Genomic DNA, 56,422 nt, shown 5'->3' on the forward strand with positions numbered 1-56,422 from the left:
GGCAACTGCGGCGCGGGGATGGTAAATCAGCATTTACAATAACTTGGGGGCGCGGCCTCAGGCGGCGCGGATATCGGACAGGAACTGTTCGACCTTGGCGCGCAGCAGTTCGGACTGCTGCGCCAGTTCCCTGGCGGCCCCCAGCACCTGTGTGGCGGAGGCCCCGGTCTGGGCGGCGGCCTCGGTCACCTGATTGACATTGGCGGACACCTCCTGGGTGCCCATGGCGGCCTGGGAGACGTTGCGGCTGATCTCCGAGGTCGAGGCCCCCTGTTCCTCCATGGCGGCGGCGATGGAGGTGCCGATCTCCGACACCGACTGGATGGTGGTGCCGATGGAGCGGATAGCACCCACGGAACTGTCGGTGGCCTGCTGCACGGCGGTCACCTGGGCGGCGATCTCTTCGGTGGCCTTGGCGGTCTGGTTGGCCAGGGCCTTGACCTCCGATGCCACGACCGCAAAGCCCTTGCCGGCCTCTCCGGCACGGGCCGCCTCGATGGTGGCGTTCAGCGCCAGCAAGTTGGTTTGGCCGGCAATGTCCTGGATCAACTGGACGACGGCGCCGATGCGGCCGGCGGCTTCGGCCAGGCCGGCCACCGTACTGTCGGTGTTGCGGACCTCGGCATAGGCCCGGTCGGAGATGGTCTTGGAGCGGTTAACCTGGGCATTGATCTCGGTAATGCTGGCGGTCATCTCCTCCGCGGCGGCGGCGACGGTCTGGACATTGGCCGTGGTCTGCTCGGCGGCGGCGGCGGCAGCGGCGGCCTGGCGGTTGGTCTCCTCGGCGATGGCGCTCATGCTCTGGGCCGTAGCGTCCAGTTCGGTGGCGGCACTGCTGACGGTACGCAGCACGGCCGACGACTGAGCGTCGAAGCCTTGGATCAGGTCATTGATGCGGGCGGCACGGGCCTCCTTGGCGACCTGTTCCTGCTTTTGCTCTGCGGCCAGACGGTCGGCCTCGATCAGGCCATCCTTGAACACCTGCACGGCGCGGGCCATGTCGCCGATCTCGTCACCACGCCCGCCACCGTCGACGGCCACGGTCAACTCATGCTTGGCCAGGCGGTTCATCGTATCGGTCATGCCGCGCACCGGCCTCGCCACACCCGTGATCAGCAACCAGCCGGCGCCAGCAGAGACCGCCACGGCCAGGGCCAGAACGATGGTGACGATGATAAAGGACAGGCTGACGGTGGCCGTCAGGTCGGCGACCATACTGTCGGCGGCATCTTCATTGATCTTGATCAGCTTGTTGATGTCTTCCTGAAATTTGTAGAACAGTGGTGTCTGCTGATCGCGCATCAGGGCGCTGGATTCATCCGTCTTGTTCTGCCGCGACAGGGCGTGGATTGCCTTCCAGTTCGACATATACTCTGTCCACTTGATCACCGACTGATCATAGATCGCCTTCTCTTCTGGGGAACTGATCAGAATCTCATATTTCTTCTGCGATTCCGCCAGTTCCTTCGCCGCGCCGGTGAGGCGCTCCTCAACATAGTCCATTTCCTTGTCGTTCGTTGACAGGACATGTTGGTACTGGTTCACGCGCATCCGCAAGGCCGAGGTATAGATGTCCTCGATTTCCTTCACTGATGGCAGGGCATTGTTGCCGATCACCAATCCGGCATCGGCCACTTGATTCAATCGAGTCAGAGAGAACAGACCCAGCACCAAGGTCAGCGCCAGGACAAGGCCAAAGGCCGCCACAACGCGGACACGAATAGAGTAGTTGCTGAACATGTCCCCCTCCCGAAGGGTTTGGTCTTATGAAAATGAATTACCTCACAGGTCATAGGCCTGTGCGTCTATGGGGACAATCTATGCGTTAGGATAGTGAGTGAATTGGCGCCTTGCCGGTGACTGTGCCCACACTGTCATCATCTTGGGTGGAAGTCGGAATCCAGCGTGGCGAACGTCCGATCCGTCGAATAATTGTCATGGAAACGCCCGATACAGCCGACAACTCCCTTGCACCGGCTTTCGTAAAGCCGGGATGGCGACGGCCTTGCGGGCATTGTCACGCCGGTGTGGCTGCCTGTGTCGGTGCGCTGGCTGGCAGGCGGACGCTGATCACGGTGCCCTGGCCGGGGACGGATGAGATTTCCAGTGCCCCACCCAGCATCTCCACGAAACGGCGGGTCAGCGGCAGGCCCAGACCCGTGCCCTTGGGGTGGGGCCTGTCGGGCTGGCGCACCTGGCCAAAGGGCTTCATGGCCGTGGCCATATCCTGGTTGGCGATGCCGATGCCGGTATCGCGAATGACCAGGATCACGGCACCGCCATCATCCAGCCCCGCCACCTCCACCGTCACGCGCCCGCCGCTGGGGGTGAACTTGATGGCGTTTGATGCCAGGTTCAGCACGATCTGGCGCACCTTTTCCGGATCGGTGCGGATGCGCAGCGGCACGTCCGGGACCTTGATGTCCAGGGTGATGCCCGTACCCTCGGCCAGCTGGCGCAGCAGGCGGGCACTGTCCTGCACGGTGCGGCCGATATCGATGTCGCGGATATCCAGCTGGTCCGCCCCGGATTCCGCGCGGGCCAGATCCAGGGTGCCGTCGACCAGCGTCAGCATATGCGTGGCGGCCTGGTGGATATCGACGGCATATTCGCCATAGCGCGCATCGGTGTGTGGGCCGTGAATGGCATCACGGATCAGCTCGGAAAAGCCGATGATGGCGTGCAATGGCGTACGCAACTCGTGCGCAGCGCTGGCCACGACCTCTGAGCCGCGCTCTGACTTTTGCGCCCGGTCCAGCAGCTTGCGTTCCGCCGCCTTCAGCAGATCCAGCGCGGTGGCAAGCCGTTGGCCGCGTTCATCGGCTGCCTGCTCGGCCCTCACCAGCCGTTCGCGCAGGCGCAGATGGGCCAGCAGGCGGACCTGCAGTTCCGCCACGCTCTGCGGCCGTTCCATCACTTCAATGACACCCAGCTCTGTGGCCTGGGTGCGCTGTTGGGGCAGAATATCATCCCCGATCAGGATGATGGTGGGCTCCACCGGCAGGTCCGCCGCCCTGATATCGGCCACCAGCCCCAATGGCGTGCCTACGCCCGCCAGATCAAGTACCAGCAACCCCGGCCGTTTCGCCCGGCAGGTCGACAAAAATTCATCCTCGGAACGAAGGAAGCGCAGATCAACGGCCTGTGCGAGCCGTTTCAAGGCAGCGGCGGCCGGATAATTGGATGGGTCGCCGCCCACGACCAGGATCGTGGCGGGATCGTCCTTGAGATACATGTCAGTGCGGGCAAGGTTGTACCTATACCTATATGTGGCACAGCGGATGGGGCTTGTCGCCTGCAACCTTGCCGTCTTTAGCGCATAGGGGCTGCGAATTGCCGGTAGGTGTTACGCCGGACGGGGTAGCCAGTTTTCGGCTGCGGTTGAATCTTCCTCTCGCGCCGCGACCCAGCGGTCGCCGGTCCCGGTATCTTCCAGTTTCCAGAAGGGTGCCTTGGTCTTCAGCCAATCCATGAGGAAGCGGCAGGCTTCGAACGCGGCCTCGCGATGGGCGGACGCGCACGCCACCATCACGATGCGCTCCCCCGGCTCCATGCGGCCATGGCGATGGATGATCAGGCTGGCGGAAAGCGGCCAGCGGGCATGCGCCTCCGCCTCGATCGATTCCAGCTGCCGTTCCGTCATGCCGGGATAATGCTCCAGAGTCAGGGCGCGCACCGTGCCGGCCGTCTCTCCCGCCTTGGGATGCAGGTCGCGCACCAGGCCGGTGAAGCAGCAGACACCGCCAATCCCGGTATCGCCACCGGTCAGCGCCGCCAGTTCGGCCCCGATGTCGAAATCCTCGCGCTGGACCCGGACAGTCATCAGCCGCCCGTCACCGGCGGGAACAGGGCCACCTCGTCCCCGGCCGCGACCGGGTGGGTGAAGGGCACATATTCCTGGTTAACCGCGACCTTGACCACGTCCAGATTGGCCAGCGCATCCTCATACCCGGTCCCGCGCCCGCGCAGCCAGCCGATCAGGCCGGCGACGTCCGTCACGCCCTCGGGCAGGGCCACGCGCTCCTCCGCGATGCCGATCTTGGTGCGCAGCCAGGCGAAATAGAACAGCTTCAGCATCACGTCACCCTTTCGGCGTCAGCATGTGGCGTAGGCCCGCACGCAGATAATCCCAGCCGGTCATCAGCGTCAGGGCGGCCGCCAGCCACAACCCCACTTCCCCGATCAGGGTCACGGGCCAGCCTTCCGGCCCGTCGGCACCGACGATCAGCCAACCGATGGCCACCATCTGGATGGTGGTCTTCCATTTGGCAAGGCCGCTGACCGGGACGGAGACGCGCAGCCCGGCCAGGAACTCCCGTAGGCCCGACACCATCACCTCGCGCAGCAGGATGATGATGGCGGGGATGATGGTCAGCCCCGCGATCTTTCCCACGCCCGCCAGCATCATCAGCACAGCCGCCACCAGCAGCTTGTCGGCGATGGGGTCCAGGAACTTGCCGATAAGGCTCTCCTCCCGCCAGACGCGGGCCAGATAGCCGTCGAACCAGTCGGTGATGCAGGCCGCCGAATAAAGCCCCAGCGCCGTCCAGGCGCTCCATTTGCCTGGAAAGAAGAACAGGGCCACGACGACCGGGATCACGGCGATGCGCGACAGGGTCAGGATGTTGGGCAGGCTGGTCAGCATGGGCGCCAAGGCATGATGGAAACGGGTCTTCCGTCGACGGCGCGCATCCTATCCTTCCCCATGGAAGTGATCATAGATGATTCTGGCGACGGTATCGCTGATCCCCTCCACGGCCTGGAGATCGTTAAGCCCGGCGCGCGACACCGCGCGGGCGGAACCGAAATGCAGCAGCAGCGCTTTCTTGCGCCGCGGCCCGATTCCCTGGATCTCGTCAAGCGGCGAGGCACTGATCGCCTTTTCCCGTTTGGCCCGATGGGTGCCGATGGCGAAGCGGTGCGCTTCGTCGCGCAAACGCTGGAGATAATAGAGCACGGGGCTCTTATGCTCCATGCCGAAGGGGGGGCGGCCAGGCATGAAGAATCGCTCTCGACCTGCATCGCGATCCGGTCCCTTGGCGATGGAGACGAGGGGGACATCCTCGATCCCCAGTTCGGCCATCACCTCCATGACCACGCCCAACTGTCCCTCACCGCCGTCGATCAGCACCAGATCGGGCCAGGTCTCGCCACTGCGCTCGGGGTCCTCCTTCAGCGCGCGTTCGAATCGGCGGGTGAACACCTCGCGCATCATGGCGAAATCGTCGCCGGCCGCATCCTTGGATTTGATGTTGAACTTGCGATAGGCGTTCTTGATGAAACCGTCGGGGCCGGCCACGACCATGGCGCCGATGGAATGGGCGCCTTGGATGTGGCTGTTATCATAGATTTCGATACGCGCCGGCGGTTCCGCCAGACCGAAGGCCGCGGCGACACCGGCCAGCAGCTTGGTCTGGCTACCCGTCTCCGCCAGCCGTCTTCCATGGGCGTCGCGGGCATTGTTGACGGCATGATCGAGCAGCCGCTTCTTGTCCCCGCGCTTGGGCGCGTGCAGTTCCACCTTCACCCCGGCGCGCAGGCTGAGCGCCTCCTGCAGCAGCGCCTCCTCCGGCAGATCATGGCTGACCAGGATCAGGCCTGGGGCCGTCTTGTTGTCATAGAACTGCGCGATGAAGGATGACAGGACCTCCTCCACCTCCAGCACCTTGTCATGGCTGGGGAAATAGGCGCGGTTGCCATAATTGCGCCCGCCGCGGAAGAAGAACACCTGCACGCAGGTGCTGCCGCCATCCTGATAGGCGGCGATGATGTCGGCATCGTCCACGCCCTCGACATTGATGTCCTGGTGGGCCTGGATGGCGGTCAGGGCCCGGATACGGTCGCGCAGCTTGGCCGCGCGTTCGAACTCCAGCGCCTCGGCCGCCGCCTGCATGTGGGTGGCCAGATCGGCCTGGATGTCGCGGCTGCGGCCTTCCAGAAACTGCTTGGCCTCCCGTACCTGCTCGGCATATTCGGTCCCGGTCACCTTCGCCACGCAGGGCGCCGTGCAGCGCTTGATCTGGTATTGCAGGCAGGGGCGGGTGCGGGTGTTGAACACCGTGTCGGCACAGGTGCGCAGCTGGAAGGCGCGCTGCAGCGCCGTCAGCACGCGGTTGACGGCCCCGGCCGATGCGAAAGGGCCGTAATATGAGCCGGCATCGGTGCGCGTGCCGCGATGCTTGGTCAGCTGCGGATAATCCTGCCCGCCGGTGATCAGGATATGGGGAAAGGTCTTGTCGTCGCGCAGCAGCACATTGTAGCGCGGCATCAGCTTCTTGATCAGGTTCGATTCTAGCAGCAGCGCCTCCACCTCCGTATGGGTGGTGACGAACTCCATCTGCGTGGTCTCGGCGATCATGCGCTGCAGTCGGATGGGCAGCTTCACCGGCATCGTATAGTTGGTGACGCGTTTCTTCAGGCTGCGTGCCTTGCCGACATACAGCGCATTGCCCTCATCATTCAGCATCCGGTACACGCCGGGCCGGTCGGGCAGGGTGCGCAGATAGCCCTTGATGATATCGACGCCGCGCGACAGGTCGGCCACGGCGCGTTTGCGCCGGCCCGGTGCCGTCTCCGGCGCGGGGGGGACATCGGTCGGGGGAGGGGGCGGATCATGGTCGGCTGTGTCGGTCATGGCCCTGCATGTGGCGTATCCCTGCGCGCCGGTCAATCGCCTGCTGAAATACGCCGCGGATCCGACCGGAAGGCATAGGCGTCCACCGGAAGTGATACCGGTTACCTTATCACCCTGTCCTTCCGGCAGCACGAGGAAGGATGGAAGGCTTAGGCATGGATTTCCACGAAACCTGTGGATAAGTCTGCGGACAAGTGATGGGTTGGATGGTTGGGAGCCAGGGAGTCCGCGGGTTCCACGCCATTGCACAAAAAACAGGCAGAAAAAATCAGCCCATTGATTTTGTTGATGTTTTTTGAAGTCAAGCCGTCACCTGACTGTCATGAAGCCGATACCAGGGCTTGACATCGCCGATCGAACCCGCGTAGCGCGGCGGATTGTCGGCCTGTGTAAAAGCCTAGGACCATGGACGCAAGGTTCAGGACGGAATTCGTCCAGTTTCGGGAAGCTACTCCGCCACCACCCGTTAAGACATCGTTTACGCTAGCGTCAGCGAGAATGCCTGTCTCCGCCCTATGACTGATGCCCTGAGGCGGGGACGGCGGTCATCTCCATTGTCGAGCTGCACCTGCCTATGGGAATAAAGACTCCCATCCATCAGATTCCCCATCCCTGACCATGCCACTACTCATGGTCAGGGATGGCAGCCATGCTTGCACGCCAATCTATCGGATCGAAACATGCAGAGGCTTGATCTGTCATGGTTTTTGTGCGCTGCAACAAAAAAAGTTGACGAAAAAAGCGGCAAAGGGCATTATCTCCATCGGATATGTTGCGGCGCAGCAGGGTCTTCCCGCCGCCTGCCGCCATCCGCCGTTACTGACGACAGACAGCATTGGGGAATGATTATGGCCACCTACAAGAATCCGTTTCTGGACTTCGATCCGGCGAAGTTCTTCGACATGAACCGCTTCACCGATTTCCAGAAGGCATTCGGCGATTTCAAGCTGCCCAGCGCCGATTTCGAAGGCTTGGTCACCGCCCAGCGCCGCAATGTGGAGGCCATCGTTGCCGCCAACCAGCTGGCCGTGGAAGGCTATCAGGCCGTCGCCCGTCGGCAGGCCGAGATCATCCGCCAGTCGCTGGAAGAGACCTCGACCCTGGTGAACGAACTGCTGACCCCCGGCACCCCGGAAGACAAGGTCGCCAAGCAGGCCGCCCTGGTGAAGGGCTCCTTCGAGAAGGCCTCTGCCAATCTGAAGGAACTGTCGGAACTGGTCGCCAAGTCCAACACCGAGGCCGCCGAGGTCCTGTCCAAGCGCGTCAAGGAAAGCATCGAAGAGCTGCAGGGCGTTCTGTCCAAGCTCACGGTCAAGAAGGCCTGATCCTTCCCCGACGATGCCGTCAGTTGAAGGCCGTCCCTTTGGGGCGGCCTTTTTCTTTTCCCGTCCCCCGTGCCGGCCTGCTGATGCCGCGATGGCTTGAAACAAAAAGGGCCCCGTCAGGAAGACGAGGCCCTTTCAACCGTGAGTCTGCGACAGCCGGCAAGGTCAGCCGCGCGGCTGTTGCGGCGGGGGCAGGTTGGTACGGTAGGAGGGGAAGGAAACCGGGCGCTGCTCTTCCTTGCGGCTGGCAGAAATCTCGATCTCCATACGGGCGATCACCTTGCGCAGCTCATGCAGCGCGTCGGTCAAGCCTTGCACGCCACCGCCCGTCTGACCCTTCCAGGCCTTGTAGGCTTCGGCACAGGCCTTGGCCGACGCATCCATGCGCTCGTCGGCGGGGACGGCCGGCGTCTCCGCCGCTTCCAGGCGAGCCGGGTTGCGCTGCTGCTGGCGGTAGGGATAGACGACGTCGGCCGGACCCTCGGACGGCGAGGGCGCATAGTCGGGCACGGCGCGCTCGCCGCCGCGTGCCTCGTTTCCGACATTGCGGTCACGGTCGAAATCACGCGGCGGCCGCACTTCCAGCCGATCGCGGGGCGGCCGCTCGCCAAACCGGTCGCGCTGCGGCCCGGGCTGCCCCCCCTGCGGGAAGCGGACATTGCCCTGCTGCGGACGGCGGTCGCCCTGCTGCTGATTGCGATCCTGGGGGCCACGATCCTGCCGCGGTTCACCCCGGAACTCGTTACGCTCACGATCGGGACGCGGCTCACGACCTTCCTGGCTGAAACGCTCAGCCCGGTCGGGTCGGCCTTCACGGCCCTCGCGCGGTTCCCGCGGCGGGCGGTTGTCGCGACCCTCGAAACGGCGCGGCACCTCGCCATGGCGGCCGCTATCATGCTGGAACGGGCTATCGCGCGTCGCATCCACGGTCGGGGCTTCCGTCGCCACGGGGGCGGCCGGCGGCTCAACTGCGGTCACCGGTGCGGCTGCCACGGATGGCGGGGCCACGGGGGGGGCTGCCGGGATGGCTTCGGCCAGCGGCAATTCCGCCGGACGGGCTTCAGCTGTGCGGGACACACGCCGCGGACGCGGTGCTTCCACCGCAGCGGCCACCGGGGCTGGAGCGGGCAATTCCACAGGGGCCAGCGCAGCAGGGGCCGGCGCGGCCTCGGTCGGCGTACCTTCCCCACCGTCGCCGGTCAGGCCAGCGGCCTCCGCCTTGCGGACAATGTAGGAAATGGCGCTGGGCGTGCAGTCAAATTCCCGCGCTATGGCGGAAAGCGTGGCTCCCGCCTTGTAGCGTTCCAGAATTCGCGGCCAAGCGGATTGCGGAATACGACCCCGGCGCTTTGGGGACTCCGCATCACCTTCAGTTTCGGCGTTCAAGATATCACTCGGTTGCCAGAGAGGCTCATGCGTCATGCAGCGGATTCACAGTCTCAGGCAATCCCGTCGCGTGAGCCGGCCTTTTGCAGGGACCCGTGGGTCTCGGCTTGCCATCGGAAGGGGTCTGCCAGGATTTGTGGTTTCAGATATGGGGGAATTATTTTCGAAATGAAAGAGAAACTGCGTCGCGGGGGCAAAAAATCCCGGCATGGCGCTCATGTCCCTATGGCCGGCCGCCGGGACCGGTCCGGCTAGGCAACGAAATCTCCGGGCCGGGGCTGGCTTCTCTTGCGGGCTGGGGCGGGTTGCGGCACAGTCCGCATCATATCATTCCCGTCGCAACGGATCTCTCCGCATGCCGTCCTTCCGCCAGGTCGCCCGCGCCATCGGCGCGCTTACCGTCACCGCTACTCTTGCCGCTTCGCCGACCATCGCCGCCCCGCCTAAGGGGCCTTGCTATTCGGTGCCGGAATTCGCGGCTGAGCAGGGTATCCGTCTGCATACGGAATTGATGGTGATCGGCCTGACCTGCCAGCACATGGACGTTAAGGGCCAACTCAGCCTGTTCAACCAGTACAAGCAGTTCACGCTAAAGCACCAGTCCCGCATCCAGGAATGGGAAAAGTCGCTGGTCGCCTATTACAAGCGCACGGCCAAGGGCAATCCCACCCGCAATTTCGACAGTTTCCGTACCCGTCTGGCCAATGAGACATCGCAGCGTGCCATCGCGCTGACGACGCCGGTCTTCTGCGGCACGCACGCGCCGCTGGTCGCACAAGCCATGGCGGCCAGCCTGGCGGAGATCGAACAGGGCCTGTCGCCTGACGGCGCCGGCATGCACCTGGCCAACGCGCCCCGCTGTGACAAGCCGGCACCCACGGTCCTGCTGGCCGATGCCGCCACGGCAGCTGTCAATGCCGCTCCGCCGCGGGCGCCGGCTCCGGCCATCGCCGGTGCCGCGGCCGGCGCCAAGACAAAGGCCAAGAGTGTCGCGCAATAACGTGTCCTTCAGGACTGGGTGAACAGCCAGGCGCCGTCATCCGGGCGGCACCGGCGCTTTATCCGTCCCGTGGCGACCAGATGGTTCAGGTGGGCGAGCGCCTCGCCGGCCGCGAAGGTCAATTGGTGGGTGTCCAGCGGGCGCTTGAACATGGTGGCGGTGATCTGCGCCACCGTGCGCCCGCCATCGGCACAGTCCGCCTCCGCCTCGTTCAGCCGTTCCGCATGGTGGCGCAGCAATTCATCGATGCGGCCCCGCAGGTCCTCGAACACGGGTCCGTGCGAGGGCAGGACGACCGTATCCGCTGGCAATTCGCGCAGCCGCGTCAGCCCATGCAGAAATTCCGCCAACGGATCGGCGAAGGGTTCGGCGGGCCAGACGCTGACATTGGGGCTGATGCGCGGCAGCACCATGTCGCCGGCGATCAGCACATTGCCGCCGTCGGCGCTGTAGAGGCAGGCATGCTCCGGCGAATGCCCGCCCGACGTGATGATCCGCCAGTCGCGGTCGCCGATACGCAGCATGTCGCCATCGCTCATGCGGTCGAACAAGGCGGGCACCACCGGGACCCCCCGCGAATAGGCATTGCCGCGCGCCGACAGCGCCGCCAGGGCCGGTGCGTCCAGCCCCATGGCGCCATAGAAGCGTCGCCCGGCATCGGCGATTGCCTCCGACGCATCCAGGCACAGCATGCGGGCCAGCAGCCATTCGGTGCGGGTCATGTGCAAGGGGGCGTCGAAGCGTCGGCACAGCCAGTCGGCCAGCCCGATATGGTCGGGATGGAAGTGGGTGACGATGACGCGGCGCACGGGCGCATCGCCCAGGAAATCCGCGGCTACCCTCTCCCACAGCCCGCGTGTCAGACCGCTGGCCACGCCCGTGTCGATCAGCGTCCAGGCGGGACGCCCGTCGGGCATGTGATCTGACAGCAGCCACACATTGATGTGATTCAATTGGAAGGGCAGGGGCAGGCGCAGGCCCCAGATGCCGGGCGCTGCCTGGCTGATCTGTGGCACTGATTCCGGCTTGTCGGTCACGGTCATTGGGCCTTGGACGCTGGGGGCGGGCCAGGACGGCCCCGGATGGGTTCGACAGAAGTCATAGGACAAGTGACCTGATTTGACCATGCCGGCCGCGACGTCACGAAACCGTGATGGCAACCGTCACGGTTTCAGGGATAGAGGCAGGCCAGGGAAATCTGATTCTCGGAGTCCGGGCAAATGGAAAAGCACAAGGGCACGATCATTGAAATCGAAGAGGAAGCGCTGGGTTTGCTGGTGCCGGGAGGCGATGATTTCGTGTTTCACGCGGTCCATCCAGCTGTGCAGCGTCTGCATGGCAAGCGCTTTGTCGACGGGGTCGCGGCCAGGCGGGAGGCCATGAAAGCCTTTCGCAGCGCGGCGTAGAACAAACGCTAATTCTCCGAGATGATTGTTTAGCCATATGGGCTAGTATGTTTGGCCACCAAGTTGCTACCTTGAGTCGGCAGCACAATTTCTGTAAGTCTGGTGGGACATTGGTCGCGCCGGGATTCGTTCGGCCGTCCGTGACAGAACAGGTCGCCGCCGGGATCATCGCCAACAACCGGTCCCGACGTAAGGTGATCGCCCCAAGGGCCCATAAGGAGAATGAAAGATGAAACTGCACCATTTGCTGATGGGAACCGCACTGGCTCTCGTGCTGCCCGTGACCGCCATGGCGCAAAGCCTGCCGGAGGGTCCGTATATCGGCGCCCAGATCGGTGTGAACTGGCTGCAGGACAGTGACTACAAGGGAGCCACCCTGACCAATGAGGTGAGTGCCAAGGAGGCAATCTCCGCTGTGGTCGAACTGGGCTATCAGTTCGGTGATGGCCTGCGCATCGGTCTGGAGGGTGGTCACCAGATTCATGAGGTCGATGGCATTTCCGGTGGCCCGGCCACCCGCACCGGCACGGCGATCGGCGACATTTCCAGCTACACGCTGATGGGTGTGGTTCAGAAGGAATTCGACGTCGGTTCGGCCTTCCGCCCGTTCGTTGGCTTCGGTCTCGGCTGGGGCTGGGTGGACAATGATGCTGTCGGACCGATTCTCGGGGCCACCAGCTATACCGGTGCCGTCGATGGTGCCTTTGCATACCAGTTGAATGCCGGTGTGGCCTATGCCCTCACTCAGGATTTGGATCTGACGTTCGGCTACCGCTATCAGGCCATTGATGACCTGAAGCATCCGCTGAGCAGCCCGTCCTTCAAAAACGACTACAACTCCCACAGCGTCCTGATCGGCGTCCGCACCGTGTTCGGTTCGGCTCCGGTGAAGGCCGTGCCGGCCACGACCGTCGTGTCGGCTCCGCCGCCGCCGGCTCCGGCCCCGGCGCCGGTTGCTGCCCCGGCCCCGACCATCACCCGCAACTTCACCGTCTTCTTTGACTGGGATCGTTCGACCCTGTCGGCTGACGCCCAGCAGGTCCTGCAGAACGTCGCCCGCGACGCCAAGGCTGGCAAGATCGTGCAGATCAACGTGGCCGGTCATGCCGACACGTCCGGTCCGACCGATTATAACCAGAAGCTGTCCCAACGCCGCGCCGAAGCCGTGCGCGAGTATCTGGCCAGCCAGGGTCTGCCGTCCAACCAGATCGCCGTGGAAGCCAAGGGCGAAGCGGACCTGCTGGTCCCGACCGCTGACGGCGTCCGTGAGCCGTCGAACCGCCGCGCCGTCATTGTGTTCCCGTAATCGGAACGCTGTGACCTTCGTCAGCCCTTCGGGGCTGGCGGATACCGGTAGAGGGGTCGCTGCATGCAGCGGCCCCTTTTCTTTTTTGTCTGGCTTGTCTGGAGAATGCGTGTACCCGCCAGCAGGGTGCCAAGGCGCATCCATGCCCTGACCATGGGGCGTGGACACTGGTTTGCGGTCAGGGGCATGAGTGATAAATCCATGCCGCCGCCATTACTTGGATCGATAAAGCTTTATCTTAATATTATGCAAATGTTTAAAGTTTTTCACGCCATTGGCGCGATGCCATGTTCCATGGCCCAGATCGCGGCCTGGGTGCGGTTGCCGGCGTTGATTTTCCGCATGGCGTTCTTGAAATGCATCTTCACGGTGCTTTCCGTGATGGAGAGGCGTCGGGCGATGGCCTTGTTGGAATGGCCGCTGATGACACAAGCCAGAATCTGTGTCTCGCGTGGCGATAGATCGGCCCCGCTGCCTTCGCCGGTCGTTTCCATGGTCATCGCGGCAGGCGCAGGCGTCTGGCCCATTCCCTGGGTTGCGGCAGCCGGATAGACGGCCTGGCCCATCAGAATCAGGCGCACAGCCCGCAGCACGGCGTTGAAGGAGGCGCCCTTGGAGACATGGCCATGCGCGCCGGCCGACAGGCTGCGGTTCAGCGCCGTCTGCGACAGATCGGCGCTCAGCACCAGGATACGACTTTCCGGGGCTAGGCTACGCAGCCTTTGCAGCGGGTCACGATCCTCGCTCCGGTCCAGACCGGCCGGATCCGTGATGATCAGGGCGGGGGGCGTTCCGTCTGAAAGGGCCTGTTCGGCGCTGGGAAGCGACGGCAGGGGTGATTCCACCACCATCCCCTCTTCCTCCAGCAAGGCGGCCAAGGCCGCGCTGAATAATTGATCATGGTCGACCAGCATCACAGTCCCGGACGTCATCCCGCATACCCCCTTTGATCCAGCCCATTCCCATCGCCGCTGAACCAGGCGCATGTCGCATCCGACGGGAATTTTTCCCATGATTCCAAGCCTTTTGGGCTTGTCGCTGAAAGTTTAGTTAAAATACAATCGATAGATCACTACTTCGAAGTAACCACAAAGGATAAATGCTTCGAAATTCGATCTAATTTCATAACAACTCGATTGCTGTGAAGAATATAAACAGATTCTGAACGAATTGACCAGAAGGAGGTTGCGAGAAGACTTAATCCGTATGAATATGTACGAGAGGTTAACACCGGGTCTGGATGCCCGTTTGTTGGAGGTCATGATGAGCATCGCTGTACGCCGGGGCGGCAATCCGCTGCGTGTCGTGACCACGGATAATTATGCGCGCCCCGCCGGTGGGGACGCGCTTTCCGGTGTGCGTCGCCGCTGCTTCCTGATCGTCGATCCGCAGGCCCTGGTCCGTCATGGCTTGGCCCTGACGCTGGCGTCCCTGCATGACGGGTCCCAGACCTGGCAGGCGGGAACCCCAGCAGAGGCACTGACCCTACTGGCCCAGGCGACCAGCGTGCCCGACGTGGTGCTGATGGATGCCGACGGGTTGGGTACCGAACGGATGGCCGCCATTGCCGATTTCCTGGCACGGATGCAGGGTGTGCCGGCCATCGTGATGTCGTCGGCTTTCACACCGGCAGAAACCCGGACCCTGCTGACGGCTGGCGCCGTCGCCTGCCTGCTGAAGAGCGACCCCAGTGCCGTTCTGGCGGAGGCGGTATCCCTGGCGCTGACCCGTGAAGGTTATGTGCAGATGCCCTATGCCATGCTGACGCCATCGGTGGCGGTACCGGTGGCCGAGGATCACGCGGACTTCGCCTCTGTGGCCCGCCTGACCAATCGTCAGCGGGATATTTTCCGCCTGCTGCTGTCCGGCTGCTCCAACAAGGAGATCGCCCGGCAACTGGGCGTGCTGGAAGGCACGGTGAAGGTACATGTGCGCGCGATGATGCAGAAGCTGGGGGCGCGTAACCGTACCCAGATCGCCATTCTCGCCGCCCGCACGGGTTTCAGGGCCGACTGATCCTTCCAGCTCCGTCCTTGAAAAGGCCCGGCCCATCCTTCGGCCGGGCCTTTTCATTACGTTCCCGCCACCGTCATCCCATCGATACGGATGGTGGGCGCATCAATGCCGTAGCGCCGGTTCAGGTCGCTGGCGGGCACCAGGCGCCGGAACATATCCTTCAGATTGCCGGCGATGGTGATCTCGCTGACCGGATAGGCGATCTCGCCATTCTCGATCCAGAAGCCGGCAGCGCCGCGCGAATAATCGCCGGTCACCCCGTTCACGCCCTGGCCCATCATCTCCGTTACATACAGGCCCTGTTTGATGTCGGCCATCAGTTCCCGGGGCGACAGGGGGCCTGGCGCCAGATAGACATTGGTGGCGTTGGGGGCCGGCGGTCCGCTGGTGCCACGTGTGGCATGGCCCGTGGGCGCCAAGCCCAGCTGGCGCGACGACCGCAAATCCATCAGCCAGGTGGTCAGCACCCCATCTTCGATCAGGTTGCGGCGATGGTTTGCCAGCCCCTCAGCATCGAAAGGCTTGGACCGCAGGCCGCGACGGATATGCGGGTCCTCGATGATCTGGATGCCAGGCGCGAACACTTCCTTGCCCAACCGGTCCTTCAGGAAGCTTGTGCCCCGCGCGATGGCGGCTCCGGATATGGCGCCACACAGCGTGCCGACGAATCCGCCCGTCAGGCGCGGGTCGAACACAACCGGCACCGACTGGCTCTTGACCTTACGGGGATTCAGTTTGGCCACCACCTTGTGTCCGGCCCGCGCCCCGATCTCCTCCGGGCTGTCCAGGTCGCTTCCATAGACGGTGGAGTGGTAATCGTAATCCCGCTCCATGCCCGTGCCCTCGCCAGCCAGGACGGAAACGGAAAGGGTGCGGCGCGACACGCCATAGCCGCCGGCAAAGCCGTTGCTGGCCACCAGGGTTACGGCACTGCGGCTCCAGCCGGCATCCGCGCCGTCGGAGTTGGTGACGCCGGCCACGGCGCGGGCCGCATCCTCCGTGGCCTTGGCGGCCACGATCAACGCGTCCGCCGTCGGCTCGGTGGGGTCTACCAAGTCCAGGTCGGTCCAGTCACGGGTGATCTGGTCTGGGTCGGCGATGCCGCAGAATGTGTCCTCCGGTACAGCCCGCGCCATGGAAACGGCGCGCTCCGCCAGTTCGGCCAGCATGCGCGGGCTGCGGTCGGTGCTCGACACCACCGCCATGCGCTTGCCCACGAAGACGCGCAGGCCCAGGTCGCCGGCTTCCGCCCGCTCCAGCCCCTCGGGCTGGCCCAACCGGGTGGACAGTGACAAGGATGCCGCATCCACCAGCAGCGCGTCAGCCGCATCAGCCCCGGCGCGGCGGGCGCGGCCGATCAGGTCGTCCAACAGGTTGGCGGCGTTCTGGTCGAAGGACGGCTTGCTCATCACGATTCCCGTATGCGCTGACCCCTCAACGGGCCCGTCCCTGACATCTAGCACCCGCATCCCGGCCCGCAAAGGCCCAAAGCGCAGGGGCGATGGCCTGCGGCTGTGCCATCCGTGCAACAGGAACAAGGCGTTACCAAGCCGAAACCCGTCAGAGACAATATTAAACATTTGCATGTTATAAAGTCGCTTATATAGTCTTCTCATCGGGTATCGGGGCGATGCCCAGGATCAACGTCCAGCTTTTGGGAGGCCGTCATGCGTGAAGCGACGAATTTTAAGCAGCGTGCCGCCATGGTCCTGCAAGCCCTGGTCCTGGCCGGACTGTTCGTGGTGGCGGCCTTGTCCGCCGGCGAGCAGACGGCCCATGCCGAGGGCGGAACCGTGGCACACAATCCGGTGTCGGTGGCACCGAAGGGCTGACCTTCCGGCGGGGAAGGGTGACGGGCCGGGACGGCTGGTGCTAAACTGGCGCCAGTCTTTCAATCCGTTGCCAGGAAACCGATCCCCGATGCCTTCCTTTGACATCGTCTCCAAGACCGACATCGCCGAGGTTAACAACGCCGTACAGGCCGTGCTGCGCGAGGTGCAGACCCGCTTCGACTTCAAGGGTTCCAAATCCACCCTGGAGTTGAAGGAGAAGGAAAACGAGATTCACATCCATACCGAGGATGCGCTGAAGCTGGCGCAGTTGCAGGAAATGCTGAAGGGCTATTTCGTGCGCCGCAAGCTGGACCCCGGTTGCCTGGATTGGGGCAAGGAAGAAAACGCCGCCGGCGGCACGCTGCGCCAGACCATCAAGGTCAAGCAGGGCCTGGATCAGGCACTGTCCAAACAGATCAACAAGGCCATCAAGGACAGCAAGATGAAGGTCCAGGCCTCCATCCAGGGCGACGAACTGCGCGTGGTCGGCAAGAAGCTTGACGATCTGCAGGCCGCCATCGCCCTGGTCAAGGGGCTGAAGATTGAACAGCCGCTGCAATATGTGAATTTTCGCGATTGATGTCGCCGGTCAGGTCGGGGCGCGCTGATGCTCACCCCGACCTGCGCTCTCACTTCTTCCCCATTGCGGCCTTCAGCGCCAGCTTGGCCGCGCGGTAACGCGACGCCCAGCCAGCCTTCTCCTCCTGTGGGGCGCGGGAAATGGCCAGCGCATCCGCAGCCACATCCCGCGTCACCACCGTGCCGGCCGCGGTGTAGGCGCCGTCGCCCACTGCGACCGGTGCCACCAGCGTGGAATGGGTGCCGATGAACACATTCTGCCCGATACGGGTGCGGTGCTTCAGGACGCCGTCATAATTGCAGGTGATGGTGCCGGCCCCGATATTGCTGCCGCCGCCGACATCGGCATCGCCCAGATATGTGAGGTGGTTGGCCTTGGCGCCGGCCCCGAACTGGGTATTCTTCAGTTCCACGAAATTGCCGATATGCGCCCCTTCGCCTACATCCGTACCGGGCCGCAGGCGGGCATAGGGGCCGATGATGGCGCCCTTGCGGATAATGGCTCCTTCCAGATGGCAGAAGGGCTTGATCTCCACCCCGTCCTCCACCGTCACGCCGGGACCGAATACCACATTCTGGCCCACGGTCACGTCGCGGCCCAGCACCGTGTCCGCCGCGAAATAGACCGTGTCGGGGTCCAGCAGGGTGGCGCCATCATCCATGGCGGCCCGTCGCAGCCGGTTCTGGAAAATCTTTTCGATGATCGCCAGTTCCGCCCGGCTGTTGACCCCGGCCGTGTCATCGGTCGGACCCTCGACCACGGCGCAGGCATATCCTCGGCTCCGTGCCACGGACACCGCGTCGGTCAGATAATACTCGCCCTTGGCATTGTCATTGCCGATTGCCGCCAGAAGATCGCCCATCCGTGCCCCGTCGAACGCCATGAAGCCAGCATTGCACAGCGTCACGGCCTTTTCCGCCGGCGTGGCGTCCAGAAACTCCACGATCTTTTCAAGCCCGCCATCCGCATCCAGAATCAGGCGGCCATAGGCGCCGGGATCGGCGGGACGCATGCCCAGCACGACCACCGCCGGATCGCCCGCCCCGCGCCGGGCCGCCAGCATGGCCGACAAGGTGGCGGGCGTGATCAGCGGCGAATCGCCATAAAGGATCAGCACATCGCCCGTGAACCCCTCCAGCGCCCCCAGCGCCGATTTCACTGCATCGCCGGTGCCCAGCTGCCGCGCCTGCACGACCGTGACATGCGGCGCCACGGCGGCGGCGACATTGTCCATGCCGGGCCCGACCACGACGACGATGCGCTGTGGCGACAGGCTTTCGGCCGCCGTCACCACATGTTTGACCATGGGCAGCCCGCCCAGCGGGTGCAGCACCTTGGGCAAGGCGGATTTCATGCGCGTACCCTTGCCGGCGGCAAGGATGATGCAGGCGAGCGAGCGTTCAGTCATGGTGGCGGGCCGGGCGGCTGGTTATCCATGCTGGCCGCTGTACCATAGAATCCCCCGGCCACGCCAAGCGGAAGCGGCAGACGACATGAGCATCCTTGCGCGGTTCCCCGCGATCATCTTTGATTTCGACGGCACCCTGATTGACAGCGCCCCTGATATCGCCCTTGGCCTGAACCGGCTGCTGGCGCAGGAGGGACGGTCGCAACTGCCCTTGGCGGACGTGCATGCCATGATCGGCGATGGGGTGGCCCGCCTGGTGGAACGGGCTTTCGCGGCCACCGGTGCGGCCCTGGCGCCCGATGCGCTGGCCGCGATGACCGCCCGCTATCTCGACCTTTACGGTGCCCTGCCGGTCGATCGCGCCTGTGTCTATCCCGGCGTGATGGAAACGCTGGCGGCGCTGAAGGCGGCCGGCCATCGGTTGGGCCTGTGCACCAACAAGCCGGCGGGCATCAGCCACGATTTGCTGGCGGAATTGGGCCTGGCGCCCTTCTTCGATGCCGTCGCCGGTGGTGACACGGTGGCGGAGAAGAAACCGCACCCGGCCCCGTTGCTGTGGGTGATGGACCGTCTGGGCGTCGGGGCTTCCGGGGCGGTCATGGTAGGCGACAATGCCAATGATGTGGCGGCGGCGCGGGGGGCCGGCGTGCCGGCGGTAGCCGTTGCCTACGGATATCCGCGCATGCCGCTGGCCGAGCTGGGGGCGGACATCATCATCGACAGGTTTGCGGACCTGCCAGCGGGGCTGGCGCGACTGGCCTGACCTATCCGGCCCTCACCGCTGACAGGTGCATCTTCACGGCGCCCAGCGCGCTGTCCATCTCCAGCCGGACAGGCACGGGCGGACCGCCGGCCACGACGGGGGCAATATAGAGTGTGACGGGTACGTCCTTGGGCTTCGCCCCCTCCCGATCGCGGTCGCGCTGCCGGTTCTCCTTCCAGCGGCCGGCCAGCGGCTTGTAGCGCACCGTGCAGGCGGTTGCCGGCCCGGCATAGACGGACAGGCTGCTTGCCTCCAGCACCGTTTCGTTCTGCGTGGCGAAGATCAGGTCGTATCGCTGGCGCCCGTCATAGACGGGGACGGTGATGTCGCAATTCCCCGCCTTGGCCACCTTGTCCAGTACGGCGACGATGGCCGAAACCGGGTCCACGGTGCCCAGCCGCAGATCGGCAGGCACAGGCTCCCGGTCCTTCTCCGGCTCCGGATCGGCCAGGGTCAGGGTGGGGGTGCCGTCGGGGGTGTAATCCACCGTGGTCAGGCGCGGCTGATCGCGCCAACTGCCATGGGCGGTGAACTGGCGCGGGCGGGGCAGGGCGGCGGACAGGTTGCCCTGGGCCTGCACATCCGTTTTCCACTGCGCCACGCGGCCCAGGAACCCGTCCGTCTGCATGCGCAGGCCGGCGCGATAGCCGTCGGCCCCCAGCGCCATATTCGCATCGGCATCCAGCACATGCATGCCGCCCACATGCACCGAATAGGTCAGCGCCAGGTCACCCGGCTTGTCCTGTGCGCTGGCCGGAAAGGACGGCGCGAGGGCCAGAAACGCGATCGGCAGGCAGCTCAGGGCACGCATATCGGTTCGGCCTCCCAATGTTTACGGTGGCGGGTCTATCGGCAATGTGGGCCTGGAACCCGCAGCCGACAAGGCTTTCCCAGGCATTGGCGGAAAAAATCGCAGGCCCTGGGATTTTTCCCTTTGACAGGTCGCCGCCAACCCCTTAGAACCCCGCTCCACCGACGACGGATGGGCGCGTAGCTCAGCGGGAGAGCATCGCCTTCACACGGCGGGGGTCGCAGGTTCAATCCCTGCCGCGCCCACCATCCTCCGGTCCCAAAAAAAGCCGCTGGCCACAAGCCGGCGGCTTTTTTGCTTTGGGGGTATAGGGTCGCTCACTGCGCCCCGGCTGCTTTCGGGTTGCGCATCTCGTTCAGCTTCTCTTCCGTCTGGCGCGACCGCCACAGCCAGGGCGGTTCCACCCGGCCGGCCCACAGGCCCCGGCGGAAAGAGATGGCCCGCGCCTCGATCGACACATAGTCGAAGCTGAGCGGGCGATAGGCCAGGGCCATGCCGCGCTCCACCATGGCATAGGCCAGATCGTCGCCATTTTCTGCCCGGCAGATGGCCAGCTTCGGCCCCACGGCGGGCGACTGGCCACGCGGCGTGCATTCGATATTCATATTGTTGATCAACAGGCCCAGGATGCGGGTGGACAGGGCGAAACAATTATATTCGCGACCCCGCACATTCAGGCATTTCTGGTCCTTGTCGGGCGCATCGATGCCGAACAGGCGGAATTCCTGGCCCTTCACGGTGACCAGATCACCTTCCTTGGCGGCACCGATGCCCTTTACCGGTGCCTCACCGCCGGCTTGGCCCAGAGCGGCGGGTGCCAGTCCCAGCAGAGCCATCAGCCCCAGGGCCATCCCGATCCTCACAGCAGGCTCCCTACGGCCTTGGGCGCGGCCGCCGCCTCTGGCTGGTACGGGGCCAGCAGGTCCGGCCCGTCATGGCGCACGGCATTGACCCGCGGCGTCACCGGTCGCAGGCTCAATGCGCCGGCCGCCGGTGCCCGCATCAGCCCGTGACGCACGACCTCCGGCGTCGTGGGTGACAGCCAGCGCTGGATGGCGCCATCATCCATCAGCATCACCGGCGTGCGCTCATGGATACGGGCCAACTCGTCATTGGCGGGGGCGGTCAGGATGCAGCAGGTGAATAACGGCCCATCCGCCCCGCCGTGCCAGACATCCCACAGGGCGGCGAAGGCCATGGGGGCGCCGTCGGCACGGGCCACGAACCAGGGCTGCTTGCGCTCGCCCGTCTGCGGCCATTCATAGAATCCGTCGGCGGGGATGATGGCGCGCCGCTTCTGCCAGGGCTCGCGGAAGGATGGCTTGTCCGCCGCGCTCTCGCTGCGAGCGTTGATCATGCGGGCCGCGCCAGAGGCGTCATTGGCCCAGGACGGCACCAGACCCCAGCGCATGGCGGTCATCGACCGTGCCCCGGTCCGGTCCAGCCCGATCACACCCACCGCGGCCGTCGGCGCGATGTTGTACCGGGCGACCAAATGCCGGGGGGCCATGTCGGCACGCAGCGTGGCGCCGAAGGCCGCTGCCATATCCTCCAGGCTTTTCTGCACAAACCGCCCGCACATGAAGGCATCGTCCCCTTGTTACGCTGTGGCCAGAGTATCGGCACGAAAGCGGGTTGAACAGGACCCCTTGTCGGGGCGACAGGTGTTTCCAATATGATGCGTGAAGGAAAAGTCACCGTGAAGTCACAGGCCGGGACCGGAACCTTCGTTTAACTTCTCCGTTGGGGCGACAGGGGCATGAAAGCTGGCCGGCCGTCAGGGCCGACGGGAGAACGCGCATGTCGTATATGTCTGGTGTCGTCATTACTGCGGCAGAACGTGCCGCCCTTCTGAGGCCCGATGAGTCGGGGGAGGTTCAATCCGCCCATATCTGGCCGCCGCGCCGTCCGCGCGGTACGGACCGCCGCGCCATCACGCTGCAATTGGACGGTGATCTGGTGGACTGGTTCCGCCGTTCCGGCGGCGGTGACCGCGCCATGCAGGCCCGCATCAACGCGGCCCTGCGCGCCTACATGGCCGACCATGACGATGGGGAGTGAAGCCAATCTGGCTATTGCCGGATTGGCTGGCGCGTTGAGCGCCCGCGCGCTCATGCGCGCGTAGCCAAGCGGCCGGATGGCCGCGCCCGACGCCTGAGGGCATCGTTTATGTGGCTTGCTCCCGGCGTTTCATTCCCTATGATCGGGCGAATTTTGGCCAGGAGAGCCTTCGCCCATGTCACCCGAAGAATTGGCTGGCCTGTTGCCCGCCGTCCGCGCCGCCGCCGAAAAGGCATCTGCGGCCATCCTGCGCCATTACGAGGCCGGGACCGACGCCGTTGAAAAGGCCGATGGCAGCCCTGTCACCGCCGCCGACAATGATGCCGACGCCATCATCCTGGCGGCCCTGCGCACCCTGACCCCCGCCATCCCCGTGGTGACGGAGGAGGAGGTGGCTGCCGGGCGCATCCCGGACATCGCCGCCGGTACCTTCTGGCTGGTCGATCCGCTGGACGGCACCAAGGAATTCATCAAGCGCAATGGCGAGTTCACCGTGAACATCGCCCTGGTCCAGGATGGTTTGCCCGTCCTGGGCGTCGTCATGCTGCCTGTGGACGGCACCATCTATGCCGCGTCGGGCCCCGGCACCGCTGTGCGCGGTCGCGCCGGGCAGCCGGACGAGCCCATTCGCGTCCGCCCTGTGCCCGCCCGTGGCCTGACCGTCCTGACCTCGCGCAGCCATGCCGATAACCAAGCCGTGGAGGAATTCCTGGCCGGGCGGCGCGTGGCCGACCGGGTGGCGGCCGGCAGCTCCCTGAAATTCTGCCGCGTGGCTGAGGGAGTGGGCGATGTGTATCCGCGTCTGGGGCCCACCTGCGAATGGGATATCGCCGCCGGCCATGCCGTGCTGCTGGGGGCTGGCGGCATCCTGACGCTGCTGGATGGCGAACCCTTCCCCTATGGCAAGGCCCCCACCTTCCTGAACCCGCATTTCGTGGCCTGGGGCGGGGCATGACAGGTGTGCGACCGCCGTCACAGCGATAAGGCGGCAACGCGCCTACATATCCCTCAGATCCATCTCAGCGCAGGGCTTCCCATCATGTCCCAGTTCGATTTCGACCTGTTCACCATCGGCGCCGGTTCGGGTGGGGTGCGGGCGTCGCGCATCGCGGCGGGGCATGGCGCGCGCGTGGCGGTGGCGGAGGAACGCTATTTCGGCGGCACGTGCGTTAATGTCGGCTGCGTGCCCAAGAAGCTGCTGGTCTATGGCGCCGAATACGGCCAGGCGTTCGAGGATGCGGCCGGATTTGGCTGGCAGGTTGAAAGGCCCACCCATGACTGGAACGCCCTGATCGCGGCCAAGGACAAGGAAATTGCGCGCCTGAACGGCATCTATCGCCGTCTGCTGGAAGGGGCTGGTGTCACCGTGTTCGAAGGCCGCGCCACCATCGTGGACGCCCACACGGTGGAGGTGAACGGCCGCCGCGTGACGGCGGAGCGCATCCTGATCGCCACCGGCGGCTGGCCTGAACTGCCCCAGGAGCCCGGCGCGCGGGAATATGGCATCACGTCCAACGAAATCTTCTATCTGAAGGCGTTTCCACGCCGCGTTGTCGTTGCCGGCGGCGGCTATATCGCGCTGGAATTCGCTGGTCTGTTCAATGGCCTGGGCGCGAAAGTCACCCAGCTCTATCGCGGCCGGCAGATCCTGCGCGGCTTCGATCTGGATGTGCGGGAATTCGTGGCGGATGAGGTGCGCAAGTCCGGCATCGACCTGCGCCTGAATGTCATCATCGACCGGATCGAGAAGACGGAGACCGGCCTGCTGGCCCATCTGTCTGACGGGCAGCGCATCGAATGCGACGCGGTCGTTTACGCTATCGGCCGCAAGCCACTAACCAAGGGGCTGGGGCTGGAAAAGCTGGGCGTGGAACTGGACGATGCCGGGGCCATCAAGGTCAACGACCAGTACCAGACGTCCGTTCCCAGCCTCTATGCCCTGGGCGATGTCACCAACCGCGTCAACCTGACGCCCGTGGCCCTGGCCGAGGGGCATGTGCTGGCCGACCGGCTGTATGGCAACCGTGCGCGCGATGTGAATTACGACAATATCCCCACGGCCGTTTTCTCCATCCCGCCCGTCGCCACGGTCGGCATCACGGAGGAAGAGGCCCGCGCCACCCTGCCGAGCGGTGTCGATATCTATCGCACCAATTTCAAGCCTATGCGCCATCAGCTCTCGGGCCGCGACCAGCGGACCTTCATGAAGCTGGTGGTGGATCGGGAGACGCAGAAGGTGGTGGGCTGTCACATGGTGGGCAGCGATACGCCGGAAATGATCCAGGGCATCGCCGTTGCCATGAATGCCGGTGCGACCAAGCAGGTCTTCGACAACACCATCGGCCTGCATCCCACCGCGGCGGAGGAATTCGTCACCCTGCGCACCAAGTCGCCCGATCCGGTGTGATCGCTTTTAAGTCGCCCTCTCCCATTATTCCGGCAAAAGCCTGGATGATGGGAGGACAAACGCCAGCCACAAACGTAAAAAGCGCCGCCAGGATGTTCCCGGCGGCGCTTTTTACGTGCCTTGTGGCCAAGCTGCTTACTTCAGGCCGAAGCTCTGGAAGCGCTTGTTGAACTTGGCGATCTGGCCGCCGGTGTCCAGCAGCTTCTGCACGCCCGTCCAGGCCGGGTGGGACTTCGGATCGATGTCCAGACGCAGCGTGTCGCCGGCCTTGCCCATGGTGGTGCGGGTCTTGAAGGAGCTACCATCGGTCATGACGACGGTGATCTCGTGGTACGCGGGGTGGATATCAGGCTTCATGGTCGGCAGTCCCTAAATCGAAGCCGCGCTTTTATACCAAGCCAGGGGTGATGGCAACCCCGTCCGGCCATGCGGTGACGCAAGGCTGGGCTGATACGTGTTCGGCGCGGCAGCTATGTTATCGGGGCGTTGTGGTTGCCCTGACGCGGACATGCGGTTACCACGGGATGGTTCTGATTTCCACCCGCTTTCTTGCATGCGGAGCAACTTCCTTGGTCTTTCGTGACAGCAGCGCCGAACCTACCCCGCCCGAGGGGCAGAATCGCCGCGATCTGAAGCCTTTGCGCCTGCTTTGGCCGTTCTTGAAACCCTACCGCGCCGCCATGGCCGGCGCCACCGCCGCCCTCGTGGTCGCGGCCGGCACGGTGCTGGGGCTGGGCCAGGGGTTGAAGGCACTGGTCGATCGCGGATTCGCGGCGGGCAATGCCGACCTGCTGAATCAGGCGCTGCTGGTCATGCTGGTGGTCATCGTGCTGCTGGCCGTTTCCACCTTCGCCCGATTCTATCTGGTTTCCTGGATTGGGGAGCGGGTGGTGGCCGATATCCGGCGCAAGGTCTTCGACCATCTGGTCACCCAATCCCCGGCTTTTTTTGAGACGACGCGGACGGGGGAGATCCTGTCGCGCCTGACCACCGACACCACCCTGCTGCAGCAGGTGATCGGCACATCCGTGTCCATCGCGCTGCGCAACGGGTTGATGCTGGTGGGCGGGCTGGTGCTGCTGGCCCTGACCTCGGGCAAACTGACGGGGCTGGTGCTGCTGGTCGTGCCGCTGGTGGTGGCACCCATCATCATTTTCGGCCGCAAGGTCCGCACCCTGTCGCGCGCCAGCCAGGACGCCGTCGCCGATATCGGTAGCACGGTGGACGAGGTGCTGGGCGGCATCCGCACCGTCCAGGCCTTCGGACGGGAGCCGATGGAGATAAACCGGTTCCGCGACAGGGTGGAGGAGACGGTCACCGTGTCGCTGCGCCGGATCAAGGCGCGGTCCTGGCTGACCATGCTGGTCATCGTGCTGGTGTTCGGGGCCATCGGCATGGTGCTGTGGATCGGCGGTCATGACGTGATCGCCGGACGCATCAGCGGCGGCCAGCTTTCCGCCTTCGTCTTCTACGCCGTCATGGTGGCCGGTGCGGTTGGCGCCCTGTCGGAGGTGGCCAGCGACCTGTCACGCGCCGCCGGCGCCACGGAACGGCTGTTCGACCTGCTGGCCACCGTGCCGGACATCCGGGCACCGCCCCAGCCGCTGCCCCTGCCGTCGCCGACAAGGGGCGAGGTGCGGTTCGACAGCGTGCGCTTCAACTATCCCTCCCGGCCCAAGGACAGCGCGCTGGACGGGTTGAACCTGACCATCCATCCGGGGGAGCGTGTGGCCCTGGTCGGCCCGTCGGGTGCCGGCAAGACCACGATCTTCCAGCTTCTCCTGCGCTTTTATGATCCGCAGCAGGGCAGCGTCCGTCTGGACGGGGTGGATGTCGCCCAGGCCGATCCGGCCGACCTGCGCGCCCGCATCGGCATCGTGCAGCAGGACAGCGTCATCTTTTCCACCAGCGCCATGGAGAATATCCGCTATGGCCGTCCCGGTGCGTCGGATGCGGAGGTGCGGGCGGCGGCATCGGCCGCCCATGCCCTGGAGTTCATCCAGGCCATGCCGGAAGGGTTCGACACGTTCCTGGGCGAAAAGGGTGTGCGCCTGTCGGGCGGGCAGCGCCAGCGCATCGCGATTGCCCGCGCCATCCTGCGTGACGCGCCGGTGCTGCTGCTGGATGAGGCGACCTCGGCCCTGGATGCGGAAAGCGAGCGCGTGGTGCAGGCGGCCCTTGAAACCCTGATGAAGGGCCGCACCACCCTGATCATCGCCCATCGCCTGGCCACGGTCGTCAATGCCGATCGCATTGTGGTGCTGGATGCTGGCAAGCTGGTGGAGGAGGGGACGCATGAGGAACTGCTCCGCCGCGGCGGGTTGTATGCCCGTTTGGCGGCTTTGCAGTTCGCGTGAGGGTCAGGGGTGCGTCGCCGTCAGGATGGTGACTGCGTTTGCCGCCAGCCTTTCGGCGAAGGCGGCGTTCAAGGGCTGGTGCCCCGCCAGGATGCGATAGAAGACGGGACCATAGACCATGTCCAGCAGGGTCTCGATCTCCACCGGCGGCGGGATTTCGCCCCGCCGGGCAGCATCATGGATCAATTGCCGCCCCGCTTCGCGGCTGGACAGGATCACGCGGTTCCGGAAGGCTCGCGTCATCTCGCTTTCCGGATCGGCGGCGGCCAGCGTCATGGCGATCTGACGCCCACGCGTGGTGGCGAACGCCTTCACCAGGGCCTGCATCTGTGCGGTCAGTGCCGTCTTCAGGCCCCAATCCCCGCGGGCGGGCTCCATCGGGGTGCCATCGATCAGCGCCGCCATGGCCAATTCACAGGCATTGGTCCAGTTCCGATAGAGCGTGGCCTTGCCCACACCCGACCGGGCCGCCACCGCCTCCACCGTCAGACGGCCGAACCCTTCCTCCATCAAGATCGCATGCGCCGCCGCCAGGGCTTTTTCCCGGGCGGCGGGGCTGGGCGGACGGCCGCGCGGCTTCACATCATTCATCATTGACTCATTTCGAAACGAAACGTATCGTAATTAAAATTAAACGACGACAGGTGCAAAATGTCCAGCATTACCGGGGTCATGCCCTATTTCACGGTGAAGAATGCCAGTGCCGCCATCGACTTCTACTGTCGCGCCTTCGGAGCGGTGGAGATTTTCCGGATGACGGACCCGATGGATGGCCGGATCGGCCATGCCGAGCTGCGGCTGGGCGAAAGTACCGTGATGTTGTCGGATGAATATCCGGATTTCGGTGCGCTCAGCCCCGATACGATCGGTGGCACGCCGGTGACCCTGTTTTTGTCCACCCAGGCGGTGGATGAGGATCTGGCCCGTGCGGCAGCGGCCGGGGCGATGGTCATCCGTGCCGCCGCGAACCAGAGCTTCGGGGAACGCAGCGCCATGGTGATGGATCCGTTCGGCCATCGCTGGATGCTGTCGCAGACCATCGAACAGGTCAGCCCGGAGGAGATGCAGCGTCGCTGGAATGCGGAGACGGGGGCTTGAGCGGAAGTGGGGGCGATTACCCCCCCGCAATCACCTCGTTGAACGCCTTCACAGCGGCGGCGGCGCCATCGGGGTGGTTCCACACCCCGCCGCTGACGGCCAGGAAATCGGCCCCGGCATCGACCAGGACGGCGCAATTTTCCACGGTAATGCCGCCGATGGCCACGCACGGTACTTCCATTATCTCCTGCCACCAGGACAGGATCTCCGGCTCGGCCCGGGCTTTGGGCTCCTTGGTGGCGGTGTCGAAGAAGGCGCCGAAGGCGACATAGTCGGCCCCGTCCTCGCCGGCCACCATGGCCAGATGCCGGCTGTCATGGCAGGTGACGCCGACAATGGCGTCGCGGCCCATGATCTTGCGGGCCTGGGCATAGGGGGTGTCCTCCTGCCCGACATGCACGCCGTCGCAGCCGCCGGCTGCCGCCAGATCGGGGCGGTCGTTCAGGATGAAGGCAACCTCCCGGCTCTGCACCACGGGCCTCAGCGCGTCGATAGCGCGGCGCACCTCGTCATCGCCCACATCCTTCAACCGCAGCTGCACGCAGGCCACATCGCCGGCATCCAATGCCGATGCCAGCAGAGTCGAGAAACTGGACAGATCGATCTTCGGCGGGGTGATCAGGTAGAGGCGGCAGTCGGACATGATTTTCTCTGTGCGATAAAAGAAAGGGCCCGGCGCGGAACCATCCGCGCCGGGCCCCCTAACGTCACCAGTATAAGGACTTATTCCTTGTTCTGGTAGATGCGCACCAGCTTGTCCAGCAGGGCCAGCGCGTCCTCGCGCGAGCGCTGGAACGCGTTGCGGCCGATGATGGAGCCGTTGCCGCCGCCGTCGCGGATGGCGCGGGCATCCTCATACACCGCATCCTCGCCCTTGGCGGCACCGCCGGAGAACACAACGATGCGGCGACCGTTGAAGCAGGCCTGGGTGACGTGCTTCACGCGCTCGGCCAGGGTCTCGCGCGGGATATTGTGCTTTTCATAGATCTTGCGTGCCTCGTCCTGTTCCAGGTCGGCGGTGGGCAGCTTGACCTTGATGATGTGGGCGCCCAGCAGGGCCGCCATGTGGGCCGCATACGCGTCCACGTCCAGCGCCAGCTCACCCTTCTTGGAGATGTCGCCGCCGCGCGGATAGGACCAGATGACGGTGGCGATGCCCTTGGACTTGGCCTCGCGCGATAGTTCGCGGATTTCCTCGAACTGGTTGAACTGGGCGTCGGAGCCAGGATAGATGGTGAAGCCGATGGCCGATGCGCCGATGCGCAGCGCGTCATCGACGCTGGCGGTCACGGCTTGGTCGGCATTTTCCTTGAAGCGCGACAGGCTGTTGGCGCTGTTCATCTTCAAGATCAGCGGGATAGAGCCGGCGAAGGTGGCCGCTCCGGCCTCCAGCGGGCCCAGCGGGGCGGCATAGGCCGACAGCCCGGCATCGATGGCCAGCTGGAAATGGTAATGCGGGTCATAGGCGGCGGGGTTCATGGCGAAGCTGCGGGCGGGCCCGTGTTCGAAACCCTGATCGACCGGCAGGATCACCAGCTTGCCGGTGCCGCCCAGGCGGCCTTCCATCAGGATGCGGGCGAGATTGGCCTTGGTGCCGGGATTGTCGCTCTCATACCAGGAAAGGATTTCCTTAACGCGGCGGGTCAGCTTCATCTTCGATTTCCTGCCAGTTCGGCGGGCCGTTGCGCGGCCCTCATGTGGGTGCCGGTTTGATATCCCAGGCACAGGCGTAAAGCAACGTGACGGCGCAAGGCGGTAACGACTGAAATTCCGTTACATTTGTTTGAAATCAAACTGTTGGGACAGGTATTGCCGTAGGGTGGCACCACGGTTGCGCCGCCAGCACACCTCTGTGACGGCGGTTGGTGCCTTGTGCAGGCGGGCCCCATGGGCCTCTGCCAACGATGTCAGACGATCCCGGACGCTTGGCGGAGTCGCCGGCCCCAGGGTGAAGGCCACGTCACGGCACCCCGCCCGCAGCGCCGACAGCACCAGGCCCGGCAGGTCGGCACAGTCAACCAGCGCCTGGAACGGCCCGCCTGCCGCCTCCGTCCATGCCGCCTGCAGCCCCGCCCACCAGCCGGCCCCTGCCAGCCCGGTGATGCCCATATCGGACACCAGCCGCACCGGCCGCCCATCCGCGATCTCCAGCACCATGCACCCGGCCGCCAGCCCATCCACCCGCACGGCAGGGACGGCGGTCCAGTCGATGGAGAGGGTGTGATCATTCTTCGTCATGATGCTCCTGTCTACCGGATCACCCGTACGGCGTCACGAGTCTGTCACCCCCGCCGCCTATGCTGCTACAGCAATGGACAGGACAGGTGGGGACATGACGAAGAATGCTGGAACGGCGGAACTGCCCCCCACGCAGGTGGCGGCAGCGGCGCTGGTGGCGGAACTGGCGGCCCTGCGCACGCTGGTATCGGCGGAAGCGGCGGACACGCTGGTTCGGCTGGGAGCGGGGGACCATGACGGCACCGTCAACCTGGCCCATTATCTGGCCCTGCGTCATCACGACCTGCGCGCGCTGCAACGGCGGCTGATGGTATTGGGCCTGTCCTCCCTGGGCCGTCTGGAAAGCCGGGTCCTGCCGACGCTGGACGCGGTGGCGACGGCCCTGGCGGCCCTGGCCGGGGTCGAAACCACCGTCGAGCCACCCACGGAGGCCGCCTTCTTCGCGGGGGAGGCGCGGCTGGCGGCGGCGTCCGACGCGCTGCTGGGCGAAGCGCCCCGCCATCGCCGCTGCCGCATCATGGTGACGCTGCCCGGTACGGCGGCCGACGACCCTGAGATGATCCTGGATCTGGCCCGGCGCGGCATGGACATCGTGCGCATCAACTGCGCCCATGACGATGCGGACGCCTGGCGGGCGATGACCCGGCATGCGCGCAGTGCCGCGGGGTTGGTGGGCCGTCCCCTGTCGGTGCTGATGGACATTGCCGGGCCGAAGATCCGCACAGGAGAGGTCCGGTCAAAGGATAAGAAGGCCCGGCTGTATCCCGGTGATGCCCTGCGGCTGGTGGCGTCGGGGGAGCCCTGGTGCGACGATCAGGCGCCCTTTGCCGCCGCCGTCTCGCTGGCGGAGATTGTGCGCCGTCTGACGCCCGGCGACCGGCTGCGCTATGACGATGGCACCCTGGAGGGGGTGGTGGAAAGCGTGGCGGACGACACGGCCATCATCCGTGTCACCCAGGCCAAGGGCAAGGGCGTGAAGCTGAAGCCGGAGAAGGGGTTGAACTTGCCGGATACCGCCCTGGGCCTGTCGCCCCTGACGGACAAGGATCAGGACGACCTGGCCACCGTGGTCGAGTGCGCCGACATGATCGGCTATTCCTTCGTCAGCCGGCCCGACGATATCGACCTGCTGGAACAGGCGCTGGCCCGCTGCGGCGTGGAGAAGCGGCCGGGACTGGTGGCCAAGATCGAACGGCCCGAGGCCGTCACCAACCTGCCCGGACTGATGGTCCGCGCCGCTGGCAAGGGTTGGCCTTTCGGGGTGATGATCGCGCGCGGCGACCTGGCGGCGGAGATCGGGTTCGAGCGGGTGGCCGAGATGCAGGAGGAACTCCTGTGGCTGTGCGAGGCCGCCGGCGTTCCGGTCATCTGGGCCACCCAGGTCCTGGAGGATTTGGTCAAGGATGGCGTGCCGTCGCGGGGCGAGATGACCGATGCCGCCATGGCGGCGCGGGCAGAATGTGTCATGCTGAACAAGGGCCCTGCGGTGGGGGCGGCCATAGACCTGCTGGACCGGTTATTGGCCCGCATGGACGGGCATATCTCAAAGAAGACCCCAACGCTGCGGGCCTTGAAGTCCTGGTAGGCCAGTGGCACGGATGTGCCCGCCCGGCGCTTGAGGAAACGGGAAATATGTCAAGGACAGGTCGGCCCGCCCAGTGTCGGCGGGTTGGCAGCCGGCAGCGGTCGCACATGCGCCGACACGGGCAGGTTCAGTTCCTCCAGCCGTTTGGCCACCAGCGACGCCATGGCCCGCGCCCCGATCTCGCTGAAATGCGTATCGTCGGCGACGCCGTCCGGCCAGCGGGCATAGCCTGCCTCCTTGCCGTAATGCAGGAAATAGGCCTTGGCTGGCTCCGGCCCCAGCCCCTGCACATAGACGCGACTGTCATAGCCCAGGTCGATCAGCGGCGTTGCCGTCTCCTGCGCCACGGCGCGCGTCACTTCGGCATAGGTGGGGAAACTGTCATTGATGCTGCCATCTTCCTTGAAGCTGCGCCGGCCCACCGGCGTCAGCAGCACGGGCTGTGCGCCCTTTTCCCGCGCCATGGAAATGAAGCGCAGCAGGTTGACGCGGAAGTCGGGCAGGGGGGTGTAGCGCTCCTGCTTGGCCTGATTGGCGTCATTGTGCCCGAACTGGATCAGCAGGGTGTCGCCGGCCGCGATGTCCTTGGCAATGGCGTCGAACCGCCCTTCGGCGATGAAGCTCTTGGTGCTGCGTCCACCCATGGCGCGGTTTTCAACGCTGACCGACCCATCCAGATTACAGGCCAGCATCATGCCCCAGCCCGTTTGCGGATACTTGTCAGGCGCATAATTGGCTGCCGTGCTGTCGCCGGCGATGAAGATGCGTTCACCGGCCGCGACCGGGTTCGTCAAGATCAGCGCCGCCAGCGCCGTGACCAGCCAATATCTCATAACCATCCTTCCAAAATTTGTATGACAACTTTGATGCCAGCGCCAAAATAAGGGCGCTCAGCCCCTTGCGCAAGCCCGACGCGCAGGGCAGGGGGGCAGCCATGGCGGCCCTGCACTTCCACCGAGCCCTTGTCGGCCCTATAGTCCCGCGCTTTATCAGCGCCGATCGTTCGAGAAGACACGCCATGACCCCCGCCGCCCGTTTGGCCACTGCCACCGACCTGCTTGCCGAGGTGATGGACACCCCGCGCCCGGCCGACGCCGTGACCAGCGCCTTCTTCCGCGCCCGCCGCTTCATCGGCGCCAAGGACCGGGGCGAGATCGCGTCGCTGGTCTATGGCATCATGCGCCATTGGGCGCGGCTGCATTGGTGGCTGGAACGGGTGAACCACATGCCCGATCCGCGCGCCCTGGTCATTGCCGACTGCATGCTGTCGGGTGGCCGTTCGGCCGATGCCGTGGGCGGCCTGTTCAACGGTGCGAAGTTCGCGCCCGCCCCCTTGAGCGACCGGGAGCGCAAGCTGGTCCGTGCGCTGGACACCCGCACCCTGAACCATCCCGACCAGCCGGAAGCGGTTCAGGCCGAGGTGCCGGACTGGGCCGAGGCCTCCATGCGCGCCACCTTCGGCGACCGTTTCCTGGTGGAGGCGTCGGCGATGCTGGGCGAGGCGCCGCTGGATTTGCGCGTCAACCCGGTGAAGGGCACGCGGGAAGAGGCGCAGAAGGCGCTGGCCGATGCCGGGATCAAGGCGACGGCCACCGACCTGTCGCCTGTCGGCCTGCGTCTGGCCGGCCGCGCGCCGGTGATGGCGCTGGACGCCTACAAGTCCGGCATGATCGAAATCCAGGACGAGGGATCGCAGCTGGTGGCCTTCATGGCCGATGCAAGGCCCGGCATGCAGGTGGTGGATTTCTGTGCCGGGGCCGGCGGCAAGACCCTGGCCATCGCCGCGATGATGGAAAACAAGGGCCGGGTGGTGGCCACCGACGTGCTGGAAGGCCGTCTGACCCGCGCCAAGGAACGGTTCCGCCGCGCCGGCCTGCACAATATCGAAACCCGCGCCATCGCCACCGAACGCGACCCCTGGGTGAAGCGCCACAAGGGCAAGTTCGACCGCGTTGTCGTGGATGCGCCCTGCTCCGGCACCGGCACCTGGCGCCGCAATCCGGACAGCCGTTGGCGCCCGCTGGGCCCCGGCCTGATCGAGCTGCTGCCGCTTCAGGCCAGCATCCTGGACAGTGCCGCCCGTCTGGTCCGACCCGGTGGCCGCATCGTCTATGCCACCTGCTCGCTGCTGCGGGAGGAGAATGAGGGGCAGGTGGAGGCGTTCCTGGCCAGCCACCCCGACTTTACCCTGGTGCCGGTACCCGCCGCCTGGCCGGCATCCTGGGGCAAGCCGCCGGTGGATACCGACATGCTGCGCCTGACGCCGCTGCGCCATGACACGGACGGGTTCTTCGCCGCCGTGCTGGAACGCCGCGCCGACATTGCGGAAGAAAAGGTGGTCGACGAAGCGGCACCGACAGAAGCAGGAGTGCCGGTGGTGTTGGAAGAGGCCACCGCGTGAATTGGCCCCACCCGATGGGTATTGGGTGGTGATTGACCGGCGCGAGGCCGCCGGGCATGGTGTCGGCGTCAAAAAATCGGGAGTATGGGCTTTGCGCGCAGTTGTTCGTGAATGGGTGGGTCTGATCGGTTTCGTGGCCGGCTTCTACCTCATCATCAACACGTTGCTGTTCGCCGGCTTCCATGTTCCATCGGAAAGCATGCTGCCCACGTTGAAGGTGGGCGACCAGTTCTATGCGGCCAAATACGCCTATGGCTATAGCCGCTTCTCCACCAGCTTCGTGCCGCTGCCCTTCGGGTCCGGCCGCTTCCCCGATGTGACGCCGGAACGCGGCGACATCGTCGTCTTCCGCCTGCCCACGACGGAGGAGGATTATGTGAAGCGTGTCATCGGCCTGCCCGGTGACACGATCCAGGTGCAGAACGGTCGCCTCTATATCAACGGTACCGAGGTGCCGCGTGAGAAGAACCGCGATTATGCCTACCGCGATAATGGCGGTCAGGTGGTGCAGGTCACTGAATATACCGAAACCCTGCCCAATGGCCGCAAGCACCTGATCATCGAACAGCGCGACGACGGCTTCGCCGACAACACGCCCGAATACAATGTGCCGGACGGCCATCTGTTCATGATGGGCGACAACCGCGACAATTCCCAGGACAGCCGCTATCTGCGCCAGGTGGGCTATATCCCGCTGGAACGCGTGCTGGGCCGTGTGTCGATGGTGGCGTTTGCCCGCAAGTCCTGCTCGGAGGAGGAAGGGTTGATCTGCCCTGGCGGCGGCTGGACCGATCGCCTGTTCCGCTGGGTCGCGGCGGACTGATGGCCATGGGAAGCCCGGAGAGCGCCACCGCGATGCCGCCCAAATCACCGTCGAAGCTGCGGGAATGGGCCGGCACCATCGGCATCTTCGGCGGTGCCTATCTGCTGGTGAATACCTTCCTCTACCAAGGCTTCTACGTACCCTCGGAAAGCATGCTGCCCACCCTGACCGTGGGTGATCAGTTCTATGCGGCCAAGTACGCCTATGGCTACAGCCGCTTCTCCACCCCCTTCGTGCCGCTGCCCTTTGGTTCCGGCCGCATCCCCGCCGGCCTGCCGGACCGTGGCGACATCGTCGTCTTCCGCAAGGCGGGGGAGGAGAGCGACCTGGTGAAGCGCGTCGTGGGCCTGCCGGGCGACCGGCTGCGCTGGACCGATGGCCGCCTCTATATCAACGGCACGCTGGTGGCGCGGGAGAAGGTACGTGACATCACCTATCGCGCCCAGAACGGCACCATCGTGCAGGCCGCCGAATATCGCGAAACCCTGCCCGGCGGTCGCCAGCATCTGATCCTGGAACAGACCGACAGCGGCATGGCCGACAATACGCGGGACTATATCGTGCCGGACGGGCATCTATTCATGGCCGGTGACAACCGCGACAATTCCGGCGACAGCCGCTTCCTGAACGATGTCGGCTATGTGCCGCTGGAACGCGTGCTGGGCCGCGTCGGCACGGTGGCCTTCACCCGCAACGGCTGTTCGGCCGAGGAAGGTCTGGCCTGTCCGGGCGGCGGCTGGTTCGACCGGCTGTTCCGGTCGGTGGAATGAAAAAGGGCGGCTCCGAACGGGCCGCCCTTTTCACTTCAGGCTTTACGGATCACTCCGCCGCCGCGGCTGCCTCCGGCCCTTCCTGCTTGGGCATGGGCAGGCCGTTGATGGTGGCCACGGCCAATGCTGCGATATAAGGCAGGGACTGCACCACCAGCATCGCCGACCAGATATAGGCGTCGCGGTTGTCGCCGCCCTCCTTCCAGCCCACGGCAAAGGCCGTCGCCCACAGGGCCAGCATCAGCATCACCTCTTCCTTGGCATGCATGAAGCCCTGGATCAGGGCCGGCTGGTCCTCGCATTTGGGCGTGCGCACGAAGGGGCGGCCCTCGGTAAACAGGCCGGTCCAGACGGCGCGGCCCACCGTATGGGTCAGGGCCATGCCGGCCACGGCGGCGTTCACCTTGTCGGTGAAGCTGCATTTCACCCGCGCTGCATAGAGCCACAACCCGCAGGCCACCTTGAAGAAGAACACGCCCAGCGTGGGCATGATGAAGACGGTGGGCGGGAACTCGAAATAGCGCGGGGCGAACAGCAGGCCCAGCGACCAGAAGATACCGCCCACCACGAACAGCATGTGCGCGGCGTCGGCAAACCAGGGCAGCCAGCCTGTGACGAAATGGTATTTCTGGCCAAATGTCAGGGTCTTGCCGGATGGCAGGAATTCCCGCCAATGCCGCTTGATGATCTGCACCGCGCCATAGGCCCAGCGGAAGCGTTGCGTCTTGTAGCCGGCGAAACTGTCGGGGACCAGGCCCTTGCCGAAGCTGTCGGGCATATAGACGCTTTCCAACCCTTCTTCGAACAGGCGCAGGCCCAGCTCCGCATCCTCACAGATGCACCATTCGGCCCACCAGCCCACCCGTTTCAGGATGGAGGTGCGGATCAGGGTCATGGTGCCATGCTGGATGATAGCGTTGCGTTCATTGCGCTGCACCATGCCGATATGGAAAAAGCCCTGGTACTCCCAGTTGATCATCCGGTGGAACGGATGGATGTGCCAGTCGCGATAATCCTGTGGACTCTGGACGAAGGCGACCTTCTGGCTTTCAAAATAGGGGATGGTGGAGGACAGCCAGTCGGGCGTGACCTGATAATCGCTGTCGATGACGCCCACCACTTCCGCATCCGGGGCCGTCACGGCAAGCCCGAAATTCAGGGCACCGGCCTTGTATCCCGGCCATTTGGCCAGATGGAAGAAGCGGAAATGCGGACCCAGCTTGGCGCAATGCGCCTCCAGCGGCTTCCAGACTTCCTCATCCTTGGTGTTGTTGTCGATGACCAGCACTTCGAAGTTGGGATAATCCATCTTCGCCAGCGCGTTCAGCGTCTCGATCACCATATGCGCCGGCTCATTATAGCAGGGCACGTGGATGGAGACCTTGGGGAAATAGTTTCCGGGATTGGCCTTTGCCGGCGCGAACTTGCGCTTCCAGCGGTCAGTCCACACCACCTCGGTCAGTTCCAAGCCATCGATCAGCACCACGATCAGCAGCAGGATCTGCGCGCAGATCAGGATCAGGAAGGCCACGAAGGACATGGTGTTCATGCCCGTGGTCATCGCCTCCGTCGCGGTCCAGACCAGGCCCGACGCGATACCCTGGATCAGGGCGCCATAGAACAACTGCCCGGCGGGCTTCAGATCGTCACGCGCCAGCACGAACCAGAACATGGGAATGAAGGCCAGCAGGGTGGCGATGGCGCACAGCACGGGCCAGCCGGGTACCTCGAATACGCCGCCTTCCATGGGGAATTTCATCTGGCGATGGGTGTCCCAGATGCCCCAATTGGCCTCCGCCTCGCCGCCGATCTCCCGCTTCCAGGGCTGGTCGAACCCTTCCATGATGTAATAGTCCCAGCGGTTCTCACCGGCCAGGTTCAGGAAGTTGCGGATGAATTGGGCCTGATTGACCAGACTGGCCTGGGCGCCGCCGCGATAGGGGCCGTCCGACGGCCAGCCAGCCTCCCCGATCAGGATATGCTTGTCGGGATACTTGGCCCGCACCTCGTCATAGCCACGGCGCACCTGATCCATCGCCTGCTCGATGGTCACCTTCTCCCAATAGGGCAGCAGGTGGATGGTGATGTAATCGACCGATGCCGCCAACTCCGGATACTTGATCCAGACATAGGGTGGTTCGGCGGTGGAGACGGGGACATCCATCTGCCGCTTGACACGCTGGATATAGTCGATCAGGGCATCGACCTCCAGGTCGCCGCGATACATCACCTCGTTGCCGACCATGACGCGGGTGACGTTCTTGTTGGCGCGGGTCAGGCGGACCAGGGAATTGATCTCCTGCTCGTTCTTGCCCAGGTCCCCGGAAATCCAGGCGCCGGCCGTCACGTCCAGGTCATACCTGGCCGCGATCTCCGGCGTTACCTCCAGCCCGTCGGTAGCGGTATAGGTTCGGATGGAGCGGACATAAGGGGCCACGACGCCCATGTCGCGCTCGATATCGGCTCGGCTCGGGTGGCGGCCATCCTGCGGGTTCTGGTTTTCCTGGTACGGGCTGAAGGCGACGCCGGAGATGGTGCCCGACCACAGTTTCTCCGGCGTGGTCGGCCGGTTCGACAGGGCCCAGGCCCCGATATTGCCCAGCACCAGCAGCACCAGCACAAGCCAGGCCGACGCCCGCATCTTCAATATCTTGCCCATCGTTCCCGTCATGCCCCCGGAACATCCCGCCGCCAGGAATGACGACGGGCCAAAACTTGTGGCAGCCGTTTCTGTTATTTTTATGAAAAGCGCAATGGTGATCGTTCGGTATCCGGTCCAACCATAGCGCAGCCGGCCCGGTTTGGTATAGACCGGGGGCGAAACAGGGGTGAGAGAGTACCATGGAAGGGGGCTTCGATCTCGATGCGCGTCTGTCGGCCGATACGCTGGCGTTGTGCGACTGGCCGCTCTGCCGGGTGTTGCTGATGCGCAACCGGCTGTTTCCCTGGCTGATCCTGGTGCCACGCCGAGCCGGAGCGGTGGAAATCCATCGCCTGTCCGCGGCCGACCAGGTGCTGCTGACGCGGGAGACCTCTGCCGCGGCCCGCGTGCTGGAAAAGCTGTTCCAGCCTGACAAGATCAATACCGGTGCGCTGGGCAATGTCGTGTCCCAGCTCCATATGCATGTGATTGCTCGTCGGCGCGACGACCCGGCCTGGCCCGGTCCTGTTTGGGGCCGTGGCCTGAGTGCTGCCTATGGCGGCGATGAACTGGCCTCCCTGGCAGAAAGGCTGCGCATGGCGCTGAACACTGAAATCACGATTCTGCCGGAACCATCATGACAGGCCCGGCCTTCGACGCGGATTTCCGGGAAAAGCTGCATGCCCTGCTGCGCTGGCGGCGCGACGTGCGGCATTTCCGGCCCGATCCGCTGCCGCCGAGCCTGCTGGACCGGTTGCTGGATGAGGCGGCTCTGGCCCCCAGCGTCGGCCTGTCGGAACCCTGGCGCTGGGTGGTGGTGGAGGATGCGGCCCGCCGCACGGCCATCATCGATAATTTCAAATCCGCCAACGCCGCCGCGCTCGCCGAACAGAAATCGGCTGGCCGCGGTGTCAATTACGCAAGGTTGAAATTGGCCGGCCTGGTGGAGGCGCCCGTGCATCTGGCGGTCTTCGCCGAACCCAATCCTGTGCAGGGCGGCGGCCTGGGGCGGCGAACGATGCCGGAAACACTGGATTATTCCGTCGCCATGGCCATCCATACGCTGTGGCTGGTGGCCCGCGCCCATGGGGTGGGGCTGGGCTGGGTCTCCATCCTGGATCCCGATGCGGTCAATGCTGCCCTGGACGTGCCTGCCGAATGGCATTTCATTGGCTATCTGTGCCTGGGATACCCGGTGGAGGATGCCGAAACCCCGGAATTGCAGCGCGAAGGCTGGGAACAGCGCCAAGTGCCGGCGGGGACGCGGCTGCGGCGTTAGTGATCAGGGCAGCATGGGCAAGCCCAACAGCTTCTCCGCCGCTTCCGCCGGCACGGGGCGGGAGAAATAATATCCCTGGCCGTACCGGCATTCCAAACCGCGCAGGAACGTGACCTCCGCCGGGCTTTCGATCCCTTCGGCCACGACATCCAAATCCAGGCTTTTGGCCAGCAGCAGGATGATGCGGGGGATTTCCTCCCGCCGGTCGCCATTGCCGGACCCGCTGACGAAGGCGCGATCGATCTTCAGGGAGTTGACCGGATAGCGATGCAGATAGGAGAGCGAGGAATAGCCAGTACCGAAATCGTCCAATGACAGGTGGACGCCCAGGCCGCGGATTTGCTGCATCATGGAAACGGCCCGACCCGGGTCGTCCATCAGCAGGCTTTCCGTGATCTCCAGCTTCAGCGTGTCCGGCCGCACACCTGTATCGTCCAGCACATGGCGCACGCAATCCACCATGTCATCGTCCAGCATCTGCCGGCCGGACACATTGACGCTCATGAACAGGCCGCTGTCATGGGTCTTCTGCCAGCGGGCCAGCTGCTCCGCCGCTTCCTGCATGGCCCAGCGGCCGATCTGCAGGATCAGGCCCGTATCCTCCGCCAGCGGCACGAAATCGGCAGGCGATATGAGCCCACGTTCGGGGTGCTGCCAGCGGATCAGGGCCTCGAACCCGGCAATGGTCTGGTCCGACAGGCGCACGATGGGCTGATAGAACAGGGTCAACTGGTGGCGGTCGGTGGCCAGGCGCAGGTCAGCCTCGGTGCGCAGGCGCGACATGGCGCGGGCGCGCAACGCGTCGTCGAACACTTCGACCCGGTTGCGGCCGGCCCCCTTGGCGCGGAACATGGCCAGGCTGGCATCGCGCAGCATGTCGGCGGCCTGACCGTAGCCGGTGTGTGACATGGCGATGCCACCCGACGTCGTCAGCACCAGTTCCTGCGGCAATCCGGGCAGGTGGATGGGCTCGGCCATGATGGCGGCCAGACGCTGGGCCGCCGTCATCGCCGCCTTCACATCCACCACGCCGTCCATCAGCACCCCGAACTCGTCGGCGGAGATGCGGGCGATGGTGTCGCCAGCCCGGCGCTGGTTCTCCAGCCTTTTCGCCAGGATGCGCAGCACCTCGTCCCCGATATTGGGACCCAGGCTGTCATTGATGGTCTTGAAATGGTCCAGGTCAAACAGGATGACGGCGCAAGGCGGGTCGTCGGGCCGGCGGCGGCGGTCGATGGTCTGGCCGATACGGTCCATCAGCAGCGACCGATTGGGCAGCCCCGTCAACCCGTCATGGAAGGCATCGAACAGGATCTGCTGTTCGGCGCGCTTGCGGGCCGTGATGTCGGTCATCGATCCGGCCATGCGGATGGCATCGCCCAGCGCGTCGCGGATGGCGACGCCGCGGATCAGTACCCACAGCTCCGCCCCGCTGTCATGGCGGGTGCGCACCTCATGTTCCAGATGGTCCAGCCGGCCGGACAAATGCAGCTCGAACGCGGCGCGAAGGCCCGGCAGGTCGCTGGCATGCACCAGGGCGAACCAGTCCTCCATGGTGCCGACCCATTCGCCACCGGGCAGGCCCAGCATGTCCGACCAGCGGGGCGAGTAATAAACCTCGCCTTCCTGGATGCGCCAATCCCAGAGCCCGTCATTGGCCCCCTGGGCGGCCAGGGCATAGCGTTCCTCGCTGATGCGCAGCTGTTCCTCGGCCACCTTGCGGTCGGTGATGTCGGATTGCGATCCGACCAGCCGCACCGGCTCCCCATCGGGATTCATGACGGCGATGCCTCGGCACAGCATCCAGCGCCAGCCGCTTTGCCCATGCTGGATGCGGTATTCGATCTGGAACGGCTTGCCCCCGGCCGACATCTGCGCGTCCAAGGTCGCCTGCAGCCAGATCAGGTCCTCCGGATGCACACGGGTAAGCCATTGCTCCGGTCCGTCCGCCTCCTCCTCGGGTGCCAGTCCGATCAGCGCCCACCAGCGCGGCGCGTAATAGATGCGGTCGGTGCGCAGATCCCAATCATAGAGCCCGTCATTGGTGGCCGCCGCGGCCAGCGCCAGCCGTTCCTCGCTGACACGCAGCTTCTCCTCGGCCTCCTTGCGCTCCGTGATGTCGGCGGCTGTGCCGATCAGGCGGTTGACGATCCCATCCGCCCCGGCGATGGCGGCACCGCGAACGGCCAGCCAGGTCCAGTCGCCGCGCCCGTTGCGCACCCGGTGTTCGATCACGAAACGTCGCCCGGCCTCGTCGTGACGGGGGCGCAGGGTGGCCTCCAGCCACAGCAAGTCCTCCGGATGGACGCGGCCGAACCAGTCGCGGGAATGGCAATTCCCTTCCAATCCCAAGCCCAGATGTTCGCGAAAGCCCGGCGACAGGAACATGGTGTCGACGGTCAGGTCCCAGTCCCAAACGGCCTCGCCGCTGGAAAGTCCCGCCAGCATGTAGCGTTGGGCCAGTTGATCGTCGGGCGTCGTCTGGGGCAAGGTCGGCCGGTCGGCAAGGGAAAGGTGCGTCGTGGAAACTCTATACCACTTTCGACGGATGGGGCCATGCCCCTTCGCGACCGCCCGTTATTTATACTAGACTTGGTTTCATGGACTGGAACGACCAAGCGATTCTGTTATCCGCACGCCCGTATGGGGAAACGGCGGCTTTGGCACTGGTGCTGACCCGCGACCATGGGCGGCACGCGGGTCTGCTGCATGGTGGCCAGTCGGCCCGGAATCGGGCTGTGCTGGAGCCGGGAAACCTGCTGGCCGCCTCCTGGCGGGCCCGGCTCGCCGACCAACTGGGCACCTGGTCGCTGGAGTTGGAGCGGGCCTATGCGGCCCCCTTGCTGGACGATCCGCTGCGACTCGCCTGTCTGGCATCGGCCTGCGCGCTGCTGGACGGGCTGCTGGCCGACCGCGAGCCGCATCCGGGCCTGTTCGACGCCACCCTGGCTCTGCTCGCGGCGCTGTCGATGGAGGTCTGGGCGGAGATCTATGTTCGGTGGGAGGTCGGGCTGCTGGAGGAGGTGGGGTTCGGCCTGGACCTGACCCGCTGCGCCGTCAGCGGCCGCAGCGCCCAGGACCTGTTCGCCGGCAATGACGGCCTGTCCCATGTCAGCCCGCGCACGGGCAGGGCCGTGTCGATATCGGCGGCCGAACCCTATAAGGACAAGCTGCTGCCCCTGCCGCCTTTCCTGCTGGGCCTGTCCGATGGTGGCCCGGCGGAGGTGATGCAGGGGCTGCTTCTGACCGGCCATTTCCTGGACCGCAGCGCTTTCGCCCAGCGCCACGCCGAGGTACCGGCGGCCCGGGCCCGGTTCGTGGAGCGGTACGGACGGGCGCATGGGTTACCGGTGGCGGCCGGGTGACAGGGCGGCCGCCTTTACTCCGACCTCTATCCCGGCCTGCGAGTGGTTGGCTTCGAGCGCTGCCGTGTCCGTTTATTTCCGTATCGTTGGCGATCAAGTCATCATCGAACGCCTGCTCTATGCCGGCCGGCAGCTGTAGAAGCTGCGTATCCCCAAAGCCCAGTATAGAAGCCAGTACCCATGCCCCTACCACATCTGGTATGGATAGGGCATGACCGACGCCGCCTATGAAATCCTGGACAAACGCCTCGCCGAAGCCCTGGGCGAACGATACCTGTCCTATGCGCTCTCCACCATCGTCTCCCGTTCGCTGCCCGATGTGCGCGACGGGTTGAAGCCGGTGCATCGGCGCATTCTGTTCGCCATGAGCCAGCTGAAGCTGGACCCCAACACCATGCCGAAAAAGTCAGCGCGCGTGGTCGGCGACGTGATCGGCAAGTTCCATCCCCATGGCGACCAGTCCGTCTATGACGCGCTGGTCCGTCTGGCGCAGGATTTCGCCAGCCGGTATCCGCTGGTCGAGGGGCAAGGGAACTTCGGCAATATCGACGGCGATAACGCAGCCGCCATGCGATATACCGAAGCCAAGCTGACGGAGGTCGCCAAGGCCCTGATGCAGGGCCTGGATGAGGATGCGACCGATTTTCGCCCCACCTATGATGGTGACGGGAATGAGCCGATCGTGCTGCCCGCTGCCTTTCCCAACCTGCTGGCCAATGGGTCCGCCGGCATCGCCGTGGGCATGGCCACCAGCATTCCCCCGCACAATGTCGGGGAGATCTGCGGTGCCCTGAACCTGATCATCGAGCGCGAATTGCTACCAGCACCAGAGAAGCGCTGGCCGGTGACGGTGGACGAGTTGGTCAGCTGGGTGCGTGGGCCGGACTTTCCCACCGGTGGCGTACTGGTGGAGAATCGCGCCAACATCATCGAGGCCTATCGCACCGGCCGCGGCGCCTTCCGCCTGCGCGCCCGCTGGGTCAAGGAGGCGCTGGGGCAGGGGACCTGGCAGGTGGTGGTCACCGAAATTCCTTATCAGGTGCAGAAATCGCGTCTGGTGGAGAAGATTGCCGAGCTGCTGGCGGAGCGTAAACTGCCGCTGCTGGACGATGTGCGCGACGAATCAGCCGAGGATATCCGTCTGATCCTGATCCCCAAGAGCCGGAACGTCGATCCCGCGGTGCTGATGGAACAGCTGTTCCGCAACACCGATCTGGAGATCCGTTTCAGCCTGAACATGAACGTGCTGGATGGCGGTACTCTGCCGCGCGTCATGAATTTGCACGAGGTGCTGAACGCCTTCCTGGCCCATCGCCAGGATGTGCTGATCCGCCGCTCCCGCTTCCGGCTGGCAGAGATCGAGCATCGGCTGGAGGTGCTGCGCGGCTATCTGATCGCGTATCTGAACCTGGACGAGGTCATCCGCATCATCCGCGAGGAGGATGAGCCCAAGAAGGAGCTGATACGCACTTTCAGCCTGACCGATGTCCAGGCCGAGGCGATCTTGAACATGCGCCTGCGGTCCTTGCGCCGCCTGGAAGAGTTCGAGATCAAGAAGGAACATGACGCCCTGTCGGCGGAGAAGTCCAAGCTGACCGAACTGCTGGAGGATGAGGGCAAGCGCTGGAAATCCATCCGCACGGAAGTGCAGCAGATGGATAAGAAGTTCGGCCGTTCCACCGCCTTGGGTGAGCGTCGGACGGAAGTGGGCGACGCGCCCGCCGACATCGTGGTTCCGGTGGAGGCGATGATCGAGCGGGAGCCGCTGACTGTCTTCCTGTCGGAAAAGGGCTGGATCCGCGCTGTGTCGCGTCACCTGACCCCCGCGGAGGTGGCCGACGCCAAATACAAGGATGGCGATCAGGAAGGTTTCGTCCTGCGCGTCCAGACCACGGACAAACTGCTGGTCTTTGCCAATAATGGCAAGTTCTACACGCTGGGTGCCGACAAGCTGCCGCGCGGCCGCGGCTTTGGGGAGCCGGTGCGCCTGATGGCCGACCTGGGCGAGGCCGAGATCGTGGCCCTGTTCCCGCATGTGCCAGGCCAGAAACTGATCGTTGCCAGCAGCGATGGTCGTGGCTTCCAGGTGGAAGCCGACGAGGTTGTGGCCCAGACACGCGCTGGCCGCCAAGTGCTGAACCCGTCCGATGATGGCGTGCCGTCCCTGGTGATCCCGGTAGAGGGCGATGCGGTGGCGGTGATCGGCAATAACCGCAAGCTGCTGGTGTTCAAGCTGGATGAACTGCCGCTGCTGACCCGTGGCAAGGGCGTGGCGCTGCAGAAATACAAGGATGCCAGTCTGGCCGACGTGAAAAGCTTCAATCTGGCTGAGGGCCTGTCCTGGAAGCTGGGCGGGGCGGAGGGCAGGATGCGCACTGTTGCCATGCCGGAACTGGCCGGTTGGGTGGCCTTCCGGGGCACCCAGGGCAAGATGCCACCCACCGGCTTCCCCCGGAACAACAAGTTCACGGACTGAAGCGGGGTCCCGATAGGGCAGCCATTTCTTGATGACCTGATAGCCGCCTCGATTGGCCAGGATCAGGGCGACATCGCCAGGTGGGGTCAGCATGGCACTGCGCCGCAACCGGCGGTGCAGGAATTCCTACAACCGTCAGCGTCCTATATTCGCGCCCGTCGCCGAAAATAAATGCGGCAGAAGAAATGGCTGCTAGGCCAAAATGATTTGGTTGCCGATACATTGCGAACCTTCCGGATAGATATCCATCCTGCGGACCGAGGCCTAGACTGACCTTCGACCGTCGGCTTAAAGACCGACGAGAAGGGAGTTGAAAATGCGCCTTGTCGCGATGGCTGGGCGCCTGCTGTTGGGTGTACTGGTCTTGTTGGCGCCCACTGGGCAGACGCCGGCTGCTGAGGTTTTGCGGTTCCTGACCAACATCGCCCCGCCCTATCAGGAGATGGTTGGCGGCAGCCTGGATGGCACGTCGATGCGTGCCTTCGACTGTGTGATGGACCGGTTGGATCAGCGCTATCAGGTGGACCTTTCTCCCTGGCTGCGCGCCCATGAGCAGGTGCGCCAGGGGCTGGCCCAGGGCATCTTCTCCGTCGCTCCAGATACGGCCAGCAATCCCGACGCTGGCCGTCTTTCCCTGCCTTTGGCGTTGGAGCGCTGGGTATGGGTCACCGCAGCACCCGTGGGGGCGATCCCCGCAAAGGTAGGTACTGGCCTGCCGGTGGCAGCCGTCCTCGGATCGAACCAGTTGAAATGGCTGCAGGGCAATCAAACCAACATCGATGGCTCCGCGCGCAGCGGGGCGCAATTGCTGCGCATGCTGATGGGTGGTCGGGTTGCGGCGGTCCTGATGGATGAAGCGGAACTGGCTTCCGCCAGACGAGAGGCAGGGGTTGACCCCGCCGGCCTCACCATCGCCTTTGAACGCTACATGCCGTTGGGCGTTTACTTCTCCACCGCTTTTATGACGGCGCATCCGGGATTCCTGGAAAAATTCAACGCCCAGGTCCCCCATTGTGCCGCCGCCAATATGGCCCTGTCGTCCGCGGAACGGCGAACGGCGCTGGCGGTGGCGCAGCATGTGCGTGACCAACTCCTGGCCGACCCGACCCTGTTGCCGGCCTTGGCTGCCGCGTGGCGGACGAACGGTGCCAAGCCGGTGCAACAGATCATTATGGAGGATCGGCGCTATCAGGCCCATCGCAAGCGGGCGGATGACACGCTGGTTACCAGTCTGCGCGATCATCCGCTTTCGTCTTTGCTTCACAAGCTTCGAGACGCGTCGGGCGGTATGGTCTCTGAAATCCTGCTGTTCGATGGGGCCGGCATGGCCGTGGCGTCCGATCCACTTTCCAGTGATCTATGGCAGGCTGACGAACGTAAATTCTACATGACGGTGGCCAAGGGGCCAGACACCGCCTTTGTCGACACGATCGCCTTCGATCAATCCACCAGCCAATTCAGCGTGCAGATCAGCTTTGGCATCGGTGACGACCCAACGGCCCCAGCCCTGGGCGGCCTGACCGTTGGTTTAAATATCGAGCTTACCTTGAACGGGCGGTAGGGCCACGCCTCTCCTACCGTTCCATCAGGTTCGGCCGGCCATCTTCGTCCATGTCCATGGGGTAGCGTTCGCCCCGGTGCTTCACTTCCATGTCGCTGGTCGATACGGCCAGTGACATGGCGAAGCCCGTGTCGGGGCAGGGATTGGGGGCGTAACCGCGCGCCAACGCCTTGTCATCCTTGCCGTAATCCAGGCGGGCACCGGCATATTTGCCGCTGACACCGCCCATGGCGACGCCTGCCTCCACCGTCTTGCGCACGCGGCACTTGGCCTCCTCCTGCTGTTGCTGCGCTTGTGCCACGGGCACGCCCTGGCTGTAGTCCGGAACAGTGCGTGCGGTGGGGCCGCCGCCCACAGGCTGGGCGTCCGGCTTCTTTTCCAGCAGCGTGAAGGTATTGGGCGCCGGCCCCGCATTCTCCTCCGCCGTGGCGGAAAGGGCGATGATCGACAGGACCAAGCCGGTCAGGAACAGGGCGCGCATGGCAATCTCCAGGGTATGATACCCATTATACGCCTGAACATGGTTCACCCTGTTCCTGTTTGCAAGCTCAGGCCTTGGCTTTTTTCACCGCCGGCTTCTTGGCAGTGGTGGCCGTCTTGGTGGTCTTTGGCGCCGCCTTGGGTGCGTTAGCCTTCTTGACCGGCGCCTTCTTCGGCTTCTCCTCGCCCTCCGTCTCCGGTGCCGCACCCTTCTTGGCCGTATCCTTGGCGGCCTTCGCGGCCAGGATTTCCACGGCCTGCTCCAGGGTCACCGTATCGGCATTGTAGGCCTTGGTGATGCTGGCGAAAATCTTGTTGTGCTTCACATAGGGGCCGAAGCGGCCGGACCCGATGGAGATAGGCTTGCCATCCTTGGGATGGTTGCCCAACTCACGCCCGGCAACGGCCTTTTTCACCGGCCCGTCGCCCAGCAGCACGACCGCGCGGTTCAACCCGATGGTCAGCACATCATCGTCGGGCGTGATGTTCTTATAAGCATCGCCATGCTTCAGATACGGCCCGTAGCGCCCGATGCCGGCCTGGATTTCCTGGCCCGACGACGGGTGCATGCCCAGCGAGCGCGGCAGGGACAAGAGCGCCAGGGCGACGGTCAAATCCACGTCCGGCGGGTTCAGGCCTTTGGGCAGGGACACGCGTTTTGGCTTCTCCCCCTTCGCCGCCGCCTCGCCCAGCTGCACATACACCCCATAGGGCCCGCGCTTCATGACGACATTCTGGCTGGTTTCGGGATCGACGCCCAGATCGCGGTCGGCATCCGCCTCCGCCTCTTCCCCGGCCACGGCCAGCGGGCGGGTATAGCGGCATTCCGGGTAGTTGGAACAGCCGATGAAGGCGCCCGTCTTCCCCAGCTTCAGCGACAGCCGCCCCGCCCCGCAGGTGGGGCAGACGCGTACATCGACCTTGTGCCCCTCGGCATCGAACCGGTCGGGGAAGAAGTGCGGGCCCAGCGCCTCGTCCAGGGCGTTCAGCACCTGGGTGATGGTCAGATCCTTGGTTTCGTCGATGGAAGCATGGAAATGCTTCCAGAACTCCCGCAGCACATCCTTCCAGAAAATGCGCCCGCCAGAAATATCGTCCAGCTTCTCTTCCAGAGCCGCGGTGAAATCATACTGGACATAGCGGTTGAAGAAATTCTCCAGGAAGCTGGTGACCAGCCGCCCGCGATCCTCTGGCTCGAACCGCCTTTTCTCCAGCCGCACATAATTGCGCTCCTGCAGGACCTGCAGGGTGGAGGCATAGGTGGAAGGCCGGCCGATGCCCAGCTCCTCCATCTTCTTCACCAGGCTCGCCTCGGTATAACGCGGCGGGGGCTGGGTGAAATGCTGGTCGGATTTCAGCGCACCGCGCGTCAGGTCGTCGCCATCCTTCATGGGCGGCAGGCGGCGGTTCTCCTCCTCCTCCCCGTCATCATCCTTCTCTTCCTGATAGACCTTCAGGAAGCCATCGAAACGGATGATGGAGCCGGTGGCCCGGAAAACAGCCTCGGCCCCCTTCGACATGATGTCGACCGTGACCTGATCCATGATGGCGCTGGCCATCTGGCTGGCCACCGTGCGCTTCCAGACCAGTTCGTAAAGACGCAGCTCATCCTTATCCAGATAGCGCGACAGCTGGTCAGGGCGCCGGAACAGGTCGGTTGGGCGGATGGCCTCGTGCGCTTCCTGGGCGTTTTTGGCGGCGGTCTTATAGATACGGGGCTTTTCCGGCACGTAATTGCCGCCCCAAGTCTGATCGATCAGACGCCGCGATCCCTCGATGGCCTCCTGGCTCAAGGACACGCCGTCGGTCCGCATATAGGTGATCAGGCCGACCGTCTCGCCGCCGATATCCACGCCCTCATACAGCTTCTGGGCGGTGCGCATGGTCTTCACGGCACCAAAGCCCAGCTTGCGGCTGGCTTCCTGCTGCAAGGTGGAGGTGGTGAAGGGCGCATAGGGGTTGCGCTTCACCTCCTTGCGCTCCACTCGGCCGACCTTGAACAGCATGGGGCGGATGCGGGCCAGCGCCGCCTCGGCGGCACCCTTGTCACCCAGGCTGAACTTTTCCAGCCGCTTGCCATCCAGCTGGGTCAGGCGGGCGGTGAAGGTGGAACCGTCGTGGGTTTTGAACTCCGCCTCGATGGTCCAGTATTCCTGGGGCTTGAACGCCTCGATCTCGGCCTCGCGCTCACAGATCAGGCGCAGGGCCACCGACTGCACCCGCCCCGCCGATTTCGACCCCGGCAGCTTGCGCCACAGGACCGGCGACAGGTTGAACCCCACCAGATAATCCAGGGCGCGGCGAGCCAGATAGGCCTGCACCAGTTCCTGGTCTACGTCGCGCGGCTTGCCGATGGCGTCCAGGACCGCACTCTTGGTGATCTCATTGAAGGTGATGCGCCGCACCTCGGCCTTGTTGACCAGGCGCTTTTCCTTCAACAGCTCATGCACATGCCAGGCAATGGCCTCGCCTTCGCGATCCGGATCGGTGGCCAGGAAGACGCGGGATGCGCCCTTCACGGCGCGCGCGATCTCGTCGACATGGCGCTTGGACCGGTCACCCAGTTCCCAGTCCATCTCGAAATCCTCTTCGGGGCGCACCGACCCATCCTTGGGTGGAAGGTCGCGCACATGCCCGAAACTGGCCAGGACGGTGAAGTCCGACCCCAGATATTTGTTGATGGTCTTGGCCTTGGCCGGGGATTCGACGATGACGACACTGCCAGCCACTGAAGGACCCGCCTTTGCAAGAACGATGGACACCGGATGGCGGGACCTGTCAGATCAGGCTGACCTGCCCCCCGGGATGACGCTGCAGCCGCCCCGCCAGTTCCAATTCCAGCAGAACGGTCATCACCACCCCGGCAGACAATTGGCAGCCGCGGACCACTTCGTCAATGAGAACCGGGGATGGGGACAGGCACTCCCCCACCAGACGGCGTGCTTTGGCCAGTTCCGCCTCATCTTCCATATTGGGTTGGGGGGGGCGGTACACCCCGCCCGCCGGCTCCGCCATTGGTTCGCGCAGGTTGCCCCGCAGGTGGCTGATAATGTCGTCGACATTCTCCACCAACCCCGCTCCGTCCTTGATCAGACGGTTGCATCCCTGCGCGCGTGGGTCCAACGGTGATCCGGGAACGGCGAAGACCTCGCGCCCCTGCTCGGCGGCAAAGCGGGCCGTGATCAGCGAGCCCGACTTCAACGCCGCCTCCACCACCACCACGCCCAGCGACAGGCCGGAAATCAGGCGGTTGCGCCGGGGGAAATGCCTTGCCTGAGGCTCGGTGCCCAGGGGTGATTCGGCCAGCACCGCGCCGCGCTGCGCGATGTCGCGGTACAGGCCGTCATTTTCCGGCGGATAGATGATATCGACCCCGCCCGCCACCACGGCCACCGTCCCGCCGCCCTGCACCCCACCGACCAGCGCCCCCTGGTGTGCTGCGGTATCAATGCCGCGCGCCAAGCCCGACACCACCGTGAATCCCGCCTCGGCCAGATCGCGGCCCAGCTTTTCCGCCATCTTGCGGCCCACGATGCTGGCATTGCGCGCGCCCACGATCCCCACGCAGGGCCGTGACAGCAGGGCGGGAAAGCCCAACATGGTCAGAACCGGCGGGGCGTCGTCTATCACCGCCAGCGCCGCCGGATACTCCCCCTCCCCGCGGAACAGCCAACGCCCGCCCATCCGCTCCAGTGCGACCGCCTCCCGCTCCACTTCCGCCTTGCCCGGAATGCGAAGGGGTGCCGTCCGCCCCCCGCGCTTGGCCAGTTCGGGCAGTGCTGCCAGTGCCGTGCTGGCCGTCCCGAACCGCTCCATCAGCCGCATGAATGTCACCGGCCCAACATTCTCTGCCCGGATCAACCGGACGCGGTCGATCCGCTCAGCATGGGAAAGGGGGGCGATTTTGGATTGCATGCCGCCATGGTTCTGCAATTTCCTACAAGTGTCAACGGGGATGGTGGGCATGGCACGGTGTGCAGAAGCGTAAAGGCGCCTTTATTGATTATCCTGGCCAAGGCCGGGCCGAACGGCAGTGCTGTGCGGTAAATCGGTGTTGGGGCCGATCAGGGCGCTGGCGCGTCAGGCATCTTGTGGCATAAGGGGGCCAATCCCCAGCCTCTGGAACCCGGCCGCCGATTATGATTCGCCTTGAAAATATCAGCAAACACAATGGTCATCGCATCCTGTTCATGGAGTCGTCCGCGGCGCTGAACCGGGGTGAGAAGGTGGGGCTGGTCGGCCCCAACGGGGCCGGCAAGACAACCCTGTTCCGGATGATCACGGGCGAAGAACAGCCGGATACGGGCCAGGTGTCGGTGGAGAAACAGGTCTCCATCGGCTATTTCAGCCAGGATGTGGGTGAGATGTCCGGCCGAAGTGCTGTCCAGGAGGTGATGGACGGTGCCGGCCCGGTGAGTGAGGTGGCCAAGGAAATGGCGAGCCTGGAAGCAGCCATGGCCGACCCCGATCAGGCCGACCAGATGGAGGCGATCGTCGAGCGCTATGGCGAGGTGCAGGCGCGCTTTGATGAACTGGGCGGTTATGAGCTGGAGGGTCGCGCGCGCGAGGTGCTGGCTGGGCTCAGTTTCAGTCAGGAAATGATGGACAAGGATGTCGGCGCGCTGTCGGGCGGCTGGAAGATGCGGGTGGCGCTGGGCCGTATCCTGCTGATGAAACCCGATGCCATGCTGCTGGACGAGCCCAGCAACCATCTGGACATTGAAAGCCTGATCTGGCTGGAGGGGTTCCTGAAGGGCTATGACGGGGCCTTGCTGATGACCTCGCACGACCGGGAATTCATGAACCGGATCGTCAACAAGATCATCGAAATCGATGGCGGGTCGCTGACCAGTTATTCCGGTGATTACGGTTTCTATGAACAGCAGCGGGCGTTGAACGAAAAGCAGCAGCAGGCGCAGTTTGAACGCCAGCAAGCCATGCTGGCCAAGGAGATCAAGTTCATCGAGCGGTTCAAGGCCCGTGCCTCGCACGCCAGCCAGGTGCAGAGCCGGGTCAAGAAACTGGATAAGATCGACCGGGTCGAGCCCCCTAAACGCCGCCAGACCGTGCTGTTCGACTTCCCACCAGCCCCACGCTCGGGCGATGATGTCGCGGTCCTGCGCAACGTAAATAAGGGCTATGGCAGCCGTAGCATCTATCAGGGCTTCGATTTCACCATCCGCCGCAAGGAACGCTGGTGCGTCATGGGCGTCAATGGTGCCGGCAAATCAACGCTGCTGAAGCTGATCGCGGGCGTGGACCAGCCCGATGCTGGCTCCGTCAATGTCGGGGCCAGCGTCAAGATGGGCTATTTCTCCCAGCACGCGATGGAGTTGCTGGACGGGGAGCAGACAGTGTTCGAGGCGTTGGAGAGCAGCTTCCCGCAGGCGGGGCAGGGGGCACTGCGCGCCCTGGCCGGATGTTTCGGCTTCTCTGGCGATGATGTGGAAAAGCGCTGCCGGGTGCTGTCGGGCGGAGAGAAGGCGCGGTTGGTGATGGCGATCATGCTGTTCAACCCGCCGAATTTCCTGGTGCTGGACGAGCCGACCAACCATCTCGACCTTGATACCAAGCAGATGCTGATCACCGCCCTGGCCGCCTATGAGGGCACCATGCTGTTCGTGTCGCACGACCGGCACTTCCTGGCGGCACTGTCCAACCGGGTGCTGGAACTGACCCCGGACGGCATCCATCAATATGGCGGCGGCTATACCGAATATGTGGCGCGCACCGGGCAGGAGGCGCCGGGCCTGCATGGCTGACGCGGTTCGTCGGCGTCGCACCCCGTGACGGCGGCAGCCTGTGGCGGTATGATCGCGCCATGATCTATCACGGCCCGTGCCCCAAGGAAGTGATGCTGCTGCTCTGTGCGCGGATCGGGTTCAACCCGCCGGGTTGAGGGTTCCTGTCCGTTTCCGTGTGCATCCTCGATCCTTGGCTTGGGAGCTGGCGCCATGACCGCCACCGCAGAATTGAAGCGTCTTTCCGGTGCCCATCACTGGCATCCCTTCACCGACCATCAGGAACTGGCCGCCCTGGGCGGCCCCCGCATCATCACCGGAGCTGATGGCGTGTGGCTGACTGACAGCACGGGCAGTCGCATCCTGGATGCCATGGCCGGGCTGTGGTGTGTCAATGTCGGCTATGGGCGGCGGGAGCTGGCCGATGCCGCCTATCGGCAACTGACCGACCTCAGCTTCTATCACGGCTTCTTCAAGACCACGACGGAACCGACGGTGCGGCTGGCGGCCAAGCTGGCGGAACTGACGCCGCCGGGCCTTTCCCGCGCCTTCTTCGCTAATTCCGGGTCGGAGGCCAATGACACGATCGTGCGCATGGCCCGCCATTACTGGGCCCTGAAGGGCCAGCCGGAAAAGCGGGTCTTTATTGGCCGTGAGCATGGCTATCACGGCACCACCATGGCCGCGACGTCGCTGAACGGCATGAAGGTGATGCATGAACAAGGCGGCCTGCCGCTGCCCGGCTTTGCCCATGTCATGGCCCCCTACCCGTTCGAAGGGCAGGGGGAGATGAGTGCGGAGGCGTTTGGCCGGCTGGCGGCCCGGGCGGTGGAGGAGAAGATCCTGGCCATCGGCCCCGAAAATGTCGCCGCCTTCATCGGGGAACCGGTCCAGGGGGCCGGCGGCGTCATCATCCCACCGGACAGCTATTGGCCGGAGATCAACCGCATCTGCAGGGAGCATGACATCCTGCTGATCGCGGACGAGGTGATCTGCGGCTTTGGCCGGCTGGGCCATTGGTTCGGGTCACAGCGTTACGGGATCAAGCCGGATTTCATGACCCTGGCCAAGGGCATCACATCGGGCTACGTGCCCCTTTCCGCCGTCATGGTGGGGGACCGGGTGGCGGAGACCTTGATCAATGAGGGTGGCGAGTTCTACCACGGCTTCACCTATTCCGGTCACCCGGTGGCCTGTGCCGTGGCGCTGGCCAATCTGGAGCTGATCGAGCGGGAAGGGCTGGTGGATCGTGCACGGACGGAAATCGGGCCGTATTTGCGCGAAAAGCTGGAGGAAATACTGGATGGTCACCCCATCGTGGGGGAAATCCGGTCCGAAGGCATGATCGGCGCCATCGAGATCGTGAAGGACCGCCGGACGCGGGAGCGTTTCCCCGGTGGTGGCAAGGTCGGCCTTATGGCGCGCGACCATTGTTTTCACAACAACCTGATCATGCGCGGCATCCGCGACAGCCTTGTCTACGCCCCCGCCCTGACCATGACGAAGGAGGAAGCGGACGAGGTGGCCCGTCTGGCCAAGCTGGCGCTGGACTTGACGGCGAAGGACCTGGGCATGATGTGACGCGGGTCAGGTGGGGCGGCCGGATGATTATCCGGCCTTGTCCTCGGCGATGACCCGCTCGATATCGTCCTGCTGATGCGCAGGCAGGCCATGCGCATCGGCAAATTCACGGGCCATGTGGCAAAGCGCTACGTAATGCTGTGGGACGTAGGTGGAGAACCACCACTCGTTGGTTCCGCTGCGCAGGGCACGATTGGCAAAGGCGTGGAGCGTCATCCAGGCATAGAGCCCGCCCTTTTCCCCCATCCGCTGTTGCTTGCGGAAGGCAGAAAGATGGTGGAGATCCAGGTCGACCTTGTCATGGTTGAAATAGGCAGGCTCGTCGCCCAGATAGATTTCCTCGTGGATGACGCCTTTCCAATGGGCGGCGGTGTCCCGGCGGTAGACCCGGAGATGCCGCTCGCTGTCGAAGGCCGCATCAGCAATGACCGCCTGCCAATCCTCCGGCCCGAACCCGGCCACCGCATGGTAATTGCGGCGCCCGACGCCACAGACATCGTGGCCGCATTGCGCGAGATGTTCGCGCAGGCTGTCGATTTCCGCTGGCATGACCAGTTCATCCGCGTCGATCGCGAATATCCAATCCCCGCTGGCCTGTTCGGCGCCCAGGTTGCGGGCGTGGGCGAAACCCTGCAGGAACAGGTCGCGCCGTTCCATGGTAACCAGTTTCGTGCGTTCCACGGGCAGGGCGGCAATGGCGTCCAGGGAGCCATCGGTGCTTCCCATATCGACAAAGACCAACTCGTCAAAGCTGTTGAAAAATACATCCTGGAACGCCGTGATATACTCAATCTCGTTATAAACGAGCATGAGCAGCGATAATTTGATCATTCCATTCTCCGGCGCCGCTGGATTCAAATTCATCAGGGGCTTATTCTTTTCAGACTTTCTTTCGATAAAGAATCAAAATTCAACGGGATCGGGATTTTTATCTTGAGCTTCCTGGCTGCCTGTTGATCCCGTCTCCCTGGGGCATGCAATTTGATTATAGAAGGGGCCGGGATATGTGCCAACAGCACAATTTCCGCCCTCCGGCTTCGGCTTGCGGGACCGTGCCGGCGGCGAAGGGCAGAGGAGGTGGGAGCCCTCCC

At 64.5% G+C, this 56,422-nt stretch carries 50 protein-coding genes and 1 tRNA gene; 25 read left to right on the plus strand and 26 right to left on the minus strand.

Going from position 1 to position 56,422, the window contains the following annotated elements; translation table 11 throughout:
• Positions 1 to 57: 57 nt before the first annotated feature.
• The 6 genes from AC1Q7F_RS26060 to uvrC form a co-directional block, all read right to left on the minus strand.
• Entirely contained in the window at positions 58 to 1,740 is a 1,683-nt protein-coding gene (locus AC1Q7F_RS26060; RefSeq protein ID WP_492511474.1) for a methyl-accepting chemotaxis protein, read from the minus strand.
• A 277-nt stretch (positions 1,741 to 2,017) separates the two neighbouring features.
• Entirely contained in the window at positions 2,018 to 3,235 is a 1,218-nt protein-coding gene (locus tag AC1Q7F_RS26065) for a sensor histidine kinase (protein WP_492511475.1), read from the minus strand.
• A gap of 111 nt (positions 3,236 to 3,346) precedes the next feature.
• Positions 3,347 to 3,823 carry a molybdenum cofactor biosynthesis protein MoaE gene (locus AC1Q7F_RS26070; protein ID WP_492511476.1) on the minus strand — a complete coding sequence of 159 codons (477 nt, stop codon included), beginning with the start codon at positions 3,821 to 3,823 and terminating at the stop codon, positions 3,347 to 3,349.
• The gene (gene moaD / locus AC1Q7F_RS26075; protein WP_492511555.1) at positions 3,823 to 4,074 is read right to left on the minus strand and encodes a molybdopterin converting factor subunit 1; all 252 of its coding nucleotides are present in this window, start codon (positions 4,072 to 4,074) and stop codon (positions 3,823 to 3,825) included. The genes AC1Q7F_RS26070 and moaD overlap by 1 nt, the downstream gene beginning before the upstream one ends.
• A gap of 7 nt (positions 4,075 to 4,081) precedes the next feature.
• Complete coding sequence (gene pgsA, locus AC1Q7F_RS26080; protein WP_492511477.1) at positions 4,082 to 4,645, minus strand: CDP-diacylglycerol--glycerol-3-phosphate 3-phosphatidyltransferase; 564 nt, start codon at positions 4,643 to 4,645, stop codon at positions 4,082 to 4,084.
• A gap of 48 nt (positions 4,646 to 4,693) precedes the next feature.
• A complete protein-coding gene (gene uvrC / locus AC1Q7F_RS26085) occupies positions 4,694 to 6,634 on the minus strand; it encodes an excinuclease ABC subunit UvrC (RefSeq protein WP_492511478.1) in 1,941 nt (646 codons plus the stop codon).
• An 848-nt stretch (positions 6,635 to 7,482) separates the two neighbouring features.
• Here uvrC and AC1Q7F_RS26090 point away from each other — a divergent pair.
• Positions 7,483 to 7,959, plus strand: a complete 477-nt coding sequence (locus AC1Q7F_RS26090; RefSeq protein WP_492511479.1) for a phasin family protein — start codon at positions 7,483 to 7,485, stop codon at positions 7,957 to 7,959.
• 165 nt (positions 7,960 to 8,124) lie between these two features.
• On the opposite strand, the gene AC1Q7F_RS26095 is transcribed toward AC1Q7F_RS26090, so the two are convergent.
• Positions 8,125 to 9,345 (minus strand): helix-turn-helix domain-containing protein, encoded by a 1,221-nt coding sequence (locus AC1Q7F_RS26095; protein ID WP_492511480.1) that lies wholly within the window; start codon positions 9,343 to 9,345, stop codon positions 8,125 to 8,127.
• 355 nt (positions 9,346 to 9,700) lie between these two features.
• Here AC1Q7F_RS26095 and AC1Q7F_RS26100 point away from each other — a divergent pair, with 355 nt between their 5' ends.
• Positions 9,701 to 10,345 carry a hypothetical protein gene (locus tag AC1Q7F_RS26100; RefSeq protein WP_492511481.1) on the plus strand — a complete coding sequence of 215 codons (645 nt, stop codon included), beginning with the start codon at positions 9,701 to 9,703 and terminating at the stop codon, positions 10,343 to 10,345.
• Positions 10,346 to 10,353: 8 nt separating this feature from the next.
• Here the strand turns inward: AC1Q7F_RS26100 and AC1Q7F_RS26105 are convergent, their stop codons facing one another.
• The gene (locus AC1Q7F_RS26105; protein WP_492511482.1) at positions 10,354 to 11,388 is read right to left on the minus strand and encodes an MBL fold metallo-hydrolase; all 1,035 of its coding nucleotides are present in this window, start codon (positions 11,386 to 11,388) and stop codon (positions 10,354 to 10,356) included.
• A 177-nt stretch (positions 11,389 to 11,565) separates the two neighbouring features.
• Here AC1Q7F_RS26105 and AC1Q7F_RS26110 point away from each other — a divergent pair, with 177 nt between their 5' ends.
• Both AC1Q7F_RS26110 and AC1Q7F_RS26115 read left to right on the plus strand, forming a co-directional pair.
• The gene (locus tag AC1Q7F_RS26110; RefSeq protein WP_492511483.1) at positions 11,566 to 11,751 is read left to right on the plus strand and encodes a hypothetical protein; all 186 of its coding nucleotides are present in this window, start codon (positions 11,566 to 11,568) and stop codon (positions 11,749 to 11,751) included.
• Positions 11,752 to 11,980: 229 nt separating this feature from the next.
• Positions 11,981 to 13,057 (plus strand): OmpA family protein, encoded by a 1,077-nt coding sequence (locus AC1Q7F_RS26115; RefSeq protein ID WP_492511484.1) that lies wholly within the window; start codon positions 11,981 to 11,983, stop codon positions 13,055 to 13,057.
• A gap of 266 nt (positions 13,058 to 13,323) precedes the next feature.
• Here AC1Q7F_RS26115 and AC1Q7F_RS26120 read toward each other — a convergent pair whose 3' ends face one another.
• Entirely contained in the window at positions 13,324 to 13,989 is a 666-nt protein-coding gene (locus AC1Q7F_RS26120) for a response regulator transcription factor (RefSeq protein ID WP_492511485.1), read from the minus strand.
• A gap of 331 nt (positions 13,990 to 14,320) precedes the next feature.
• Here AC1Q7F_RS26120 and AC1Q7F_RS26125 point away from each other — a divergent pair, with 331 nt between their 5' ends.
• On the plus strand, positions 14,321 to 15,073 hold the full coding sequence (locus tag AC1Q7F_RS26125) for a response regulator transcription factor (RefSeq protein ID WP_492511486.1): 753 nt from the start codon (positions 14,321 to 14,323) through the stop codon (positions 15,071 to 15,073).
• Positions 15,074 to 15,129: 56 nt separating this feature from the next.
• Here the strand turns inward: AC1Q7F_RS26125 and AC1Q7F_RS26130 are convergent, their stop codons facing one another.
• The gene (locus AC1Q7F_RS26130) at positions 15,130 to 16,482 is read right to left on the minus strand and encodes a TldD/PmbA family protein (protein ID WP_492511487.1); all 1,353 of its coding nucleotides are present in this window, start codon (positions 16,480 to 16,482) and stop codon (positions 15,130 to 15,132) included.
• A 258-nt stretch (positions 16,483 to 16,740) separates the two neighbouring features.
• Here AC1Q7F_RS26130 and AC1Q7F_RS26135 point away from each other — a divergent pair, with 258 nt between their 5' ends.
• Entirely contained in the window at positions 16,741 to 16,905 is a 165-nt protein-coding gene (locus AC1Q7F_RS26135; RefSeq protein WP_492511488.1) for a hypothetical protein, read from the plus strand.
• An 88-nt stretch (positions 16,906 to 16,993) separates the two neighbouring features.
• Entirely contained in the window at positions 16,994 to 17,485 is a 492-nt protein-coding gene (locus AC1Q7F_RS26140) for a YajQ family cyclic di-GMP-binding protein (RefSeq protein ID WP_492511489.1), read from the plus strand.
• A gap of 49 nt (positions 17,486 to 17,534) precedes the next feature.
• Here AC1Q7F_RS26140 and glmU read toward each other — a convergent pair whose 3' ends face one another.
• The gene (glmU, locus tag AC1Q7F_RS26145) at positions 17,535 to 18,893 is read right to left on the minus strand and encodes a bifunctional UDP-N-acetylglucosamine diphosphorylase/glucosamine-1-phosphate N-acetyltransferase GlmU (protein ID WP_492511490.1); all 1,359 of its coding nucleotides are present in this window, start codon (positions 18,891 to 18,893) and stop codon (positions 17,535 to 17,537) included.
• 85 nt (positions 18,894 to 18,978) lie between these two features.
• On the opposite strand from glmU, the gene gph reads away from it, so the two are divergent.
• Positions 18,979 to 19,656 (plus strand): phosphoglycolate phosphatase, encoded by a 678-nt coding sequence (gene gph, locus AC1Q7F_RS26150; RefSeq protein ID WP_492511491.1) that lies wholly within the window; start codon positions 18,979 to 18,981, stop codon positions 19,654 to 19,656.
• Position 19,657: 1 nt separating this feature from the next.
• On the opposite strand, the gene AC1Q7F_RS26155 is transcribed toward gph, so the two are convergent.
• Complete coding sequence (locus tag AC1Q7F_RS26155; RefSeq protein WP_492511492.1) at positions 19,658 to 20,467, minus strand: DUF3108 domain-containing protein; 810 nt, start codon at positions 20,465 to 20,467, stop codon at positions 19,658 to 19,660.
• Positions 20,468 to 20,640: 173 nt separating this feature from the next.
• On the opposite strand from AC1Q7F_RS26155, the gene AC1Q7F_RS26160 reads away from it, so the two are divergent.
• A tRNA-Val gene (locus AC1Q7F_RS26160) sits at positions 20,641 to 20,715 on the plus strand.
• A gap of 69 nt (positions 20,716 to 20,784) precedes the next feature.
• Here the strand turns inward: AC1Q7F_RS26160 and AC1Q7F_RS26165 are convergent.
• Together AC1Q7F_RS26165 and AC1Q7F_RS26170 are read right to left on the minus strand one after the other, a co-directional pair.
• A complete protein-coding gene (locus AC1Q7F_RS26165; RefSeq protein ID WP_492511493.1) occupies positions 20,785 to 21,330 on the minus strand; it encodes a thermonuclease family protein in 546 nt (181 codons plus the stop codon).
• The gene (locus tag AC1Q7F_RS26170; RefSeq protein ID WP_492511494.1) at positions 21,327 to 22,049 is read right to left on the minus strand and encodes an SOS response-associated peptidase; all 723 of its coding nucleotides are present in this window, start codon (positions 22,047 to 22,049) and stop codon (positions 21,327 to 21,329) included. The genes AC1Q7F_RS26165 and AC1Q7F_RS26170 overlap by 4 nt, the downstream gene beginning before the upstream one ends.
• A gap of 218 nt (positions 22,050 to 22,267) precedes the next feature.
• On the opposite strand from AC1Q7F_RS26170, the gene AC1Q7F_RS26175 reads away from it, so the two are divergent.
• The 3 genes from AC1Q7F_RS26175 (at position 22,268) to gor (ending at position 24,935) form a co-directional block, all read left to right on the plus strand.
• The gene (locus tag AC1Q7F_RS26175; RefSeq protein WP_492511495.1) at positions 22,268 to 22,528 is read left to right on the plus strand and encodes a BrnA antitoxin family protein; all 261 of its coding nucleotides are present in this window, start codon (positions 22,268 to 22,270) and stop codon (positions 22,526 to 22,528) included.
• 175 nt (positions 22,529 to 22,703) lie between these two features.
• Positions 22,704 to 23,483 (plus strand): 3'(2'),5'-bisphosphate nucleotidase CysQ, encoded by a 780-nt coding sequence (gene cysQ / locus AC1Q7F_RS26180; RefSeq protein ID WP_492511496.1) that lies wholly within the window; start codon positions 22,704 to 22,706, stop codon positions 23,481 to 23,483.
• 84 nt (positions 23,484 to 23,567) lie between these two features.
• Complete coding sequence (gor, locus tag AC1Q7F_RS26185) at positions 23,568 to 24,935, plus strand: glutathione-disulfide reductase (RefSeq protein WP_492511497.1); 1,368 nt, start codon at positions 23,568 to 23,570, stop codon at positions 24,933 to 24,935.
• Positions 24,936 to 25,070: 135 nt separating this feature from the next.
• Here the strand turns inward: gor and rpmE are convergent, their stop codons facing one another.
• Positions 25,071 to 25,292, minus strand: coding sequence for a 50S ribosomal protein L31 (gene rpmE / locus AC1Q7F_RS26190; RefSeq protein ID WP_416621429.1), 222 nt, complete (start codon positions 25,290 to 25,292; stop codon positions 25,071 to 25,073).
• Positions 25,293 to 25,504: 212 nt separating this feature from the next.
• On the opposite strand from rpmE, the gene AC1Q7F_RS26195 reads away from it, so the two are divergent.
• Positions 25,505 to 27,292 (plus strand): ABC transporter transmembrane domain-containing protein, encoded by a 1,788-nt coding sequence (locus tag AC1Q7F_RS26195; RefSeq protein WP_492511498.1) that lies wholly within the window; start codon positions 25,505 to 25,507, stop codon positions 27,290 to 27,292.
• Positions 27,293 to 27,295: 3 nt separating this feature from the next.
• Here AC1Q7F_RS26195 and AC1Q7F_RS26200 read toward each other — a convergent pair whose 3' ends face one another.
• Complete coding sequence (locus AC1Q7F_RS26200; protein WP_492511499.1) at positions 27,296 to 27,883, minus strand: TetR/AcrR family transcriptional regulator; 588 nt, start codon at positions 27,881 to 27,883, stop codon at positions 27,296 to 27,298.
• Positions 27,884 to 27,943: 60 nt separating this feature from the next.
• On the opposite strand from AC1Q7F_RS26200, the gene AC1Q7F_RS26205 reads away from it, so the two are divergent.
• Positions 27,944 to 28,390: a VOC family protein gene (locus AC1Q7F_RS26205; RefSeq protein ID WP_492511500.1), complete on the plus strand. Its 447-nt coding sequence runs from the start codon at positions 27,944 to 27,946 to the stop codon at positions 28,388 to 28,390.
• 16 nt (positions 28,391 to 28,406) lie between these two features.
• On the opposite strand, the gene thiE is transcribed toward AC1Q7F_RS26205, so the two are convergent.
• From thiE to AC1Q7F_RS26220, 3 genes are all read right to left on the minus strand, one after another.
• On the minus strand, positions 28,407 to 29,033 hold the full coding sequence (gene thiE, locus AC1Q7F_RS26210) for a thiamine phosphate synthase (protein WP_492511501.1): 627 nt from the start codon (positions 29,031 to 29,033) through the stop codon (positions 28,407 to 28,409).
• A gap of 80 nt (positions 29,034 to 29,113) precedes the next feature.
• Positions 29,114 to 30,043 carry a class I fructose-bisphosphate aldolase gene (locus tag AC1Q7F_RS26215; protein WP_492511502.1) on the minus strand — a complete coding sequence of 310 codons (930 nt, stop codon included), beginning with the start codon at positions 30,041 to 30,043 and terminating at the stop codon, positions 29,114 to 29,116.
• A gap of 120 nt (positions 30,044 to 30,163) precedes the next feature.
• The gene (locus AC1Q7F_RS26220; protein WP_492511503.1) at positions 30,164 to 30,628 is read right to left on the minus strand and encodes a hypothetical protein; all 465 of its coding nucleotides are present in this window, start codon (positions 30,626 to 30,628) and stop codon (positions 30,164 to 30,166) included.
• Between the two features lie 94 nt (positions 30,629 to 30,722).
• On the opposite strand from AC1Q7F_RS26220, the gene AC1Q7F_RS26225 reads away from it, so the two are divergent.
• A complete protein-coding gene (locus AC1Q7F_RS26225) occupies positions 30,723 to 32,213 on the plus strand; it encodes a pyruvate kinase (protein ID WP_492511504.1) in 1,491 nt (496 codons plus the stop codon).
• Between the two features lie 50 nt (positions 32,214 to 32,263).
• On the opposite strand, the gene AC1Q7F_RS26230 is transcribed toward AC1Q7F_RS26225, so the two are convergent.
• Positions 32,264 to 33,046 (minus strand): rhamnogalacturonan acetylesterase, encoded by a 783-nt coding sequence (locus AC1Q7F_RS26230; RefSeq protein WP_492511505.1) that lies wholly within the window; start codon positions 33,044 to 33,046, stop codon positions 32,264 to 32,266.
• Between the two features lie 185 nt (positions 33,047 to 33,231).
• Between AC1Q7F_RS26230 and AC1Q7F_RS26235 the strand changes: the two genes are divergently transcribed.
• The 3 genes from AC1Q7F_RS26235 (at position 33,232) to lepB (AC1Q7F_RS26245) (ending at position 36,207) form a co-directional block, all read left to right on the plus strand.
• The gene (locus AC1Q7F_RS26235; protein ID WP_492511506.1) at positions 33,232 to 34,614 is read left to right on the plus strand and encodes an RsmB/NOP family class I SAM-dependent RNA methyltransferase; all 1,383 of its coding nucleotides are present in this window, start codon (positions 33,232 to 33,234) and stop codon (positions 34,612 to 34,614) included.
• Between the two features lie 91 nt (positions 34,615 to 34,705).
• Positions 34,706 to 35,437 carry a signal peptidase I gene (lepB, locus tag AC1Q7F_RS26240; RefSeq protein WP_492511507.1) on the plus strand — a complete coding sequence of 244 codons (732 nt, stop codon included), beginning with the start codon at positions 34,706 to 34,708 and terminating at the stop codon, positions 35,435 to 35,437.
• Positions 35,437 to 36,207 (plus strand): signal peptidase I, encoded by a 771-nt coding sequence (gene lepB / locus AC1Q7F_RS26245; protein WP_492511508.1) that lies wholly within the window; start codon positions 35,437 to 35,439, stop codon positions 36,205 to 36,207. Before lepB (AC1Q7F_RS26240) ends, lepB (AC1Q7F_RS26245) begins: the two co-directional genes overlap by 1 nt.
• A gap of 49 nt (positions 36,208 to 36,256) precedes the next feature.
• Here the strand turns inward: lepB (AC1Q7F_RS26245) and AC1Q7F_RS26250 are convergent, their stop codons facing one another.
• The gene (locus AC1Q7F_RS26250; RefSeq protein ID WP_492511509.1) at positions 36,257 to 38,878 is read right to left on the minus strand and encodes a glycosyltransferase; all 2,622 of its coding nucleotides are present in this window, start codon (positions 38,876 to 38,878) and stop codon (positions 36,257 to 36,259) included.
• Positions 38,879 to 39,048: 170 nt separating this feature from the next.
• Between AC1Q7F_RS26250 and AC1Q7F_RS26255 the strand changes: the two genes are divergently transcribed.
• Entirely contained in the window at positions 39,049 to 39,489 is a 441-nt protein-coding gene (locus tag AC1Q7F_RS26255) for an HIT domain-containing protein (protein WP_492511510.1), read from the plus strand.
• Positions 39,486 to 40,127, plus strand: a complete 642-nt coding sequence (bluB, locus tag AC1Q7F_RS26260; RefSeq protein ID WP_492511511.1) for a 5,6-dimethylbenzimidazole synthase — start codon at positions 39,486 to 39,488, stop codon at positions 40,125 to 40,127. The genes AC1Q7F_RS26255 and bluB overlap by 4 nt, the downstream gene beginning before the upstream one ends.
• A gap of 3 nt (positions 40,128 to 40,130) precedes the next feature.
• Here the strand turns inward: bluB and AC1Q7F_RS26265 are convergent, their stop codons facing one another.
• Positions 40,131 to 42,617, minus strand: coding sequence for a sensor domain-containing protein (locus AC1Q7F_RS26265; protein WP_492511512.1), 2,487 nt, complete (start codon positions 42,615 to 42,617; stop codon positions 40,131 to 40,133).
• A 170-nt stretch (positions 42,618 to 42,787) separates the two neighbouring features.
• On the opposite strand from AC1Q7F_RS26265, the gene recO reads away from it, so the two are divergent.
• From recO to AC1Q7F_RS26280, 3 genes are all read left to right on the plus strand, one after another.
• A complete protein-coding gene (gene recO / locus AC1Q7F_RS26270) occupies positions 42,788 to 43,492 on the plus strand; it encodes a DNA repair protein RecO (protein WP_492511513.1) in 705 nt (234 codons plus the stop codon).
• Positions 43,493 to 43,703: 211 nt separating this feature from the next.
• On the plus strand, positions 43,704 to 45,968 hold the full coding sequence (parC, locus tag AC1Q7F_RS26275; RefSeq protein ID WP_492511514.1) for a DNA topoisomerase IV subunit A: 2,265 nt from the start codon (positions 43,704 to 43,706) through the stop codon (positions 45,966 to 45,968).
• A 316-nt stretch (positions 45,969 to 46,284) separates the two neighbouring features.
• Positions 46,285 to 47,529 carry a hypothetical protein gene (locus AC1Q7F_RS26280; protein ID WP_492511515.1) on the plus strand — a complete coding sequence of 415 codons (1,245 nt, stop codon included), beginning with the start codon at positions 46,285 to 46,287 and terminating at the stop codon, positions 47,527 to 47,529.
• 13 nt (positions 47,530 to 47,542) lie between these two features.
• On the opposite strand, the gene AC1Q7F_RS26285 is transcribed toward AC1Q7F_RS26280, so the two are convergent.
• The 3 genes from AC1Q7F_RS26285 to dprA all read right to left on the minus strand — a co-directional run bounded on the left by AC1Q7F_RS26285 (position 47,543) and on the right by dprA (position 51,924).
• Entirely contained in the window at positions 47,543 to 48,010 is a 468-nt protein-coding gene (locus tag AC1Q7F_RS26285; RefSeq protein WP_492511516.1) for a hypothetical protein, read from the minus strand.
• 67 nt (positions 48,011 to 48,077) lie between these two features.
• A complete protein-coding gene (topA, locus tag AC1Q7F_RS26290; RefSeq protein WP_492511517.1) occupies positions 48,078 to 50,738 on the minus strand; it encodes a type I DNA topoisomerase in 2,661 nt (886 codons plus the stop codon).
• Between the two features lie 49 nt (positions 50,739 to 50,787).
• Positions 50,788 to 51,924: a DNA-processing protein DprA gene (dprA, locus tag AC1Q7F_RS26295; protein WP_492511518.1), complete on the minus strand. Its 1,137-nt coding sequence runs from the start codon at positions 51,922 to 51,924 to the stop codon at positions 50,788 to 50,790.
• Positions 51,925 to 52,148: 224 nt separating this feature from the next.
• On the opposite strand from dprA, the gene AC1Q7F_RS26300 reads away from it, so the two are divergent.
• Complete coding sequence (locus tag AC1Q7F_RS26300) at positions 52,149 to 53,771, plus strand: ABC-F family ATP-binding cassette domain-containing protein (protein WP_492511519.1); 1,623 nt, start codon at positions 52,149 to 52,151, stop codon at positions 53,769 to 53,771.
• Positions 53,772 to 53,963: 192 nt separating this feature from the next.
• A complete protein-coding gene (locus AC1Q7F_RS26305; protein ID WP_492511520.1) occupies positions 53,964 to 55,331 on the plus strand; it encodes an aspartate aminotransferase family protein in 1,368 nt (455 codons plus the stop codon).
• A 27-nt stretch (positions 55,332 to 55,358) separates the two neighbouring features.
• Here the strand turns inward: AC1Q7F_RS26305 and AC1Q7F_RS26310 are convergent, their stop codons facing one another.
• Positions 55,359 to 56,162 (minus strand): glycosyltransferase, encoded by an 804-nt coding sequence (locus tag AC1Q7F_RS26310; RefSeq protein WP_492511521.1) that lies wholly within the window; start codon positions 56,160 to 56,162, stop codon positions 55,359 to 55,361.
• Between the last annotated feature and the right edge of the window lie 260 nt (positions 56,163 to 56,422).

Source organism: Niveispirillum sp. GW835-FHT14G11 (assembly GCF_058793615.1).

Coding starts and splice junctions, on each gene's coding strand:
- gph (WP_492511491.1), top strand. CDS start 18,979: ATGAGCATCCTTGCGCGGTTCCCCGCGATCATCTTTGATTTCGACGGC.
- rpmE (WP_416621429.1), bottom strand. CDS start 25,292: ATGAAGCCTGATATCCACCCCGCGTACCACGAGATCACCGTCGTCATG.
- AC1Q7F_RS26130 (WP_492511487.1), bottom strand. CDS start 16,482: ATGAGCAAGCCGTCCTTCGACCAGAACGCCGCCAACCTGTTGGACGAC.
- thiE (WP_492511501.1), bottom strand. CDS start 29,033: ATGTCCGACTGCCGCCTCTACCTGATCACCCCGCCGAAGATCGATCTG.
- cysQ (WP_492511496.1), top strand. CDS start 22,704: ATGTCACCCGAAGAATTGGCTGGCCTGTTGCCCGCCGTCCGCGCCGCC.
- uvrC (WP_492511478.1), bottom strand. CDS start 6,634: ATGACCGACACAGCCGACCATGATCCGCCCCCTCCCCCGACCGATGTC.
- AC1Q7F_RS26215 (WP_492511502.1), bottom strand. CDS start 30,043: ATGAAGCTGACCCGCCGCGTTAAGGAAATCCTTTCCTGGTATGAGAGC.
- AC1Q7F_RS26300 (WP_492511519.1), top strand. CDS start 52,149: ATGATTCGCCTTGAAAATATCAGCAAACACAATGGTCATCGCATCCTG.
- AC1Q7F_RS26200 (WP_492511499.1), bottom strand. CDS start 27,883: ATGAATGATGTGAAGCCGCGCGGCCGTCCGCCCAGCCCCGCCGCCCGG.
- AC1Q7F_RS26220 (WP_492511503.1), bottom strand. CDS start 30,628: ATGACGAAGAATGATCACACCCTCTCCATCGACTGGACCGCCGTCCCT.
- AC1Q7F_RS26280 (WP_492511515.1), top strand. CDS start 46,285: ATGCGCCTTGTCGCGATGGCTGGGCGCCTGCTGTTGGGTGTACTGGTC.
- AC1Q7F_RS26250 (WP_492511509.1), bottom strand. CDS start 38,878: ATGACGGGAACGATGGGCAAGATATTGAAGATGCGGGCGTCGGCCTGG.
- gor (WP_492511497.1), top strand. CDS start 23,568: ATGTCCCAGTTCGATTTCGACCTGTTCACCATCGGCGCCGGTTCGGGT.
- AC1Q7F_RS26125 (WP_492511486.1), top strand. CDS start 14,321: ATGAGCATCGCTGTACGCCGGGGCGGCAATCCGCTGCGTGTCGTGACC.
- dprA (WP_492511518.1), bottom strand. CDS start 51,924: ATGCAATCCAAAATCGCCCCCCTTTCCCATGCTGAGCGGATCGACCGC.
- AC1Q7F_RS26065 (WP_492511475.1), bottom strand. CDS start 3,235: ATGTATCTCAAGGACGATCCCGCCACGATCCTGGTCGTGGGCGGCGAC.
- AC1Q7F_RS26090 (WP_492511479.1), top strand. CDS start 7,483: ATGGCCACCTACAAGAATCCGTTTCTGGACTTCGATCCGGCGAAGTTC.
- parC (WP_492511514.1), top strand. CDS start 43,704: ATGACCGACGCCGCCTATGAAATCCTGGACAAACGCCTCGCCGAAGCC.
- lepB (WP_492511508.1), top strand. CDS start 35,437: ATGGCCATGGGAAGCCCGGAGAGCGCCACCGCGATGCCGCCCAAATCA.
- AC1Q7F_RS26305 (WP_492511520.1), top strand. CDS start 53,964: ATGACCGCCACCGCAGAATTGAAGCGTCTTTCCGGTGCCCATCACTGG.
- AC1Q7F_RS26120 (WP_492511485.1), bottom strand. CDS start 13,989: ATGACGTCCGGGACTGTGATGCTGGTCGACCATGATCAATTATTCAGC.
- AC1Q7F_RS26105 (WP_492511482.1), bottom strand. CDS start 11,388: ATGACCGTGACCGACAAGCCGGAATCAGTGCCACAGATCAGCCAGGCA.
- AC1Q7F_RS26060 (WP_492511474.1), bottom strand. CDS start 1,740: ATGTTCAGCAACTACTCTATTCGTGTCCGCGTTGTGGCGGCCTTTGGC.
- AC1Q7F_RS26140 (WP_492511489.1), top strand. CDS start 16,994: ATGCCTTCCTTTGACATCGTCTCCAAGACCGACATCGCCGAGGTTAAC.
- AC1Q7F_RS26070 (WP_492511476.1), bottom strand. CDS start 3,823: ATGACTGTCCGGGTCCAGCGCGAGGATTTCGACATCGGGGCCGAACTG.
- AC1Q7F_RS26155 (WP_492511492.1), bottom strand. CDS start 20,467: ATGCGTGCCCTGAGCTGCCTGCCGATCGCGTTTCTGGCCCTCGCGCCG.
- AC1Q7F_RS26135 (WP_492511488.1), top strand. CDS start 16,741: ATGCGTGAAGCGACGAATTTTAAGCAGCGTGCCGCCATGGTCCTGCAA.
- glmU (WP_492511490.1), bottom strand. CDS start 18,893: ATGACTGAACGCTCGCTCGCCTGCATCATCCTTGCCGCCGGCAAGGGT.
- AC1Q7F_RS26235 (WP_492511506.1), top strand. CDS start 33,232: ATGACCCCCGCCGCCCGTTTGGCCACTGCCACCGACCTGCTTGCCGAG.
- AC1Q7F_RS26110 (WP_492511483.1), top strand. CDS start 11,566: ATGGAAAAGCACAAGGGCACGATCATTGAAATCGAAGAGGAAGCGCTG.
- AC1Q7F_RS26170 (WP_492511494.1), bottom strand. CDS start 22,049: ATGTGCGGGCGGTTTGTGCAGAAAAGCCTGGAGGATATGGCAGCGGCC.
- AC1Q7F_RS26175 (WP_492511495.1), top strand. CDS start 22,268: ATGTCGTATATGTCTGGTGTCGTCATTACTGCGGCAGAACGTGCCGCC.
- AC1Q7F_RS26310 (WP_492511521.1), bottom strand. CDS start 56,162: ATGATCAAATTATCGCTGCTCATGCTCGTTTATAACGAGATTGAGTAT.
- AC1Q7F_RS26230 (WP_492511505.1), bottom strand. CDS start 33,046: ATGAGATATTGGCTGGTCACGGCGCTGGCGGCGCTGATCTTGACGAAC.
- pgsA (WP_492511477.1), bottom strand. CDS start 4,645: ATGCTGACCAGCCTGCCCAACATCCTGACCCTGTCGCGCATCGCCGTG.
- AC1Q7F_RS26285 (WP_492511516.1), bottom strand. CDS start 48,010: ATGCGCGCCCTGTTCCTGACCGGCTTGGTCCTGTCGATCATCGCCCTT.
- AC1Q7F_RS26100 (WP_492511481.1), top strand. CDS start 9,701: ATGCCGTCCTTCCGCCAGGTCGCCCGCGCCATCGGCGCGCTTACCGTC.
- bluB (WP_492511511.1), top strand. CDS start 39,486: ATGACAGGCCCGGCCTTCGACGCGGATTTCCGGGAAAAGCTGCATGCC.
- AC1Q7F_RS26205 (WP_492511500.1), top strand. CDS start 27,944: ATGTCCAGCATTACCGGGGTCATGCCCTATTTCACGGTGAAGAATGCC.
- AC1Q7F_RS26115 (WP_492511484.1), top strand. CDS start 11,981: ATGAAACTGCACCATTTGCTGATGGGAACCGCACTGGCTCTCGTGCTG.
- AC1Q7F_RS26255 (WP_492511510.1), top strand. CDS start 39,049: ATGGAAGGGGGCTTCGATCTCGATGCGCGTCTGTCGGCCGATACGCTG.
- AC1Q7F_RS26225 (WP_492511504.1), top strand. CDS start 30,723: ATGACGAAGAATGCTGGAACGGCGGAACTGCCCCCCACGCAGGTGGCG.